Consider the following 55,624-nt stretch of genomic DNA (forward strand, 5'->3'; position numbering starts at 1 on the left):
CCCGGGCCGCGACGGTCGCTCGCGCGGCCGCGCTGACGGTCCGCGCCGCGCCGGCGTCTCCCGTGCTGGGTACGTCCGTCCGCGGGGTGTCGGCGTCTCGCGTGGTGGGTACGTCCGTCCGGGCCGCGAGGGTGTCTCGGGTGGTTACCAGCGCCGTGATGGCGACTCGCGTGGTGGGTACGACCGCCCTCGTCGGGACGGCGACTCGCGTGGCGGCTACCAGGGTCGCGACGGTGGCGTGCGCGGCAGCTATGACCGTCCGCGCCGCGACGGCGACTCCCGTGGTGGGTACGACCGTCCGCGCCGTGACGGCGACGCCGGTGGGTACCAGGGTCGCGACGGTGGTGGGTACCAGCGTCGTGACGGTGGTTCGCGTCCTCCCCGTGACGGCGAGTCCCGCGGCGGTTATGACCGTCCGCGTCGCGATGGAGAGTCGCGTGGTGGTTACCAGGGTCGCGACGGTGGCTCGCGCGGCAGTTATGACCGTCCGCGTCGTGATGGCGATTCGCGCGGCAGTTATGACCGTCCGCGTCGTGATGGCGATTCGCGCGGCAGCTATGACCGTCCGCGTCGTGATGGCGATTCGCGCGGCGGCTATGACCGTCCGCGCCGTGACGGCGACTCGCGTGGCGGCTACCAGGGTCGCGACGGTGGCTCGCGTGGTGGCTACGACCGTCCCCGTCGTGATGGCGACTTCCGTGACGGTTCGGACCGAGTCCGCAGGGACGACCGACGCAACGTGCGCGACGACGGTTCGCGCCGCGGCGATCGCACCACGTCGCGTCCCACGATCGACACCCCGGAGATTCCCGAGGAAGTGTCGATCGGTCAACTTGACCGCACCGTGCGTGCGCGTCTGCGCACGCTCAGCAAGGACAACGCCGAAGACGTGGGCCGTCACCTGATCATGGTGGGCTCGCTGCTCGACATCGACCCGGAACTCGCTTACAAGCACGCTCAGGTGGCTGTCGCCCGCGGCGGCCGCGTTGATGTGGTGCGCGAGGCGAACGCGCTTGCCTCCTACGCGACCGGCCGCTACGCCGAGGCACTGCGTGAGTTTCGCACGGTGCGTCGTCTCAACGGCTCGAACGAGCACCTTCCCCTGATGGCTGACTGCGAGCGTGGCATGGGTCGTCCGGAGCGCGCGATTGACCTCGCGCGCTCTGAAGAGGCCCAGACGCTCCCGGCACGCGGCCGCCTCGAGCTCGAGATCGTCGTTGCTGGCGCTCGCCTGGACCTGGGTGAGGCTCAATCCGCGCTCGTACTTCTGCAGCGACTGGAGACGACCGACGCTGAACTGAACACTCGCATCGCTCGTGCCACCGTGCCCGTTCTGCGTGCCCTGGGCAGGTCCGAAGAGGCCGATGCCGTTGAGGCCTCGTTGCCGACGGACGAGCAGGAGGTGGACGTCGAGTTCGACATCACCGTGTACGACGTCGCCGAACTTCCGGAGCCCGAGGACGAGTCCGCTGACCTCGACGCCGATGAAGACGACGACCAGTTCGATGACGAGGATGAGGTCGACGAAGCCGACGACGAGCTCGCTGATGTCGTCGACGACGAAAACGGAGAAGACGACGAGGACACCGAGGGAGACGACCGCCCGTGAGCGCATCGGACCTGATGGGAAGCGCTGAACCCCTCGAGACGGCCTTTGATGCCGCGCTCGTCGACCTTGATGGTGTTGCCTATCGTGGTCCGCACGCGATCCCGAGCGCACCGCCTGCGCTCGAGGCGACACGGGAGGCCGGCATGAAGGTGGTGTTCGTCACGAACAATGCCTCGCGTGAACCGGGTACCGTCGCCGACCACCTCAGCGAGTTGGGGATCCCGACCACTGAGGACGAGGTGCTGACGGCGGCGCAGGCCGTGGCGCTCTTGATGCGCGAGGAACTCGCGCCGGGCGCCACGGTCTACGTAGTCGGGGGAGCAGGACTGAGGACCGCGGTGACGGCCGCAGGGTTCGTCATCGTGGATTCCGCCGACGACAAACCCGACGCCGTGGTGCAGGGCTTCCACCCCGATGTCTCGTGGAAGGAACTCGCCGAGGCCTCCTACGCCATCTCCGCCGGCGCACGGTTCTTCGCCTCCAACAAGGACCTCACCATCCCCAACGAGCGGGGCTTTGCCCCAGGCAATGGCTCGCTCGTCAACGTGGTGGTGACGGCCACGGGGGTGACCCCTCCCGGCGCAGGCAAGCCCGAGCCCGCGATGTTCCGCCTCGCAGCGGAGCAAGCAGGCTCGCGCAACCCCATCGTGGTGGGTGACCGGCTGGACACTGACCTCAAGGGTGCTCGCGCGGCGGGCTATCCCGGACTGCAGGTGCTGACTGGCGTCGACGGAATCGTCGAGGCGATCCTTGCCCCGCCGGCGCATCGGCCGGCCTTCTTGGGCCGTGACCTCAGCGCGCTGCACATCGCGCACCCCGCCCCGTCGTTCGTGGATGGCGCGTGGCAGGTGGGTGCCGCGCGGGTGCAGGCCGCGGACGGTGTCCTGCAGGTGCTCGTGGACTCCCCGGGAGCCGACGGACTCGACACCGCACGCGCCGCGTGTGCGGCGGCATGGGCCGCTGCGGACGCAGGCGAGGCCATCACTGTTGAGGGCGTTCCGCACATGGCGGTACTCTCTGACCATGGGTGAGATCAAGGATCAGCGGGAGCCTCTGGGCGAAGTTCATTACCCGGCCGAGGTTCGTCAGGCGCTCAAGGCGGTGACGGAGCTCCCCGAGGACCTCGACAAGCAGGCCGAGTTCTTCGACAAGATTCAGGACTCGCTGTCCACCCGCCTGCGCGAAGAGCAGTAGGGGCACATGCGCCTTGACCGCGCGCTCCACGCGCGCGGGCTCGCACGCTCGCGCTCTCACGCGCAGGAACTGATTGCTTCGGGCGCCGTCACGGTCGACGGGGCCCCTGCGGGGCGCCCTGCTCTCGAGGTGAGCGACGATGCGCTCGTGGAGGTGGCGGGTGATGCGGCGCGCTACGTCTCCAGGGCCGCTCACAAACTCGTCAGCGCTCTCGATGCGTGCGCGCCGCTGGGACTTGACGTCCGCGGGCTGCGAGCGCTCGACGCCGGCGCCTCGACCGGCGGCTTCACGCAGGTGCTGCTCGAGCGCGGGGTGTCCCACGTCGATGCCGTCGACGTCGGGCACGACCAGATCGCCCCGACGCTCAGGGCCGATGCACGGGTCACCGTGAGCGAGGGCGTCAACGTCCGCGACCTCTCACCTGGGGATCCCGGCACTGGTGCGGCAGTGGTGGTGGCCGACCTTTCCTTCATTTCTCTCACCCTGGTCATCGGGGCGCTTGTCTCGGTAGCCGCGCCCGACGCCGACTTCGTGTTGATGGTCAAGCCTCAGTTCGAGGTGGGCCGGTCCAAGCTCAGCGGGCGCGGTGTCGTGACCTCGGACAGGCACCGCGCCGAGGCGGTGCGCACGGTGGCGCAAGCCATGGAGCGCGAGGGCCTCACCATCCACCACGTGGCACGCAGCGCTTTGCCTGGTCCACAGGGCAATGTGGAGTTCTTCGTGTGGGCGAGCGGGGCATGGCAGGCTAGGGGCGTGCGCGCCGACCGGCCAGTGTTGACCTCGGACGCGCTGAGACACGCGATCGAGGCCGAGGTGAAGGGAGCCCCATGACGCGCAGGATCCTCATCGTCGCCAACCCGTACCGGCCATCGTCGCTTGAGGCACGTGACGAGGTAGCACGTGTCTTGGCGGGGGCCGGCATCGACACCTGCACGGCCTACGACCAGCAGGTGTCCGCCCCCATCGAGGCGGCGATCGTCCTTGGGGGAGACGGCACCATGCTGCACGCGGCGCAACTCACCCACGGCACGGGGATCCCGCTGCTGGGGGTCAACCTGGGCCGGGTGGGGTTCCTCGCCGAGCTCGAACGCGAGGATGTCGCGGCCGCGGCCCAACGGCTCGCGAGCGGCGACTACACCGTCGAGGAGCGCGGCACCCTCGCGGTGACGGTCACAGGCCCTGACGGTTCGGTGGTCGAGGGGTGGGCACTCAACGAGGCCACCCTGCAGCGTTCCGTCGGCTTGCGCACCCTCGAGGTGTCGTTGGCGGTCGACGGGCTGCCGCTGTCGAGCTTTGGTTGCGACGGTCTGGTGGTGTCCACCGCGACCGGTTCGACCGCTCACGCCTTCTCCGGTGGTGGCCCAGTGATGTGGCCCGACGTCGATGCGATGCTCTGCGTTCCGCTCGCGGCACATGCGTTGTTCGCGCGCCCGCTCGTTGTTGGGCCAGATTCGTCTTTCCAGATCGAAGTGGTGCGGTCCTCGGAGGCCGGCGGCCAAGTAGTGCTCGACGGCTCCCGCAGCATCGAGGCGGTCCCCGGCACTGTGGTCGAGGTGCGCAGGGGAGACCATCCCGTACGTCTCGCCCGGATCTCCGATGCGCCCTTCACCGAGCGCCTGGTCAAGAAGTTCTCGCTCCCGACCGACGGATGGCGGGGCGAGCGCGCCCGCCTCACGCCCATCGGGCGGGAAATCCACGGCTCATCTCAGCCGTCCGCGAGCACGCCGCACAGCGCGGTGCCCCAGGCCGACCCTCGGGACGGGTAGTCGTGCTCCACGAACTGTCCATCCAGGACTTGGGCGTCATCGAGTCCGCGCGCATCGAGTTTGGTCCGTCGCTGACCTGCGTGACGGGCGAGACGGGTGCCGGCAAAACCATGGTGCTCACGGGGCTCGGACTGATCCTCGGTGCCAAGGCGGTGCCCGAGACCGTGAGGACGGGCGCGGAGGCAGCGCTCGCCGAGGCCGTCATGGACGCTCCCACCGACGCTGACATCACGGCACGACTGGCCGATGCGGGGGTAGAGCAAGAAGACGACGGCACCTTGATCGTCGCCCGCACCGTGGGGGCCAGCAAACGCTCGCGCACGGTGATCGGGGCCCGCACGGTGCCGCAGTCGCTGCTGGGCGATGTCGCCGCCTCCCTCGTGACGGTTCACGGTCAGCACGACCAGGCGCGCCTGCGCACCTCGGCGCGACAGCGAGACACCCTCGACGCCTACGCGGGGGACGGGCACCGAGCGATCCTCACCGACTACCGCGCGGCGTGGGACGCGTGGGTCCACGCTTCCCAGGACCTCGCGGCGATGGAGCAGGGCGCGGACGCGGAGCGCGCGGAGGTGGCTCGCTTGCGCGACGACCTTGCGGCGATCGACGACCTCGCGCCGCAGAGCGACGAGGACGTGGACCTCGCGGCTCAGGCCAAGGTGCTCGAGCACGCCGAGGACGTGCGACTCGGTGCGGCCGCCGCGCACGCCGCTCTGGGCGGGGACGAGGAGTACACGGCCGTCGCCGCGATCGAGGTGGCACGCCGAGCGGTCAGTGACGCGGCTCGCCACGATCCCGCTCTTGAGGCTCTCGACGGACGCATCGCCGACCTGGGCTACGCCGCCGCTGACCTGGTGACAGAACTCGCGTCCTACCTCGATGGCCTTGACGGGGATCCCGCGCGGCTTGACGAGATCCACGCTCGGCGAAGCGACCTTGCGACGCTTGCCCGGCGCATCGGCGTTCCCGATGTGGCGGGCGTCCTCGACTACGCCGAGCGTGCCCGTCCTCGGGTGCTTCTCGATGACACGTGGGACGAGACGCTCACGCTGCGCCGCGAAGCCGTCGACGCCACGCGCGCCGCGCTGGAGGAGGCCGCTCTTCGGGTGCATCACGCCCGCCAAGAGGCCGCGACCGCGCTGGCTCAGGCGGTCCGCGCCGAGCTGTCTCTGCTGGCGATGCCCGACGCAGACTTCGCTGTGTCCGTCACCCCAGCGGAGCCCGCGGCCCACGGCGCTGACCTCATCGCGATGACGCTCGCCTCGCACCCCGGTGCACCGCATCGGCCCATCGCTGAGGCCGCCAGTGGGGGAGAGCTGTCGCGCATCATGCTCGCGCTCGAGGTCGCGCTCGCGTCGCGGGCCTACGAGGGCCCGCGAACGTTCGTCTTCGACGAGGTCGACGCAGGCGTCGGCGGGCGGGCAGCCGTCGCGGTGGGGGAGCGACTCTCGCAATTGGCCCGCACCCATCAGGTGATCGTGGTGACCCACTTGGCACAGGTGGCCGCGTTCGCTGACACCCACGTGGTCGTGGCCAAGTCGACGGACGGGTCCGTGACCCGGGCACAGGTGACCCACGTGACCGGAGAGCAGCGCGTCGAGGAGATCGCCCGGCTGTTGTCTGGACAGGACGATTCCCAAACCGCACGCGCCCACGCGCTTGAGCTGTTGGAGGGCTCTGGCGTGCGACCATGAGCGCATGACCCGCTCCGACAGAACTGTGAGCGCGAGCGACCGCACCGTCACCGGACCCCTGCGAATCGAGGCCAGCGTTCGTACGCTCGCCCGCCGCCTGCGCCCTGGCGACATCGCCGTGATCGACGTCCTTGATCTCGATCAGAAGGCAGCAGAGTCGCTTGCCGCACGCCAGCCCGCCGCCGTGATCAACGTGCGCTCCTCGATGTCGGGGCGTTTCCCGACCGGAGGGCCCCGCGTCCTGCTCGACGCCGGCGTGGTGCTCATCGACGATGCAGGCTCAGGCATCCAGGGTTGTGCCGATGGCGCCGAGGCCCAGATCGAGGGTGCGACGGTGATCGTTGACGGCACCGCCGTGGCCGAGGGCATGCGGGTCGACGGCGAGGCACTCGCAGGACTCACCGACGCCGCCTCCGAAGGCATGCGCGTGCAACTCGCGACGTTCTCCGCGAACGCGCTCGACCATGTGGAGCGGGAGGCGGACATCATCCTCGATGGCGCCGGCCTTCCCGACGTCGGGATCGACATGGCCGGCCGCCAGGTGGTGGTCGTCGCGGCCGGCTACCAGCACCGCGAGCAACTCAAGCAAATTCGCAGTTACCTGCGCGACCAGCGGCCCATCATGATCGCCATCGGCGACGCAGCCGATGCGACGCTCGACTTGGCCTCCGCACCTCACCTCATCGTGGGTGAGGTCGAGGGCGTGGGCGACCAGGCGCTGCGCGCTGCGGATCATGTGGTGCTTCACGAGGCTCACGGCGGCGACGCGGGCCAGGCCCGTGTCGATGCACTGGGCGTCGCCCACAGCACGCTCGAGTCCTCCTTGCCGTCCGCGGCCCTCGCGATCCTTATCGCGCACTCCAACGGGGCGGATGTCATCGTGACCGTGGGCGTCGAGGGCAGTCTCCAGGACTACCTCGAGGCCGCGCACACGGACGCGTCTGGCATGTTCCTCGCACGGCTGCAGGCGGGGCGCGCCATCGTCGACGCGCCCGCCTTGGCTCAGGTCTATCGCCACCGCTACTCGCCGTGGACTCTAGTGGCGCTCGTGCTGAGCGCGCTGGTGGCACTGGGCGCCGCCTTCTGGGTGACTCCGGGCGGGCGCGAATGGATGTCCCAGGTGTTCTCCAGCATTGCTGGCTGGTTCGGAGGGGCATGATGAAGGACTTCCGCTATCACGTGGTCTCACTCGTGGCCGTGTTCCTTGCGCTCGCCATTGGCGTCGTGCTCGGCTCGGGACCCATGAGGGACGCGTTCACGGGTTCGCTCACCGAGCAGGTCGACACGCTTGAAGGGCAGCTCCAGCAAGCCAACGACAAGGTCGCGGCCGCAGAGAACCTCACGTCGACTGCACGTCAGTACGTCGACGAGTCAGCGCCGCTGGTGCTCTCCGGAGCGCTGCTCGAGACGTCCGTGGCGGTGGTCAGTGTCGCTGATCCCGCCGACGATGCACGTGCAGGGGTCCGCGACCGCCTGGTGCAAGCCGGTGGCACAGTCTCGGCCGAGCTCGTGATCGAGCCACTCTGGACGGACGCCTCGCAGAGCGCGTTCCGCTCCTCCCTGGCCTCGACGATCGCCCCGAACGTGCTCGGCGTCGACGCTGAGACCTCCCCGTCGACCGTGTTGTCCCACGCGCTCGCCCAAGCATTGATGCCGGGCGTGTACCCCCAGGGGACGTCCGAGGCCGACCTCGCCAGTACCGACTTCCCTGACCCTGAGGCCGCCACGGAGCGTTCCGCGATGCTCATGGACATGCTGCTGGAGGCCGAGCTGATCTCTGGCACCACGACCGGCTCCGTGGAGGCCGTCGCCGTGGTGGCGGGGGCAGGCGACGAAGACGAAACTCGACGAGCGGAACAATCCGGCGTGTACGCGAATCTCGCCGCCGTCTTTGCCCAGTACACCTCGGGCGTGACGGTCGCGACGGGTGCTTCGGCAACCGGCGATGTGGCGAGCGCGGTGCTCAACTCTCCCGACGCATCGGCCCTGGTGTCGACCGTGATTGAGGGGACTGAGTATTACGGCCAGGTGGCCGTTCCGCTTGCGCTGGCCGATGCGTATGCGGGGTTGGTGGGGCACTACGGGCCGGGCGAGTCGGGCACCCTTTTGCCCTCACGCGCGGGCTAACGAGAGGGCCTCGGAGCTGAGTTTCGGCGCGGCGGCAGCGCAGAGCACCCCGGTGGGATGTTAGGGTTGAAGCCCGTGGAGCGAATGCGATTCTCGTCCGGCACGGACCATGTCACCCGTCACATTTTCGTCACGGGAGGCGTTGTTTCCTCCCTGGGAAAGGGACTCACCGCCTCGTCGCTAGGGCGCCTGTTGCGCTCGCGCGGGTTGCGCGTGACGATGCAGAAACTGGATCCCTATCTCAATGTGGATCCGGGCACGATGAACCCCTTCCAGCACGGCGAGGTCTTCGTCACCGACGACGGCGCTGAGACCGACCTGGACATCGGCCACTACGAGCGCTTCCTCGACGTCAAACTCTCTGCCTCGTCCAACGTGACGACCGGTCAGGTGTACTCGCAGGTGATCGCCAAGGAGCGCCGCGGCGAGTACCTGGGCGACACCGTTCAGGTCATCCCGCACATCACCGACGAGATCAAGCGCCGCATGCGTGATCAGGCCGGCCCGCACTGCGACGTGATCATTACCGAGGTGGGTGGCACGGTGGGCGACATCGAGTCGCAGCCGTTCCTTGAGGCCGCGCGCCAGGTGCGCCACGACGTGGGCCGCGACAACGTGTTCTTCCTGCACGTGTCGCTCGTGCCCTTCATCGGTCCCTCGGGCGAGCAGAAGACCAAGCCCACGCAGCACTCGGTGGCCGCGCTGCGCAGCATCGGCATTCAGCCCGATGCGCTCGTGCTGCGCTCCGACCGTGCGGTGCCGCCGTCGGTCAAGAACAAGGTCGCGCTCATGTGCGACGTCGAGCCCGATGCCGTCGTCAACGCGATCGACGCCCCGAGCATTTACGACATCCCGCGCGTGCTGCACTCGGAGGGCCTCGACGCCTACGTCGTGCGCCGCCTGAACCTGCCCTTCCACGACGTGGAGTGGGGTGCATGGAACGACGTGCTCAACCGTGTGCACCGCCCCGCGCACCAAGTCGAGGTCGCGCTCGTCGGCAAGTACATCGACCTGCCCGACGCATACCTTTCGGTGAGCGAGGCGCTGCGCGCTGGCGGCTTCCACCACAGCGCGAAGGTCAACATTCGGTGGGTTGCCTCCGACACGTGTCAGACGCCCGAGGACGCTCAGAAGGCGCTCGGCGGCGTGGACGCTGTCCTTGTGCCCGGTGGCTTTGGCGTGCGTGGCGTGGACGGCAAGATCGGCGCGCTGCGTTGGGCTCGCGAGAACAAGGTGCCCACGCTCGGCATCTGCCTTGGCCTGCAGACCATGGTGATGGAGTACGCCCGCAACGTGCTGGGTCTCGAGGGCGCGTCGAGCTCCGAGTTCGACCCCGAGACGCCGCACCCCGTCGTCGCGACCATGGAGGAGCAGCTCGCCATCGTTGACGGCAAGGGCGACCTGGGCGGCACCATGCGTCTGGGCGAGTACCAGGCCGTGCTCACACCCGGATCCGTGGCAGCAGAGACCTACGGCGCTACCCAGGTGGGCGAGCGTCACCGTCACCGCTACGAGGTCAACAATAGGTACCGCGCGCAGCTCGAAGAGGCCGGCCTGGTCGTGTCCGGTCAGTCGCCGGACCGCGAGCTCGTTGAGTTCGTCGAGTTGCCGCGCGAGACGCACCCGTACTACATCTCGACGCAGGCTCACCCCGAGTTCCTGTCGCGTCCGACCAAGGCCCACCCGCTGTTCGCTGGCCTCATTGGTGCCGCTCTCGCGGTGCGGGAGGCTGCCGCGGCTCCTGCGGCCACCACGGACGCCTGAGCATGACTGACTCGCTCGCCGACGTCCCCACCAGCCGGCCGGTGCTCGCTACCCACGAGCGCTTTCGCGGCAAGGTGTGGGACGTCGCGAGCGACGAGGTTGATCTTGGCGAGGCCGGTGTCGTCACGCGCGACTACGTCCGTCACACCGGCGCCGTGGTCATCGTCGCGCTCGACGATGACGGGCGGGTATACCTGGTGCGCCAGTATCGCCACCCGGTGCAGGCCGAGTGCTGGGAGCCGCCCGCCGGGTTACTCGACGTCGTTGACGAAGATCCTGTCGACGCCGCTCGCAGGGAACTCTTCGAGGAAGCCGATCTCACCGCCGCGCGGTGGGACACCCTCGTGGACTACTACCCGTCCGGGGGAGGGGTCTCGGAGGCGGTGCGGGTGTTCCTCGCCCGAGATCTCGCCGAGGTCCCCGAGGCCGAGCGCCACGCCCGCGAGGACGAGGAGATGGACATGGAGGGACGGTGGGTGCCTCTGTCTGAGGCAGTCGACGCCGTGCTCGACGGCCGCATCCACGCCTCGTCGGCGGTAGCGGGGCTGCTCGCAGCCGCCCACGCGCAACGCGAGTCCTTCGCGAAACTCCGCCCTGCCCAGGCGCCGTGGTTGCGCCCCGAGGCCACGCGCCTAGTGCGCTAGGGGTCTCGCGCGCTAAGGGGCCTCGCGCGCGCAGGAGCCTTGCGCGCCTGTCCGGTTTGTCTGAAGTGTCTCAAACGTAATCGTTTACCTGGGGGTTTGCTCTAGACGGGACGGAGTGGTGCCGCTACGTTGGCACCGTGAAGACGACACTCTTGATGACCGGCGCCCTTGCGCTTGCCCTCGTTGGATGCGCCACCGAGCCCGGCACTGACACTCCTGACAACACGGCAACCTCGGGCGTGACGGCAACGCCCACGGTCACACCGCCCGCCGGCGAGACGGACACGGTGGAGCCTGCGGTCCTCACCGTGACCAGCACGGACTTTGCTGACGGTGAGCCCATGCCCGAGACCGTGGCAGGCGAGGGCTACGGAGGTCAGTGCACCGGTCCCAACACCAGCCCCCAACTCGCGTGGGACGAGGTTCCCGCGGGCACGGTCGCCTTTGCCGTCTCGATGACTGACCCTGACGCCGGCAACTACGTTCACGCACTCAAGGCCAACATCCCTGCCGAGGTGGCCACGATCGACTCGGGTGCCTGGGATGCCACCGAAGGTATCGGGGGCCGCAATGGGCTACGGGGCAACGGCTACTTTGGGCCGTGCCCGCCTCAAGATACGCACACCTACGAGTTCACGGTGTATGCCCTCAGCGAGCCCCTGGATCTGGAGGAGGGCTTTGGCATCTGGGACTTCACCGCGCAGGTGCAAGACGTGACTCTCGCGGTGGGCACCCTCGCGGGGACCTACACCCCGGCGCCCTGAGTCAGCTGTCGGCGACCTCGGGGTGAAAGCCGGCCTGTGCCAGCGTGGCGAGCACGTCGCGCTGGTGGTTGGGCCCGCGGGTCTCGACGCTCACCTGGAGGACCACGTCGTTGAGCGTGAGCCCAAGGTCGTGCCGGGTGTGGAGCACCTCGATCACGTTGGCACCGGCCCTGGCGAGCAGCTCTGACACCCGCGCGAGCTGTCCGGGCCTGTCGGGCAGGGGGATCCGCATCGTCATGTAGCGACCAGAGGCGACCAGGCCGTGGGCGATGATGCGTTGCATCAGCAAGGGATCGATGTTGCCGCCCGACAGCAGCACGACCGTAGGCCCCTCGGGCTCGATCAGGCCTCCGAGGATGGCCGCGACCGGGGTTGCACCGGCGGGTTCGACCACGAGTTTGGTGCGTTCGAGCACGGTGAGCACCGCGCGCGCGAGGTCATCCTCGTCGACGGTCACGATCTGATCGACCAGGTCGCGCACGATGGGGAAGGTGTGGGAGCCGGGCCTCGCGACGGCGATGCCGTCCGCGATCGTGGCCCCGCGTTCGATGGTGATGGGGTGTCCCACGGCCAGGGAGGCGGGGAAGGCGGCCGATGCGCTGGCTTGCACCCCGATGATCCTCACCTCGCGCCCCTGCTGGGCAGCCATGGCCTTGGCCGCGACGGCGATGCCGGAGATCAGCCCGCCGCCACCCATGGGAACCACGATGGTCTGGACATCGGGCACGTCCTGCATGATCTCGAGACCGATGGTGCCTTGACCGGCGATGACGTCGACGTGGTCGAACGGGTGGATCATCACGGCGCCGGTGCGCTCGGCGTGATCGGCCGCTTGGGCGAGGCACTCTTCGACGGTGGCACCCTCGGTGATGACGGTCGCGCCGTATCCCTTGGTCGCGAGCAGTTTGGGCACGGGTGCACCCAAGGGCATGAAGATCGTCGCGTCGATGCCGAGCTGTTGGGCGGCAAAGGCGATGCCTTGGGCATGATTGCCGGCCGATGCGGCGACGACCCCGTGCGCGCGTTCGGCTTCGGTGAGCCGGGACAGTCGGTACGTGGCGCCACGAAGCTTGAACGAGCCCGTGCGCTGCAGATTCTCGAGCTTCATCATGACGGGCACGCCGAGCACATCGCTCAGATGCGTGGCGTGGTCGATGGGGGTGCGCTGCGCCACGCCCTTAAGCGCGAGCGCCGCTTCTTCGATGTGCGAAAGGGTGACGCCGTGCGCATCGGCGCTGGAGGTGTTCACCCTGGTCAGTCTAGGTCGGCAGTGCTTCCTGCGGTGAGCAGGTAGTTCGCGGCGGAGGCGGCGGCGGCGAAGGCGCCGATGCCGACGAGGTGCAATGCCACGACGGCTTCGGGCAGACCGGTGAAGTACTGGACGTAGCCCACGGCGCCCTGAGCAGCCGTCACGATGGCGAGCACGACCCACGAGCGTCGTACTTCGTCGCGCGCGCCGATCGAGCGGTCAGCGCGCACGCGCCACACCAGCACCACGAACACGAGGATGAAGGCCCACACCGCTGCGGCGTGCGCGCGTGCGATCAGTTCGGGGTCGAGCGCGAGCCGCTCGGTGGCCTCCGCGTCGCCCGAGTGCGGGCCTGCGCCCGTCGTGAGGGCGCCGAGGAACAGCAGCACGCCCACGAGGACGGAGAGCAGCCTGCGGTGCCATACGACGGGCGTGCCAGCGCGGCGGGGAGCGTTGCGATAAGTCAGCGCTAGCCAGGTCGAGTACCAGACCAGCGCGACCGACAGCAGCAGGTGCGGTGCCACGACGAGCGGGTGAAGGTCGACCAGCACGGTAATGCCGCCCACCACGGCCTGCACGATCACACCGAAACCGGGGACCATGCCCCACCACCGCAGTTCGGGACGCGAACGCCACACGCCGATCGCCGCGCCAAGAGCGACGACCATCAGCACGAACGTCAGCGTGCGGTTGCCGAACTCGATGGCCGGATGGAACCACTGCTCGGGGTGGAACTCGGGGGTGAAACGCCCGGGTTCGCACTGGGGCCAGGTCGAGCAGCCCAGGCCCGACCCGGTCAGGCGCACCACGCCGCCGGTCACGATGATGCCCGCCTGCGTCACGATGTTGGCGATCAGGAAGCCGCGCGTGTGGGCGGTAATCCAGTCGAGCGCGCGTGTGTAGGCGCGAACCAAAGCAGGGGAGAGCGTGGCGGACACGCGACCATCCTAGGTCGCCCCACGACGGTGCCGAGTCGCCGCTGCCGCCCTCGCGCCACCACGGTGCCAGCGGCGCTGCCGCTCGGGGCCGCGCCACATGCGGTCCGAGGGAATTACGCAACGCTTTGGTAAGGCTTCCCTTGCTTGCGGGGAACGAATTGAGCAACAACAATCGTTCACATATGCGCACCCCTCCAACCACTGCGCGAGAGGAGAGAACCATGGCCGCCGACACCACCAGAGATCGCGTGCTGGGTCTCATCGCCTCAGCCGGCCCCATCACCGCGGCGACGCTCGCGGCGGAGCTCGGCGTCACCCCGGCCGGAGTGCGCAGGCATCTGACTGCGCTCGCCGAGTCCGGCTTCATCACGGAGCACGAGCCGCCCGGCACTCACGTGCGCGGACGTGGCCGTCCCGCAAAGTCGTATGTGGCGACCACAGACGGGCAGAACTCGCTCACGACGGCGTACTCGGCCGTCGCGGTGGACGCCGTCTCCTTCATGCGCAGCCAGGGCAACCTCGACGAATTTGTGGAGACCAAGCTTGCGCAACTCGAGGCAGGCTTGCGTGCATCGATGCCAGAAGGTGCCACAATGTCCGAGCGCGTCGAGGCGCTGTCTCGGGCTCTGGCCGACCAGGGCTACGCGACGTCCGTCCGGCCCGGCCCCGGTGGCTACACCGTCCAGCTGTGCCAGGGACATTGCCCTGTGCAGTCCATCGCAGAATCCGCACCCGAGTGGTGCGAGGCGGAGACACGTGCGTTCTCGCGCGTCCTCGACGTCCATGTCCAACGCCTGTCGACCTTGGCAGGCGGTGCCCACGTGTGCACCACCACCATCCCGGTCTCCCCGGTGACCGTTAAGGAAGGATGACCATGAGCACCCCCACCGACAACGCCCCCGCGCGCTCCGACGAGGAGATCATCGCGTCGATCGGCGGCTACGAGTACGGGTGGCACGACTCCGACGAGGCCGGTGCCATTGCGGCCCGCGGCCTTTCCGAGGACGTCGTCCGCAACATCTCAGCGCTCAAGAGTGAGCCCGAGTGGATGCTGAACCAGCGTCTCAAGGGCCACAAGCTGTTCGACAAGAAGCCCATGCCTCACTGGGGCTCGGACCTGTCGGGCATCGACTTCGACAACATCAAGTACTTTGTGCGCTCCACGGAGAAGCAGGCCACGAGTTGGGAAGAGCTTCCCGAGGACATCCGCAACACGTACGACCGTCTGGGTATCCCCGAGGCGGAGAAGCAGCGCCTGGTTGCCGGTGTCGCCGCGCAGTACGAGTCCGAGGTGGTCTACCACCAGATCCGCGAGGACCTTGAGGCCCAGGGCGTCATCTTCGTCGACACCGACACCGGTCTGCGCGAGTACCCCGAACTGTTCGAGCAGTACTTCGGCACCGTGATCCCCGCGGGCGACAACAAGTTCGCGGCGCTCAACACGGCCGTGTGGTCGGGCGGATCGTTCGTGTACGTCCCGCCGGGCGTCCACGTCGAGATTCCTCTGCAGGCCTACTTCCGCATCAACACGGAGAACATGGGTCAGTTCGAGCGCACGCTGATCATCGCCGACGAGGGCTCGTACGTGCACTACGTCGAGGGCTGCACCGCGCCGGTGTACTCCTCGGACTCGCTGCACTCCGCTGTGGTCGAGATCATCGTGAAGAAGAACGCCCGCGTGCGTTACACGACCATTCAGAACTGGTCGAACAACGTGTACAACCTCGTCACTAAGCGTGCGACCGCCGCTGAGGGTGCCACCATGGAATGGGTCGACGGCAACATCGGCTCCAAGGTCACCATGAAGTACCCCGCGATCTTCCTGCTGGGCGAGCACGCTCGCGGCGAGACGCTGTCGATCGCCTTCGCGGGTGAGGGCCAGCACCAGGACGCCGGCGCCAAGATGGTGCACGCCGCGCCGAACACTTCGAGCTCGATCATCTCGAAGTCGGTCGCACGCGGCGGAGGCCGTACCTCGTACCGAGGCCTGGTTCAGGTCCTCGAGGGCGCCAAGAACTCCAAGTCGAACGTGCTGTGCGATGCGCTGCTCGTCGACCAGATCAGCCGTTCCGACACGTACCCGTACGTCGACGTCCGCGAGGACGACGTCCACATGGGTCACGAGGCGACCGTCTCCAAGGTCTCCGAGGACCAGTTGTTCTACCTCATGTCACGAGGCATGGAAGAGACCGAGGCCATGGCCATGATCGTGCGCGGGTTCGTCGAGCCCATTGCGCGTGAGCTGCCCATGGAATACGCACTCGAGCTCAACCGCCTCATCGAGCTTCAGATGGAAGGAAGTGTCGGTTGACCACCACCGATCACTCGCAGGCCACCGCCGACGCCGCACACAGCCACGGCGCCGTCATCCCCGAGGGTTCGCGCGGCGAGCGCTTCACGTCGTTTGACGTCGACGCGTTCGAGATGCCCAGCCCCCGTGATGAGGAGTACCGCTTCTCCGCGCTGCGCGATCTCGCTCCCGTCCTCGATCAGGCCGATGCGCCTGTCGACGGCGCCGACTACGAGGTGAGCGCTCCCGAGGGTGTCATCATCGGCACTCTTGGTGTGGGCGAGGCGCCGCGCGGCACCGTCCTGGTGCCCGAGGACCGCATTGCGGCTATTGCCTCGGCAGGAGCTGCCGACGCGCTGCACATCAAGGTCCCCGCGAACGTCGAGCTCACCGAGCCGATCCGCATCGCGGTGACGGGCAAGGCAACCTCCCGCTCGCACATCGTCCTCGAGGCCGGCCAGTTCGCGCAGGCGACGGTCATCCTCGAGCACCGTGGCACCGGTGCCCACGCGGGCAACATCGAGGGCATCCTCGCCGACGGCGCGCACCTCAAGGTGGTGTCGATCCAGCAGTGGGACGACAACGCCGTGCACGCTGGCACGCACCACGCCCGCGTGGGCCGTGACGCGACCTACAAGCACGTTGCCGTCTCGCTCGGCGGCAAGGTCGTGCGCCTGGCCGTCACCGCGGAGTACGAGGGCACGGGAGGCTCCGCTGAGCTGCTCGGCTTGTACTACGCCGACGCGGGTCAGCACCTTGAGCACCGCACCTTCATCGACCACAACGCCCCCAAGTGCCACTCCAACGTGGCGTACAAGGGTGCGTTGGCGGGAAAGACGGCGCGCACCGTCTGGATTGGCGACGTGCTGATCCGCGCGGCGGCGGAAGGTACCGACACCTACGAGCTCAACCGCAACCTGGTGCTCACGGACGGTGCCCGCGCCGACTCCGTGCCCAACCTCGAGATCGAGACCGGTGAGATCGAGGGAGCAGGCCACGCCTCGGCTACGGGCCGCTTCGACGACGAGCAGATGTTCTACCTGCGCTCGCGTGGAATCCCCGAGGACAAGGCGCGCAAGCTCGTGGTGCGTGGCTTCTTTGCCGACCTGATTCACCAGATCGGTGTTCCCGAGGTGGAGGAAGGCCTCATGCGTGAGATCGACCTCGAGCTCGAGCACTTCGAGGAGGACCAGGCGTGAGCGAGCAGCTCGCGTGCTACGCGGGAGACCTGCAGCCCGGTTCGGCGCTGCAGGCCGACCTCACGCTCGCCGACGGATCCGACGTTCCCGTCGCGATCGTGCGTGCGGAGGACGGCGAGTACTACGCGATCGGCGCGATGTGCACCCACGGCGAGGTTCCCCTCGCCGAAGGTGACGTCGACGGCTGCTTCATCGAGTGCTGGGCCCACGGCTCGCGCTTCGATGTGCGCACCGGTGAGCCCGACGAGCTGCCTGCGATCACCCCGGTCGCGACCTACCCCGTTCGGATCGACGGCGAGCAGGTGCTCGTGGACGTCGACAACCCCCAGTCTTAAGGCAACAAGGAGAACCATGACCACCCTGGACATCAAGAACCTTCACGTCAGCGTGGAGACCCCCGAGGGCACCAAGCAGATCCTCAAGGGCGTCGACCTGACTATCAACTCCGGCGAGACCCACGCCATCATGGGCCCCAACGGCTCCGGCAAGTCGACCCTCGCGTACTCGATCGCGGGCCACCCCAAGTACACGATCACCGAGGGTTCGGTGACGCTCGACGGCGAGGACGTCCTCGAGATGAGCGTCGACGAGCGCGCCAAGGCGGGCCTGTTCCTCGCGATGCAGTACCCCGTCGAGGTTCCCGGCGTGTCGGTGTCGAACTTCCTGCGCACCGCCAAGACTGCGCTCGACGGCGAGGCGCCCAAGCTGCGCACCTGGGTTAAGGACGTCAAGCAGTCCATGGAGAACCTGCGCATGGACCCCGCGTTCGCTGAGCGCAACGTCAACGAGGGCTTCTCCGGTGGTGAGAAGAAGCGTCACGAGATCCTGCAGATGGAGCTGCTCCAGCCCAAGATCTCGATCCTCGACGAGACCGACTCCGGCCTCGACGTTGACGCGCTGCGCATCGTGTCCGAGGGCGTGAACCGCATCAAGGAGAACACCGGCCTTGGCATCATGCTCATCACGCACTACACGCGCATCCTCAACTACATCCAGCCTGACTTCGTTCACGTCTTCGTGAACGGCCGCGTTGCCGAGCAGGGTGGCCCCGAGCTGGCCGCTCGCCTCGAGGCCGAGGGCTACGACCGCTTCTTGGTGGAGGCGTAAGCACCACCATGCTGCCTTCGAACGTGCGCGACGACTTCCCGCTCCTGGCCCGCACGGTCAGGAACGGGAAGCCGCTCGTGTACCTCGATTCGGGCGCCACAGCCCAGAAGCCACGGGTGGTGCTCGACGCTGAGCGGGAGTTCAACGAGCGTCACAATGGCGCCGTCGCGCGCGGGGCACACTTGCTCGCCGAAGAGGCCACGGGTCTGTTCGAAGACGCACGTGCTGTGGTGGCGGACTTCGTCGGCGCGGACGCGGGGGAGATCGTCTGGTCTCAGAACGCGACCTCGGCGTTGAACATCGTCGCAGCAGCGATCGGCAACGCGACGGCGGGCGTGGGCGGTGCTGAAGGCGCACGTTTCCGCATCGGCCCTGGTGACGAGATCTGCGTCACCGAGGCCGAGCATCACGCGAACCTGGTGCCGTGGCAGCAACTCGCCGTCCGCACGGGCGCCACCCTCAGGTGGATTCCCGTGGACGACGAGGGCAGGCTCGACCTGGATCACCTCGACACGGTGGTGACCGAACGCACCAAGGTGCTCGCGTTCACGCACGTGTCGAACATCACTGGCGTCATCAGCCCGGTGTCCACCCTGGTGGAGCGGGCCAAGGCTGTGGGCGCGCTCACGGTGCTCGACGGTTGCCAGTCCGTGCCGCATCTGCCCGTGGACGTCAAGCAGCTCGACGTGGATTTCATGGCCTTCAGCGGCCACAAGATGCTCGGTCCCACGGGAATCGGCGCGCTGTATGGGCGCAACGACCTGCTGGATGCGTTGCCTCCGGCCACGTTCGGTGGCGGCGCCGTCAAGACGGTGACCATGGAGGACACGTCCTGGCAAGAAGCGCCGATGCGCCACGAGCCTGGTACTCAACCCGTCGCCCAGGCGGTGGGGATGGCCGCCGCAGCGCATTACCTCGCGCAGATCGGCATGGACCAGGTCGAGGAGCACGAGCGTGCGCTCGCTGCGGTGCTACGCGAGGGCGTTTCGCAGATCCCCGGCGTGCGGCTGCTGGGGCCGGTGGGCGACGCGGACTCGCGTGACGTCATCGCGATCGCGGCGGTGTCGGTGGACGGCGTCCACCCGCACGACGTGGGCCAGGTGCTCGACGACCGTGGCATCGCCGCACGCGTGGGCCACCACTGTGGCCAGCCGCTTCACCGCCGGTTCGGCGTCACCGGTTCGACCCGTGCGAGTGCCCACGTGTATACGACGGTCGAGGAGGCCCAGGCCTTTGTCGATGTGCTCGCGACCGTCCCTGAGTTCTTTGGAGTGAGGGCATGAGCAGCCTCGAACAGATGTACCAACAGGTCATCATGGACCACGCCCGTGAGGCTCACGGGCGCGGACTGGTGACGCTGGACCTGCCGATGGTGGGCGAGTCTCACCAGGTCAACACGACCTGCGGCGACGAGGTGCGACTGCGCGTCGCGCTCGACGGTGATCGCATCGTGTCGGTGTCGTGGGAGGGTCAGGGGTGCTCCATTTCCCAGGCCTCGACCTCCGTGATGCATGACCTGGTGCAGGAGCACACGCTCGGCGAGGCCGAGCAGACCATGAACGCGTTCCGCGACCTCATGCAGGCCAAGGGGGAAGGCCTCGACGAGGAGCGGGAGGACCTGCTGGGCGACGCCACCGCGTTCGTCGGAGTGGGCAAGTACCCGGCGCGCATCAAGTGCGCCATGCTGGGGTGGATGGCGTTCAAGGACGCCCTGATCCAGGCACGAAAGGACCAGTCATGACTGACACCAAGACTCCCGCCAACGCGGCGGACGTCGAGGAGGCGCTGCGCGACGTGATCGACCCCGAGCTCGGGATCAACGTCGTCGACCTTGGCCTCGTCTACGGCGTCGCGCTGGACGAGAATCAGCACGCCGTCATCGACATGACGCTCACGTCCGCGGCCTGCCCGCTGACGGACGTCATCGAAGACCAGACCGGCCAAGCTCTCGACGGTCTCGTCGACGGCTTCCGCATCAACTGGGTGTGGATGCCGCCGTGGGGCCCCGACAAGATCACCGACGACGGCCGCGAGCAACTGCGCGCGCTCGGCTTCAACGTCTGAGCTAGCCGCCTACCCCAGGGCCGATGCGCGAGAAGCCTTCTCGCGCATCGGCCCTTTGGTATGTGCGGAAGGCTAGAAACCGATGCGGCCGGTGAGCAGGGCCCACAGGCCCACGGCCGCGCCCAGCGTGACGAGGGCGCACAGCACCGCCTCGGGAACGCTGAAGATGCGCAGGCCACGTTCGCGGCGCGCGTGCACGTACATGAGCGTCGCGGGGGAGTACACGAGGAGCGCGATCAGCACGTACTGCAGTCCCATCGCATAGACCAGAAAGCACGTGTACAGGAACGCGCCGAGTGCCAGCGCGAGCGCACCCGCCCGCCGCGTACCGCCGAGCGCGAGTTTGAGCGCGAACGCTGCCGTCAAGAGGTAGGGGATCACCGCGATGGCGCTCGTCAGTTCAAGCGAAAACTCGAAGATGTCGTCGGAGAAGAAGCCGACGACGAGGAAGACCTGCGTCAACACCGAGGTTGCGAGCAGCGCGTGGGTGGGGACACCGCGGCGGTTGATGAACGACAGCGCGCGCGGTGCGTCGTCGCCAGCGGAGGCGGAGAACAGCACCTCAGCAGCGAGCAGGGTCCACGCGAGGTAGGCGCCCATGACGGAGATCAGCAGACCAATGCTGATGAGCCATCCACCCCATGGGCCCACGACTGCCTCGATGACAGCGGCCGCGGACGGCTCACGAAGGTTCGCGAGGTCCTCGCGCGGCATGATGCCGTACGAAAGCATGGTGACCGCGACAAAGAGGGCGAGCACGCTGAGAAAGCCGACGACGGTCGCGCGGCCCACATCTTCACGGCGCTTGGCGTGCCGCGAGAAGACGTTCGCCCCCTCGACTCCGAGGAACACGAAGACCGTCACGAGCATCGTGGCGCGCACCTGCTCACCGAGCGAGGCCGCGCTGTGAATCTCGGTTCCCCACAGGTTGCCGGTGAAGGTCTCCCACGAGAACCCGGCGACGGCCAGGACGATGAGGAAGATCGCCAGCGGCACCAGCTTGGCAACGGTGGTGATGGTGTTGACGATCGCGGCCGTGCCAATGCCGCGTACGATCACCGCGTGGAACAGCCACACCCCGATGGAGCCCATCACGAGCGCGGCGACGGTGGAGCCTTCACCGAGAGCGGGGAAGAGCACTCCTAGCGTCGAGGTGATGAGCGCCCAGAATGTCACGTTGGCAATGCACGCGCTCGCCCAGTAGCCGAACGCGGAAAAGAACCCCACGTAGGGGCCAAAGCCAGCGCGCGCGTACGCGAAGATTCCCGCGTCAAGGTCGGGCCTGGCGAGGGTGAGTTTCTGGAACACCAACGCCATGAGCAGCATGCCGCCGCCAGCGATGGTCCACGCGATGATGGCGCCATAGACGCCGGTGGCCTCCGCAAAGGTCGAGGGGAGTGAGAACACTCCCGCGCCCACCATCGAGCCCACGACCATCGCGATCAGCATGGGCAAGGACAACTCGCGCGAGATGCTGGGGCCGTGGGTAGCGGGCGTGCCTGAGGCGTGGGTCATGCGTGTCTTTCGTGTGTGGTGAGACTGGGCGTCAGCCTAGTCGCGTGAGTCGTCGGAGGTCCCGCGAAGCAGCACCTCGAAGGCCTCGTCCTTGCTCATCGTGGGCGCGCCGTGATCGACCTCGACGGGGGCGCCGGTCATGCCGCGGGCTGCCATCGCATCGGAGGTCGCGGTCGGCGCCTTGGCGCCGCGCTTGCGCCGGCGTGCCTTGTGCTCGCGTGCTTCCTCGGCAATGCCGCGTGCGTGCAGTGCCTGTCCCAACTGCAAGGCAAAGCCCACCGTGCGGGTGGTGGTGGGGAAGACGACGGCCCTGATCGAGCGGTCGAGTCCACGGGCACGCGCGGCCATGCGGGACTCGAGGTACATGCGCACCACCTCGGGCAACGCCCTGAGCATGAGTGCAAACATCAGGCCGAGCGTCTCGGGTGGCAACAAAAACCGCAGGGGCCTGGCTGCCTTCGAGACGAAGTCGAGCATGGACTCCATCGAGGTCGAGCAGGTCACCGCGAGCGCGAGGGCGACCACACCGATCAGGTCGGCAGCAATGTCGATGGCGCGGTCATAGTCGCCGCGCCACATGTACAGCGATCCTGACAACGCTGCGACCAAGACCGTGCCGATGAGGGCGTAGGCGGTGGCGCGGGCGGGAGGCTCCGTCGACAGCAGCAGCAAGATGCTGGCGCACATGATTCCCACGGAGGTGACGGGATCCTCGAGCATGATGGTCGTGATCGTCAGCACGATCAGCATGACCACCTTGAACCAGGCCGGCGCTGCGTGCAGGGGGGTCGCACGCGGCCGGTACAGGCCCAGCATCGAGATCATCGGCGGTCCACGCGCGTCACTCGCCCAAACATCAGGTCGCGGTAGTACGCCACTGCATCAACGGGGGAGCCGTCAAAGGCCACCGAGCCATCGTCGATCACGATGGTGCGTTCCGCGCGGGCCGCGGAGTCAAGGTCGTGGGTGACCTCGATGAGTTGCACGGGCAGCGACCGCAATAGCGCGCCCACGTGTGCACGCCAGCGCAAGTCGAGCAGGGTGGTGGGCTCGTCAGCGATGAGAATGCTCGGCGTCACGGCCAGCACGCCAGCAAGAGCGAGCAACTGGCGCTGACCACCGCTGAGGGCGGTCACGGCCACCTCGGCGCGGTCACCCAGCCCAATCTCTTCCAGCGCCGCAAGCGCCGCCTCGGCGCGTTCGTTCTTCTTGTCGATCGTGCGTCGCAACGAGAGCATGACGTCCTCGATGGCCGTGGGCATGATGAGTTGTGCCGCGGGGTCCGTGAACAGGAACCCGACCATGCGCCGCACCCGCGGGCCATGGCGAACCACGTCAAGGCCCTCGACCTCGACCGTGCCGGCCGTGGCGGGCACGAGTCCGTTGATCATGCGCACCAGCGTGGACTTGCCGCCGCCGTTGGCGCCGATGATGGAGATGTGGCGTTCCGTGAGCTTCAGGGACGTCGGCTCAAGGATGCGCACCCCGGAATCGGGCGCGACAACTTCCGCGTCCTTGAATTCGATCATGCCTCAAGGCTATGCGGTCGGAGCCGTCTCGCGCTCCATCGCCTGGTGGACGGCCTTGGTCGCGGGCAGCAGCTGCGGGTAGGCGCGGTGGATCACGGACGCCGCGATGGCGGCCAGGATCACCTTGACGACGTCACCGGGCAGGAAGGGCACGACGCCGACGGTGAGCGCCGTGACGCATCCCTCGCTCATGTCGACAACGCTTGCGCAGCCTTCCGGCGTGGTGAAGACCGGCAGTCCGGTGCGCGCGGCGAGCCACGGCACACCCACGGCGTAGATCACGGGGATCGACAGCAGTCCCGCACCGATCAGAAAGGACAGCGTCAGGGGAGCGCGGCGGCGACGAGCGACCACGACGGCGCCCACCACGACAGCGGCGAGCATCATGCCCACGAGGTAGCCTCCGGTTGCTCCCGCCAGCACCGCGAAGCCCGAGCGGAAGTTCGCGAAGATCGGTGCGCCAGCGAGCCCGACGACGATATAGAGCGAAACCGCGGCCAGGCCCCGCCACGGCCCCAGCACGAGGGCGGCGAGCACGACCGCGAAGGTCTGCAGGCTCAGGGGGATGCCGAACGCGAGCGTCACCTCCGGGACGGCCGTCGAGGCGGCAATGAAGCCGGCGAAGACGGCCACGAGCGCAATGTTCACTCCGGTGAGATGACGACGCATGAATTCCTCCTGCTGGGTGGGACAATGGCTAGGCGCACACGCTACTGGCGGGTGCCCGCGCATCGGCCCTGTTCTGGGTACCTGCGCGCGAACGTTGTCGAGTTCGCACAAGAACCACGTCACTACCCGAGGGGGATTTCGTTGATTGCCGCCCAGGAACTGGAGATGCGCATTGGCGCGCGCGTGCTGCTGCACCCCACGTCATTTCACGTCAACGCGGGCGACCGCATTGGTCTCGTGGGACGCAACGGGGCGGGCAAGACCACGCTGACGCGCATTCTCGCGGGCGAGGGGCTGCCCTCGGGTGGCAAGGCGATTCAGAAGGGGCGCATCGGCTACCTTCCGCAGGACCCGCGCACCGGTGACCTTGAGCAGCTCGCCATCGACCGGATTTTGGCCGTCCGCGACCTCGCGGGGCTCGCCTCCAAGATGCGCGAGGCAGAAGAGGCCATGGCGGGCGAGGACGAGGCCGCTCGTGACAAGGCGATGGACCGCTACCCGCGGCTCGAGGAGCGCTTCCGTGCCGCTGGCGGCTACGCGGCGGAGGCCGAGGCACAGCGGATTTCGGCCAACCTTGGGCTCAACGAGCGCATCCTCGGCCAGCCGCTCGGCACCCTTTCGGGTGGTCAGCGCCGCCGCGTGGAGCTGTCACGGATTCTGTTTTCCGACGCGGAGACGCTGCTGCTTGACGAGCCCACGAACCACCTCGACGCCGATTCGATCATCTGGCTGCGGGGCTTCCTCGCGCAGTACTCGGGCGGGCTCATCGTGATCTCCCACGACGTGGACCTGATCCGCACGGTCGTCAACAAGGTGTTCCACCTCGATGCCAACCGGGGCGTGATCGACCAGTACGCGATGGGCTGGGACCTGTACCTCAAGCAGCGCGAGGCCGACGAACGTCGACGCCACCGCGAGCGTGCCAATGCGGAGAAGAAGGCGACCGCGCTGGTCGCCCAGGCGGAGAAGATGCGTGCCTCCGCGACCAAGGCCGTGGCTGCGCAGCAGATGCTCAAGCGGGCCGAGCGCATGCTGGCCGAGACCGAGGGCGAGCGTCAGCCCGACCGCGTGGCCGCGCTGCGGTTCCCCACCCCGGCGCCGTGCGGCAAGACGCCGCTCACCGCATCGGGCCTGTCCAAGAACTACGGGTCGCTCGAGGTGTTCACGGATGTGGACCTCGCGATCGACCGCGGCTCGAAGGTCGTGGTGCTGGGGCTGAACGGCGCCGGAAAGACCACGTTGCTGCGCCTGCTCGGAGGGGTCGAGCAGCCCGACACGGGTACCGTCGACGCCGGACACGGGCTCAAGCTTGGCTACTACGCCCAGGAGCACGACACCCTTGATCTCGACGCCACTGTCGAGGAGAACATGCGCCACGCGGCGCCCGACCTCGACGACTCGCGCGTCAGGGGAGTGCTGGGATCGTTCTTGTTCAGCGGCGACGACGCCGACAAGCCCGCGCGGGTGCTGTCAGGTGGCGAGAAGACCAGGCTCGCGCTCGCGACCCTCGTCGTGTCGCAGGCCAACGTGCTACTGCTCGATGAGCCCACCAACAACCTTGACCCGGCCTCGCGTGCCGAGATCCTCTCCGCGTTGCACTCCTACGAGGGTGCCGTGGTGCTCGTCACCCACGACGAGGGCGCCGTGGAGGCACTCGAGCCCGAGCGCGTGCTGCTGCTCCCGGACGCGGTCGAAGACCTCTGGAACGAGTCCTACAAGGACCTCATCTCCTTGGCCTAACCCCCGTCAAATGGATCCATTTTCACCGCTTGCCTGGCGCCTCGCCCCGTCAAATGGATCCATTTGCTCGTCTTGAGGGCTCGTAAGTTCCGTCAAATGGATCCATTTGGCTTGTGAAGGGCCGATGCGGGTGCTGGGTTTGTCCACAGCGTGGGGGTTTGCCCTGGCGGGGCGGGGGTGGGCTCGCTAGGGTCGCGTCATGACTCGACGCGGGTGGAGCGTGGGAATCGTTGGTACTTTCGTGTGCCTGGTGGTGGCTGGTTGTGGCGGTGATCCGGAGCCGGTGGTGACGCCGAGTCCTTCGGTGACGCCTTATGAAGTGGCGGCGACGGTGTCGCCGTCGCCAAGCCCGACCCCGAGTCCGAGCGCGACGGCGCTGACGGAAGCCGAGATCCTTGCGGCGATCCCGGAGCATGCCCGGTATGAGGACTTCCCTAGTTCTGTCCAGTTCGCGCGCTACTTTCTCGAGTCCTACTCGGCGCTGTTCGCACCGCCCTATGACGCGCGCCAGTTCAGCGCCCTCAGCACCCCCGATTGCCAGTTCTGTTCGAGCGCACTGGAGAGTTCGGAGGCTGTGCGTAGCCAGGGACGTACGACAACGGGCGGACTGCTCACGTGGGGTGACGCGTGGCGTGCACAGGGGGGACTGGCATCCGATGGCTACTGGTATGTCGTCGATTCGTTCGACGAGACGGACACCGAGGCGTTCGCCGGAGGCGGAGAGTCCTTGGGCATAGTGGAAGGCGGGTCCGGCACGGTCACTGTGAAACTGTCATTTGCGGACGGCAAGTGGAGTGTCCACGGCGTGAACTTCGACTACGCCGATGATTGAACTGCTCGCGGCATTTGCTATGCACGTTGCCTCGGCGTCGGAACCATCTCCCACGCCTGGCGCTGAAGCGATTCCGACGCGACGAGGAGAGACCGGAGACGGTAGCGTCGTCTACGAGGAGCAGTGGGGGTCGGGACCGCCAGGCAGGGGCCCGGAGACGTCGCCTGCGGGTTTGGCTCGAGTGGTCGCCCGCTATCAGCGCCATGATGTGTGCGTCGACTGGTTTAGTACGCCTGGGGCGTCGGCGTCGGGGTTGTCGTGGGTGTTTGAGATCCCGACGTGTGTGGAGGTTCCGGATCTTGCTGGCTTCTGTCCGGATGGGGCCGCTCCAGTGCTGCCGTTGTGGCGTTCGATTGAGCAAACGGGCGGGTCGTGGGGTCCGTGGACTCAGGTGAGCACGTATTCGTGTCCTGTGGACCCGCTTCCTCCGGCGATTTTTGCTGCGTGGGAGCAGATGGTCATCGACCCGTCGCATGTGGCGTTCTATCCGGACAATGGGTGGGCGATCGCGGGGTTTGGCATCGTGCCCGAGATTGTTGAGGATCCGCAAGCCGAGCAGGTCACGGTGTTGGGTACCGACGTGATCCTGCGGGCCACACCGACCGGGTATAGCTGGTCCACCTCGGATGACACTGCTCTGTCGATTGGTGCCACTGGCAAGGGTACGGAGGAGAACGCGCTGAAGTTTGCTCGCACCCAGCATCGTGCCACGATCTCCGTGACGACCACGTGGGAAGGTCACTACAGCCTGGATGGTGGCAACACGTGGCGGGAGGCGCCGGGAGAGGCGACCACCGCATCGGCCCCGGTGGAGATTCATGTCCTCGCACCCCGAGTGCGTCTGGTGGACTGTGACCTGGAAGGCCGCTGCGGCTCAGGCAGGGCAGCGCCAAAGACAACGTTCACGCTGACCGACCCCGATGCTGACGGCGTCGACAACCACACCATCCCTTCAGACCAGATCGAGGACTACCTCGACACCAGGGAACGCGACCGCACCTGGCGCAAGAGCGAACGAGTCGACCTCACTGACCGCTAGCCCCGTCACGATAAAAATGGGTCCATTTGACGGAGCCCGACCGCCCCGAAACCGAGCAAATGGATCCATTTGACGGACGGTAGCGGCCGCGACACCGAGCAAATGGATCCATTTGACGGGAAGAGGGGGCGGGAGGGTTACAGAGCGTCCTCGATCTCTTCGTCCGTGAGCGGGCGCTCCCTGCGGCGGCGGGGCACTGCTTGCGTGGACGGCTCCGCACCCTCAGCCTGTATCCGCGCGTCGCGGCGCAGCAGCAGCACGCCACCGATGGGCGCCATCAGGGCAAACACCCACCACTGGGCGGCATACGACAGGTGCGGGCCTAGAGTGAGGCTCGGGAGCGGCGCGGGCGTCCCGTACCCGGTCTTCTCGCACGCCGAGTCCACGCAAATCTCCCGCGCCATGACATAGCCCGGCATCACATGCTGAGAAGCCGCCGGCAATTGCTCAGCGACGATGCGCGTGACAGTACCGACGGCCGGTTCCTTCCCGTCGTCCTCTTCCCACTCCCGCACCACCCCGGTCACGGTCACGACCGCGCCGCCGGAGAGTTCAGGCAGGGCGGGGTCCTCCAGCGGCCCCGGCTCCGGCACCCAACCGAGGTTCACGAGCACGGACTGCCCGTCGTCCGTGTCGAGCCAAGCGAGGTACTGCCAAGCGGCGGTGCCGTCGACGGGGCGCGGGCGCAAGATCACCAGGCTGTCGGCATCCCAGGTTCCCGTGGCGACGACCGTGCGCCAGCGTGCGTCGTCAGGAAGGGCAGAAGAACCCGCGGGTACGACGTCGGTCAGCGGTGCAGGTGCCTGGTCGACGGCGGCGTCATAGGCGGCGCGCGCATCGGCCCTCGCGACGTGACGCCCGTATTGCCACAAGCCCAGCATCGTTGCCACGGCCGTGATTGTCAGGCACACCGCCATGGTCGCCACGATGCGCGCAAGGGAGGGATGGCGTTCGGGCACCCCCCGATGCTAGTCCGACGCTCGGCCAGCGATCGCGCATGCACGCGGTTCCGCTACCGTTGCCCCCATGTCACGACACGTACTCGTCACGGGAGCCAACCGCGGCATTGGCCGCTCGATCGCGGAGCGATTCGTCGCCGCTGGTTACACCGTCAGTTCGATCCACCGCAGCGGCACCCTGCCCGACGGGGTCGACGGCGCCATCGCGGACATCACCGACACGGACGCTGTCAACGCCGCCTTCGACGCGCTCGAGGAGCGCCACGGCAAGGTGGAGATCCTCGTCGCCAACGCGGGCATCACCCGCGACGGCCTGCTGATGCGTATGAGCGACGACGATTTCGCCGATGTGCTGGAGACCAACCTGACCGGCACCTTCCGCTGTGTACGCCGCGCGTCGCAGTCGATGATTCGCCAGCGCTTTGGCCGGATTGTGCTCGTGGGTTCGGTGGTGGGGCTGATGGGCAACCCCGGCCAGGTCAACTATTCGGCCTCGAAGTCCGCTCTCGTGGGCATGGCGCGGTCGATCACGCGTGAGCTCGGCGCGCGCGGCATCACGGCCAACGTCATCGCTCCCGGTTTCATCACCACGGACATGACGGCAGAGCTGCCCGAGGACACCGTCAAGCAGTACGAAGCCTCGATTCCCGCCAAGCGCTTCGGTAGCGCCGACGAGGTGGCCGCCGCCGCTCTCTTCTTGGCATCGGACGATGCGGGTTACGTCTCGGGCGCGGTCATTCCCGTCGACGGCGGGCTGGGCATGGGCCACTAGCTTTCGCCTTTCCTCACCGCAGACGACTGAAGGGGCGCCACGGCTCGAGCCGTGGCGCCCCTTCAGTGTTGAGCTCGGTCTGCGTTTACGAGACCTTGTTGTGCTCCTCGTCGCCGTCGAGGTACGCGGGCGATGCGACCGTGTTGGAGGCATTGCGCCAGCGGGTCACGATGGCCATGAGGTGGTAGCTGATCAGCACGGCCGCGGTGCCGAGGGCGATGCCCTCGAAGGTGACCTCGCCGGCCACGAGCGTGAAGTTCGCGGCGCCGACGATGAGGCCGATGCCTGCGGGCATGAGGTTCACGGGGTTTCCGAAGTCGACCTTGCCCTCGGCCCAGATGCGAGCGCCGAGCACGGCGATCATGCCGAACAACACCGTCGACAGGCCACCCATGACGCCGTCGGGGATGGCGTCGATGAGTTCGCCGAACTTGGGCGACATGCTCAGCAGCAGGGCAAAGCCGGCAGCGAACCAGTAGGCGGCGGTCGAGTACACACGGGTCGCGGCCATCACACCGATGTTCTCGGCATAGGTGGTGGTTCCCGAACCGCCACCCACACCGGCGACCGCAGTGGCCACACCGTCGGCGAGCAGTGCACGGCCGGTGAGGTCATCGAGGTTCTCGCCGGTCATGGCCGCGACGGACTTGACGTGGCCGATGTTCTCCGCGATCAGGACGAGCAGCACGGGAACGAACATGACGAGCACCGAGGCGTTAAACGTGGGCGTGGTGAGCTCGGGCAGACCCACCCAGTCCGCCTCATTGACCTTGGTGAGGTCCCACTCGCCGCGGAAGGCCGCGACGATCGCACCCACGATGGTGCCGAGCAGGATGGACAGGCGGCCCAGGATGCCCTTGAACAGCACGGTGATGACGATGACGGCGAGGCCAGAGATGCTCGCGGTCACGAACGACGTCTGGACCATGCCCCATGCGGCGGGAGCAAGGTTGAGGCCAATGAGCATCACGATCGAGCCCGTGACGACGGGGGGCAGCGTGAGTTCGATCCAACGGGTGCCGGAGAAATGGACGATCGCGCCTACGGCCGCCAGGAGCACGCCGGTCGCGACAATGCCGCCCAGGGCCGAACCCATCGAGTCGGACGCCATCGCAGCATTGATGGGGGCGATGAACGCGAAGCTCGATCCCAGGTAGGAGGGGAGGCGATTGCGCGTGATGAGCAGGAACAGCGCCGTACCGATGGCAGAGAAGAGCAACGTGGTGCTGGGCGGGAAACCGGTGATGTTGGGCACCACCACGGTCGAGCCAAACATGGCGAGCACGTGCTGGGCGCCAATGCCGATGGTGCGGGGCCAGGTGAGCCGTTCGCGTGGCCCCACCGTCTGGTCGGGGGCAACGGACCTGCCATCGCCGTGCAGTGTCCAGGACATAAGGCTCATCGATTCTCCTTCGCGTGGTGGGCGCGCCATCTGCGACCCGCGCAAAGAATAGCGATCACGCGGCGGTGCGTCTGGGACCGCTGGCCCAAGACTTGGGGCGCGCCGCGGGACCAAGTCGTCGCGCGACCCCGCTAGGCTTCGGGCCATGGGAATGCTTGATGGCAAGAACATCCTCGTGACCGGTGTCCTCACGGAGGGCTCGATCGCGTTCGACGTGGCACGGCTGTGCCAGGAGCAGGGCGCAACGGTGGTCCTCACCGGCGTAGGGCGCACGCTCAAGATCACGCAAGCCATGGGCCGGCGACTGCCCGTCGAGGCGCAGGTGGTCGAGCTCGACGTCACCGACCCTGAGCACCTCGCGGCGCTCGCGGACCGCGTGAAGGAGCATGTGCCTCACCTCGACGGTGTGGTGCACTCGATCGGGTTCGCACCGCAGTCGGTCATGGGCGGGAACTTCATGGCGGCGCAGTGGGAGGACGTGTCGACGGCCATCCACATCTCGGCCTACTCGCTCAAGGCGCTCGCGCAGGCGACGCTGCCGCTCATGGGTGCTGGCGGTTCGGTCGTGGGTCTGACCTTCGACGGTCGCTACGCGTGGCCCGTATACGACTGGATGGGCGTCGCGAAGGCTGCCTTCGAAGCCGTCAACCGCTACCTCGCCCGCGATCTCGGTCCCCACGGCATCCGCTGCAACGTGGTCTCGGCTGGCCCGATCAAGACCACGGCCGCACGCCACATCCCTGGCTTTGACCAGATGGAGGGCGTGTGGTCCGACCGCGCGCCGCTCGGCTGGGACTCCGAAGCTACCGAGCCCACCGCGAAGGCGGTCACCGCACTGCTGAGCGACTGGTTCCCTGCGACCACGGGCGAAATGATCCACGTGGACGGCGGCGTCCACGCGATGGGACAGTGAGACCATGCCTACCTTGATCATCGCTCGCCACGCCAAGGCGGAAGCCCCTGCTCCTGGACTCCAGGACCTCGACCGCACGCTCGCGCTGATTGGGCGCAAGGCGTCGACCAAGCTTGGACAGGAACTCGTAGCGGCTGGCTACACGCCCGATGTGGCGCTCGTGTCGCCCTCGACGCGCACCCAGCAGACCTGGAAGCTCATGTCGGCAGCATTGCCGGGCACGGTCGTACGCACCGTCGACGACCTCTATGAGACCGACGTCGAAGGTCTGCTAGAGGTCGCGACGTCACTCGACGACAGCATCGGCACGGCCGTCATGGTGGGTCACGAACCCACCTCGTCGGCAGCGACGGCCTACCTCTCGGGCCCGGGCTCGTCCACGCCTGCGCTCAAGAACATCGCCCACGGTCTGTCGACGGGCACTGCTGCGGTGCTCGAGTTCGAGGGGCCGTGGTCGGAGCTCGGTTCACGCACGGCGCGCTTGGTGGCCGTGATCTCCGGCCGCGACGTCGAGTAGAAGCGAGGTCTGCGCTACCGGCGCACGACGTCGAGCACGGCCGCGAGGCTGGGCTCGTTGATCGCGACGTCGGCCTGGTCCTGCACGACGGGCTTGGCATTGAACGCGATGCCAAGCCCCGCTGCGGCCATCATGTCCAGGTCGTTGGCGCCATCTCCGACGGCCACCGCATCGGCCGGATCGATGCCCAGTTCGGCGCAATAGTCGCGCAAAGCGACGGCCTTGGCGGCGCGATCGATCACAGGACCGACAGTCCGGCCGGTGAGCCGGCCGTCGGCTACCTCAAGACGGTTGGCGCGGAACCACGTGATGCCCAGGCGTCCTGCGAGCGTCTCGACGACCTCGGCGAAGCCGCCGGAGACCAGCGCCGCCGTCCAACCCTCGGCCTGAAGCGTGGAAATGAGTTCCTCGGCGCCGGGGGTGAAACGCACCTCGTCGATCACCTCAGCGAAGACCGTGTCGGGCACTCCTTCGAGCGTCGCAACACGCTGACGCAGCGACTCCGCGAAGTCGATCTCGCCGCGCATCGCGGCCTCCGTCACCGCAGCGACCTCGTTTTGGGTGCCCGCGCGCGCGGCAATGAGTTCGATGACCTCTGACGTGATGACAGTGGAATCCACGTCGAGGACGATGAGCCGTGCGTTCATGCGGTGACGATGGTGCCCTTGGGCACGACGGTGATGCCGGACTCGGTCACCGTGAAGCCACGTTCGAGGTCGCTCGCCCGGTCGATACCGATGCGCGCACCCTCTTCTATGATCACGTGCTTGTCCACGATGGCGCGGTGCACCTGGGCGTGGCGGTTGACCACCACGTCGTCGAGCAGCACCGAGTCGGACACAGTCGACCACGAGTGCAGGCGCACACCGGGGGAGAGCACGGAACCCGTGACGGTCGCACCCGAGACAATCACGCCGGGTGACACGATCGAGTCGGCGGCGTGGCCCAGGCGGCCCTCTTCCGAGTGGATAAACTTCGCGGGCGGCTCGGTGATGAGTCCCTGGTGAAGCGGCCACTTGCGGTTGTACACGTTGAAGACCGGCTGCACCGCAATGAGGTCCATGTGCGCCTCGTAGTACGAGTCGATGGTTCCCACGTCACGCCAGTAGTCGCGGTCGCGATCGGTCGAGCCGGGCACGTCGTTGTCGACAAAGTCGTAGAAGCCGCACGTGCCGCGCTCGACGAAGAACGGCACGATGTCGCCGCCCATGTCGTGCTTGGAGTGCTGGTTCTCCGCATCGGCCTTAAGCGCCTCGAGCAGCGGGCCAACCGAAGCGACGTAGTTGCCCATCGACGCGAGCACCTCGCCGGGCGAGTCGGGCAGGCCCTCGGGGTCCTTGGGCTTCTCGAGGAAGGCCTTGATGCGACCAGGGTTGTCCTTGTCGATGTCGATGATGCCGAACTGGTCGGCGAGCCCGATGGGCTGACGGATACCCGCGACGGTGAAGTCCGCGCCGGAGGCGACGTGCGAGTCGACCATCTGGGAGAAGTCCATGCGGTACACGTGGTCCGCGCCCACGATGACGACGATGTCCGGCTCTTCGTCCTCGATGATGTTGACGGTCTGGTAGATCGCATCGGCGCTGCCGAGGTACCAGTGCTTGCCTCGACGCTGCTGAGCGGGCACGGGAGCGACATAGTTACCCAGCAGCGGCGACATGCGCCAGGTGCGGGCAATATGGCGGTCCATCGAGTGGGACTTGTACTGCGTCAGCACGACAATGTGCAGGTAGCGCGAGTTCACAAGGTTGGACAGGGCGAAGTCGACCAGTCGGTAGGTGCCACCAAAGGGGACGGCGGGCTTCGCGCGTGATGCGGTGAGCGGCATCAGGCGCTTGCCCTCACCTCCGGCCAGGACGATCGCAAGCACTTTAGGTTCGGGCATAGCACCAGCATAGGTCCCCACTGTGGGGTGTGTCAGGGCGCATCGCCGGTGCACGCGCACTACCGTGGTGTTATGCGAGTCGACATTCTTACGCGTGAGTACCCTCCCTACATCTACGGCGGAGCTGGGGTGCACGTCACCGAGCTCGCGGCGGTGTTGCGACGCCAGATCGAGGTGCAGGTGCGCGCCTTCGACGGCCCGCGCGAGGAGCCCGGCGTGATCGGCTACGACCCCCTGGGCGGCGGCGTAGGTGACCCCGCTCTTGACGTGCTTGCGCACAACCTGCCCATGGCTATGGACTGCGCGGGTGCGGACATCGTCCACTCGCACACCTGGTACGCCAACATGGCCGGCCACCTCGCGGCGCGCCTTCACGGCGTGCCCCATGTGTTGAGCGCCCACTCGCTTGAGCCCCTGCGTCCGTGGAAGGCCGAGCAACTCGGCGGTGGCTACCGTGTCTCGTCCTGGATTGAACAGGCAGCGTACGAAGGCGCCGATGCGGTGATCGCCGTCAGCAACGGCATGCGCGAGGACATTCTGCGCTCCTACCCGACGGTTGACCCTGCCAAGGTGGGGGTGATCCACAACGGCATCGACGTTGACGCCTGGGCGGTGCCTTCCACCGATGAGGAACGGCAAGCGGCCGATGCGGTGGTCGCCAGATATGGCATCGACCGGTCGCGGCCAGCACTGGTCTTCGTGGGGCGCATCACCCGCCAGAAGGGCCTGCCGCACTTCCTGCGCGCGGTCGAGCAGCTGCCTGCCGACATTCAGGTGGTGCTCTGCGCCGGAGCGCCGGACACCAAGGAGATCGCCGCAGAGGTGTCAGGCCTGGTGAAGAGCCTCCAGGAGCGCCGCGACGGCGTGGTGTGGATCGAGGAGCACCTGCCGCGCCACGAGCTGGTGGCGGTGCTCGACGCCTGCACCGCCTTCGTGTGCCCGAGCGTGTACGAACCGCTGGGCATCGTGAACCTTGAGGCGATGGCCGTGGGCCTGCCGGTGGTGGCGACCGCCACGGGCGGCATCCCCGAGGTCGTGGTCGACGGCGTCACAGGAACGCTGGTGCCTATCGATCAGGTCTCAGACGGCACGGGCACCCCGACCGATCCCGACGCCTTCATCGCGGATCTTGCCGCGGCGCTGACCGACTTGGTCTCCGACACCGACCGTGCCGCACGCATGGGCCAGGAGGGCCGTAAGCGGGCTGCGGAGCACTTCTCGTGGGAGACCATTGGCGAGCGCACGCTGCAGTTGTATCGCGCGCTGGTCGGCTAGGCTCGGGCGCATGACAGAGGTGCTGAGACTCGACGGTGTGAGCCTGCGGCGAGACGGAAACCCCATCCTGACCAGCATCGACTGGTCCGTCGCCGCTGATCAGCGGTGGGTGATCCTCGGACCGAACGGCGCGGGCAAGACTTCGCTCATCAGCATCGCTGCGGCGCGCATGCACCCGAGCGAGGGCACCGCGGTGATCCTTGGCGAAACGCTGGGGCAGACCGACACGCAGGACCTGCGCACCCGAGTGGGCCTCGCGAGCGCCGCGCTCGCGGACCGACTGCCCGACGATGAGACGGTGCTGGACGTCGTCATGACGGCCGCGCACGGTGTCACCGGCCGCTGGCGCGAAGAGTACGAAGACGTCGACCAGGAGCGCGCCTTCGCGCTGCTGGCCGCCTTCGGCATGGATGGATTTGCCGACCGTGAGTTCTGGACGCTGTCGGAGGGCGAGCGCAAACGCGTCCAGATTGGCCGCGCGCTCATGACGGACCCGGAGTTGCTGTTGCTCGACGAGCCAGCGGCGGGCCTTGACCTGGGCGGTCGCGAAGAACTTCTCTCGGCGCTCACGGAACTGGCGGGAGACCGCCGTTCGCCCGCCATGGTGATGGTCACGCACCACGTGGAGGAGATTCCTCAGGGCTTTACTCACGCGCTGTTGATGCGCGAGGGCACCATCGTTGCGGCCGGTGCGATCCGCGACACCATCACCTCGGGCCACCTGTCGCAGACGTATGGCATGCCGGTCGAACTTCACGCCGTGGGTGGACGCTGGACTGCCCGACGCGGATAGGCCCGCGACGTGAGGGTTTCGGCGCGCGCTGACTACGCGGTGCGTGCGGTCACGGAACTGGCGGTCGCGGCTGCTGAAGGCCAGGCGCGCACCACCGAGGTGATCGCGCGCGAGCAGGACATCCCGCGCAAGTTCCTCGAGGGCATTCTGGTGTCGCTCCGCGAGGCTGGCCTGGTCGTCGGCCAGCGCGGCGCCGGTGGCGGTTACCGCCTCACGCGCTCCGCGACAGAGATCTCCGTGGCGGACGTGGTCCGTGCGGTCGATGGGCCGTTGGTGTTTGTCAGGGGCGAGCGCCCGTCTGACCTGCGCTATGACGGCACCGCTCAGCCGCTTCTCGCGGTCTGGGTTGCCTTGCGTGCAAGCGTGCGCGAGGTGCTTGAGGGTGTCAGCGTTGCGCAGGTGGCGTCAGGGGAGTTGCCCCCGGTCGTGACTCAGATGCTCGGCGACGCTTCGGTGTGGGAGAACCCTTCCGAATAACCTGTCGATCAAGTATGTATTGCTTCCTAGTGGGGAAGTGGGTAATCTGATCGAGCGGCGGTGAATGCTGTCGCCGGTGCTCTCGCATCGCCTCAGCCCCGGAGGCCGCCATGCGTTCCCTCATTGTTCTCGCCTTCATCGGCTTTGGCGCTCAGCTCGTCGACGGTTCGCTCGGCATGGCGTACGGCGTGACGTCCACGACGCTGTTGCTCGCTGCGGGCATCGCGCCGGCCGCGGCTTCGGCCACGGTTCATCTCGCTGAGGTGGGGACGACCCTCGCGTCGGGAGCGGCCCACTGGAAGCTCGGCAACGTCGACTGGCGCGTGGTGCGCCGCGTCGGTATCCCCGGTGCTGCGGGTGCGTTCTTGGGGGCGACCGTGTTGTCGAACCTGTCCACAGAGGTCGCGGCGCCCCTCATGGCCATCGTGTTGCTGGCGCTCGGCGTGTACGTGCTGCTTCGCTTCACGCTGTGGGGCGTACGCCACGCTCCCGACCGCAAGCCGCTCGGTAAGCGATTCCTTGCCCCGCTGGGATTGGTCGCAGGGTTCGTCGACGCGACGGGCGGCGGGGGATGGGGTCCGGTGGGCACTCCCGCGCTGTTGGCCTTGGGTCGCATGGAGCCTCGCAAGGTCATCGGCTCGATCGATACGTCGGAGTTCCTGGTGGCGCTGGCCGCCTCACTGGGATTCCTTATCGGCATCGGCACTGCTGGGATCGATGCCGGTTGGGTCCTCGCACTGTTGGCAGGCGGCCTGGTCGCCGCGCCCATCGCCGCGTGGCTGGTGCGCGTGATCCCTCCGCGACTGCTGGGCTCCGCCGTCGGTGGCCTCATCGTCTTGACGAACACCCGCACTCTCATCCGAGCCGAGTTGATCCCCGTGACCGGTGTCGCGCAGACGGCCGTCTATGCCGGCATCGTCGCGTTGTGGGTGGCGGCGATTGCATGGTCGTGGAAGGCGCATCGGGCCGCATCTCGCGTTGCGGTGCTCGCCCAGGACAAGCCGGAGGCCGTACCGGCCGATTGACGGATGCTCGCCTGGGCCGTTCGTCCACACGGCCGATGCCGCTGCCATAGCGCCCCTGCTACGTTCCCTGTAGGAGGTGCAACATGGACGATTCGCTGTGGTGGTTCGTGGGCGCGATGGCCCTGGGCATTGTCGAAGTCTTCACGCTCGACCTGACGTTCGCGATGCTCGCAGGAGGCGCGCTGGCCGGTGGCCTCGCGGTCATGTTGGGGGCGCCGTGGTGGCTCGCGCTGATCATCGCGTGTGCGGTGGCAGCGTTGCTGCTGTTCTCGCTGCGCCCGTACCTGCTGCGTGCCCTGCGGGGTCGCGGAGAGGTCATCGAAACCAACACCGCCGCGCTGGTCGGTAAGCCAGCGCGCACCCTCGACCGCGTGTCCGAGACCGCCGGGCGAGTGAAGCTGGGAGGCGAGGTGTGGTCAGCGCGAACGCTTGACGACGCTGAGCCCATCGAAGAGGGCATCGAAGTAACGGTGCTCGAGATCCGCGGTGCGACGGCGATCGTCGCGCCCGAGAAGTAAGGGGGCAGTACGCATGGATCCCGTCGATATCGCCATTGCGGTTGCGGCAGTAGTTCTTGCGCTTTTCGTCATCACCGCGATTGCGCGCGCAATTCAGATCGTTCCTCAGGCCGAGACCCGTGTGGTCGAGCGACTGGGCCGGTACTCGCGCACCATGGAAGCCGGCATGCACCTGCTGGTTCCGTTCATCGACAAGGTGCGCCAGAAGGTCGACCTGCGTGAGCAGGTCGTCTCGTTCCCCCCGCAGTCGGTCATTACTTCGGACAACCTGGTCGTCGAGATCGACACGGTCATCTACTTCCAGGTGACCGAGGCCAAGGCAGCGGTCTACGAGATCGCCAACTACATCGTCGGTATGCAGCAGCTGACGGTCACCACCATCCGTAACGTCATCGGAACGATGGACCTCGAGCAGACGCTCACGAGCCGCGACCAGATTAACGGTCAGCTCCGCGGCGTCCTCGACGAGGCGACCGGCAAGTGGGGCATCCGCGTGAACCGTGTCGAGCTCAAGGCCATCGACCCGCCGGTGTCCGTCAAGGATTCGATGGAGAAGCAGATGCGTGCCGAGCGTGACCGCCGTGCCGCGATCCTGACCGCCGAGGGTGTCAAGCAGTCGCAGATCCTCACGGCCGAAGGTGAGAAGCAGTCGGCGATCCTCAAGGCCGAGGGTGAGGCGCAGTCCGCCATCCTGCGTGCCGAGGGTGAAGCCCGCGCGATCCTGCAGGTGTTCGACGCCATCCACGAGGGCGACGCTGACTCGAAGCTGCTGGCCTACCAGTACCTCCAGATGCTGCCCGAGATTGCCAAGAACGAGTCCAACAAGGTGTGGTTCGTTCCCACCGAGTTCACGGGCGCGCTCAAGTCGATCTCGGCTGCCTTCGGCATGGAGGAGTCCCACGACCCGCTCCAGCGCGACCCGTCGCGCGGCGAGGCCCGCTCCTCACGCATCACCTCCGCGTTGACGGATCCCGCCGAGGCGCTGCGCCAGGCCAAGCAGGAGGTCGAGGACGCTACGTCCGACGCCACCGATGCTGGTACCCGATCCGGTCGTCCGTTCGACCCGGACAAGGAAAAGGGCCAGTCCTAATCCCACCCACGACGCCCCGTCGCGCAAGCGGCGGGGCGTCGTGCTGTCTCACCCCTGTGTCTGAGCGCCCCAGCAGGACACCACGGTCACTTCTGGTCCCTCGGGTGCATGCTGTGAGGCGCTCAGTTCCGCTGGGACAATGGCTACATGCCGGTCATCCCCATCTCCGATTCCTCCGACGAGCGCCTGAGCGACTATCGCGACCTCACCGATGTGGCCTTGCGCCGCCGCATCGAGCCTGAGCGCGGCCTGTACATGGCCGAGGGTGCCAAGGTCATCGCCCGCGCGCTTGCGGCCGGCCACCAGCCCCGCTCTGTGCTCGTGAGTGAGCGTTGGCTCGACTCGCTTCGCCTCCCAGACGACACCGAGGTCTTCCTCGCGGACGAGCAGTTGCTCGAGACCATCACCGGCTACCAGGTCCACCGCGGCGCGCTCGCGGCAATGCAGCGGCCCCCGTTGCCCTCGTTGGCGGACCTCGTGCGTGACGCACGGCGCGTGGTCGTGCTCGAGTCGATCGTCGACCACACCAACGTGGGCGCCATTTTCCGCTCCGCCGCAGGGCTCGGCGCCGACGCGATCGTGGTGGCCCCCACCTGCGCTGATCCGCTGTATCGGCGCAGCGTCAAGGTCTCGATGGGCACCGTCTTTCAGGTGCCGTGGACGCGCGCCGAGCACTGGCCCGGAGCTCTCGACGAGCTCCGTGATGCCGGCTTCGCGGTCGCTGGGCTGGCCCTGACGGCCGATGCGGTTGCTTTGGATACCTTCGCCGCGGCGGCTGGCGACCGGGTCGCCCTGGTGATGGGCGCCGAGGGTGACGGCCTCACCACCCAGGCGCTCGCGCATGTCGACCAGGCCGTCGTGATCCCGATGGCCGGGGGAGTGGACTCGCTCAATGTGGCGGCGGCCTCCGCGGTCGCGATGTGGGAGCTGCGCACACGCGACTGACCTTGCCAGCCTGAACGCGCATCGGCCCTACTGGACCGTCGCGGTGGTGACGTGCGTGACCGGGTCGTAGCTGAAGACCACCGTAGAGGCGGCGTCGAGCGTGAGTGTCATGTTGGCGCCATCCGCGGCCCCGCCGTCGCCGTAGTTCTCGGTCCACGCGCCGTCGATCGCGATCTTGTACTCGTGGTCGCCGGCGGGAAGGTCGGTGGTGAGGATCCACGCGCCAGCGGCCTCGTCGAAGGTCATGAGGGCCTGCTCGCAGTCCGGTTGCCAGACTTCGGCGCAGCCCATGGCCACGTTGAAGCTGCCAGGCAGCGACGGCGTGCCCGAGCCGCGCGCGCCTGCGGCCTTCGCGGCGATCACGGAAGACGCCACCGTTGACGAGCCCTGGGTCAGCGTGGCGCGATACTGCACCTCCGTGCCGGCCTCGATGGCCGCGAGGTCGTCTGCCGCGGCATAGGCGGAGGAGGAGGTATCGACCGCGATGACCTCCCAGTCCTGACCAGGGAGCCTGCGCTCGAAGGTCACGCTCGAGTCCGTGCGCGCGGGAGACACCTGCGCGACGATGAGCGGATCCGTGCCGAGCGAGTCCCCAGGGGCGGGCGAGGCGAGAGTGACGGTGGGCTCCGGCACGAGGGCCATCGCGACAGCGCTGATGGCCTCAAGGTCGCGCCCATCCGAGACCACCGCCTGGTACGTCACCTCAGTGCCGGCCGGCAGGTCGCTGACGACGTCGAAGACTTGGTACGGCGCTGAGTCGTCCGTTCCCAGGTGTGTCCAGGCGCCGCCGTCGACCTGCGCCCAGAACGACACCTCGGCATAGGCGTCACCCGAGACGTTCGCCCGCACCGGAAGTCGGCCCAGGTCGATCTCCGCCTCCGCACCGTCCTGCCAGCCCGCGGTGAGGTCCACGGAGGGTGCGTCGGAACGCTCGGTGATGGGCGCATCGGCCTGATAGACGGCCACGCCGAATGCCGGCACGGTGATCGTGACGGCCCCCGCATCGTCCGTCCCGAGCGTGCTGTCACCGTCGCCTGTGAGGAGGGTGAAGGATCCGCGGGTCCACGTGGGGATGGTGACGGTGCGCGGCTCGGCGGAAGAGTTGAGCGCGACGAGGGCTTCGACGCGTTCCTCGCGGTCTATGCGGGAGAAGGCGTAGACGCCGTCGCCGTCCTCGGCCAGGCGAGTGACGTGCGCGCCGTGCGTCAGTGCGGCGGACTCGCGTGTGACGGCCGTGAGCGTGCTCACCCAGGCGTACAGGGGATGGCTCGCGTCGTAGGAGTCGGTGGACAGGTCGGCGTCGGTGCCGATGAGGTCGTCATCCACGTATTCGGCGATGGACGTGGCGAACAGCGGCTGGCGAGCGGCCTTGTCGCCTGCCTCGCCCGTGAGGCCCTGCTCGTCGCCGTAGTAGATGACCGGGTTGCCACGGCTCAGGAGCAGGAGGGCGTGGGCGAGGCGGTTGCGCGCGAGCAACTCGTCGTCCGAGGCACTCGGGTTGTCCGCGAGCAGCATGGACCCGAACCGGCCCATGTCGTGGTTGCCCAGGAAGGTGGGCAGTTCAGCGGCGGACGAGTCGGCGTCGGTGTACCAGTCGTCTGCCGCGAAGAAGTCCGCAAGCGCCGTGGCATTGCCCGTGCCGGAGGCGAAGTCGCGGGCGGCACCCTGGAACGGGAAGTCCAGGACGGCGGGCATGCCCACCTGGGTGGTGAAGCGAGAGGTCACCGCGCGCGAGCCGTCGTAGACCTCGCCAAAGATGAAGAAGTCGTCGTTGCCGCGCTCGCTGGCCGCCTCACGGATGGCGGGCACGAACTGCTCCCAGAAACCGTCGTCCACGTGCCTGACCGTGTCGATCCGGTAGCCGTCAATGCCCGTATCGAGCCACTGCGAGTAGATGTCGATCATGCCGTCGACGACGACGGGGTTTTCCGTCCACAGGTCGTCGAGGCCGTAGAAGTCGCCATAGAGGGCGTCCTCGCCAGTGAAGGTGGAGTTGCCGCGGTGGTGATAGACGGTGAGGTCGTTGAGCCAAGCAGGGGACTTGGCCTGGTATTCGCCCGCCTCGAGGACGGGGGAGTAGGGGAACGAGGCGGTGGTCAGGTCGGGGAAGGTGCCTGCGGCCGACGCGGCACGGTCGTCGAACGGCTCGCCTTGCGCGTCCGTGTACGGCGCCGCATCCGTGGCGATGTAGGGGACGCGGTCGCCTTCCTCGTAGCCGATCACGTCTGCTGTGTGGTTGGTGATGATGTCGAGGAAGACCTTGAGGCCGCGGTCGTGGGCGGCGGTGACGAGGCTTTCGAGGGCTGGCGTGCCTCCCAGGTGGGGGTCGACCTCGGTGAAGTCGGTGATCCAGTAGCCGTGATAGCCAGCGGAGGAGTCCTCCTCCTGGACTGCCTTGTTGGTGAAGGGCGGCGTGACCCAGATTCCCGTGACTCCGAGCCCTGCCAGGTAGTCGAGCTGCTGCTCGATGCCCTCGAGGTCGCCGCCCTGGAAGTAGCCGGCGTCGGTGGGGTCGAAGCCTGAGACCTGCGGATCGGCGCCTAGGCCGCCCTCGTCGTTCGAAGGGTCGCCGTTGGCAAAGCGGTCGGTGAGCAGGAAGTACAGGATGTCGTCGGTCGAGGCCGCGCGCACGGGGGCAACGGCGTGGGGTGTGACGGGGCGGTTCAGGAGGAACCACGCGGCGACGGCGGCTGTGCTCGCGAGTGCCAGGACGATGGCGGCGGTCCAGGCGAGACGGGAGCGGTGGGCTTGGCTGGCGGGGCTCGTCGCAGGCATGGGGTCTCCTCGTCATTGAGTGGCGCTGGTGGCAGGGAAATATGCAAACGTTTGCACGGCCGTGATGACGCCATGGTAGCGCGGGGGATGGGCTGCGGCGCAAGGGGTCGGTGGCCCGTCTTGCTCGATGTCGGACCTCGGGGTGATAATCGAACATACGTTCGAATAGGGAGTGTTTTCCCGAGTCGAGGAGGAGCGACATGATGCCTGTGACCGATGCGACGGCCACGCGAGAGGAACGGCTCAGCCGTGCCCGCGCGGCTCTTGCGGGGGTCGAGGCGCGCATCGGCACTACGCGTGAGGCCTGGGACCGGCCGATGCTCCCGCTGGCGAGCGAACTCGAGCCACTACTGCCGGAGGGCTTGTGCCGCGGACAGGTGGTGGAGGTCTCAGGAGCGACATCCCTGATGCTCGCGCTCGCGGCTGGTGCCTCGCGTGAGGGATCGTGGACGGTCGCCATCGGCATGCCCGCGGTGGGGGTGGTCGCCGCCGCTCGTCGGGGCGTCGACCTGTCGCGGTTTGCGCTGATCCCGCACCCCGGAGCCCAGGCGGCCGAGGCTGTGGGGGCCTGCGTCGACGGCATGGACGTGGTGTTGCTCGGGCCCGCGCTGGCGCTGTCGGACGCTGACCGCAGGCGACTGTCGTCCCGTGCGCGAGAGCGCGGCTCCGTGATCATCACGGCGGGCGCATGGGTGGGGGCACAGGTGCGCCTGGACGTGGAGAAGGCCGCGTGGACCGGGCTGGGAGTGGGCGACGGCAGGCTACGGGAGCGCGAACTGACCGTTGCGGTGACCGGACGTTCCCGCGCCGTTGCCACCCGGGTGCGCGTGGTGCTCGACGCCGACAAGGAGTTGCGGCCGGAGCGGGCTGTGGTGCGCATCGGCGTGGATGAGGAGGTCGCATGAGCGAGACTGCGCCGTCACGCCCCCCAGGGCCTGGTGTCGCTGGGCCTGGCCCGGCGGTCGCGACCAGGCGGGCGGTGCTGTGGGTGCCCGACTGGCCCGTGGTCGCTGCCATGCGAGAGGCAGGCGTGAGGGCCGATGCTCCCGCCGCCGTCCTGCACGGGCGCGGCATGATCGCCGTCTCGGCTGCCGCACGCTCGGCTGGGGTGCGCCGGGGGATGCGACGGCGTCTCGCCCAGCGTGCCTGCCCTGAGTTGGTGATCCTCGCCCATGACGAAGGGCGCGATGCGCGCGACTTCGAGGCGGTGGCCGCCGCGGCGGAAGACGTGGTCTCCGGAGTGGAGATCTCTCGTCCAGGGTTGCTGATGATCCCCGCCCATGGTGCGGCGCGCTTCCACGGCTCGGAAGAGGCTCTCGCAGAAGAGCTGGTGTCGGCCGTCGCAGAGTTGGCGGGTTGCGAGTCGTCGGTCGGGATGGCGGATGGGTTACTGGCGGCGGTCCTTGCCGCGCGCACCTCCACCATGGTGCTGCCGGGGCAGTCAGAGGCGTTCCTGCGGCCAGCCTCCATCGAGGTGCTGGCGCTCGCGGCCATGGAGAGGCGTCAGCGCGAGCGGGTCGATGATCTGGTGAGCGTGTTGACGCGGTTAGGGCTGAGGACCATCGCGGACTTCACGGCGCTGCCCGTGGGGGACGTGCTGGCACGTTTCGGTCCCGTGGGGATCTGGGCACACCGGATCGGCCGGGGCGAAGACGTCCGGCCGCCGGTGCTGCGTCGCTCGGAGGAGGACATCGCGGTGTCCTATGCCTTCGAGGAGCCCGCGCAGAGGGTCGAACAACTTGCGCTCGTGGCCGCCCACGTGGCGGGCTTGCTGGACGTGGCGTTGCTCGAGGCGGGTGTGCGGTGCGGTCGCGTGCGTATCGCGGCGACCACCGAGCGCGGCGACACCCTCGAACGGGTGTGGCGCACAGACGTGGGCTCAAGGGCGGGAGCCTTCGCGCGGCACATGACCGACCGGGTGCGCTGGCAGCTCGAGGGCTGGCTGTCGGGCACGGCGGGTGGGCCCGAGCGCTCCCCGCTCACGTCGCTCGCGGTCACCGCAGAAGATGTGGTGCCGCTGGGGTCGGAGCAGGCCTACCTGTGGGGCGGGACGTCGGGGGCCGACTCGCGTGCGCATCGGACCCTTGAAAGGGTGCAGGGGCTGCTGGGTGCCGATGCCGTGCTCGCCGTGCGCGAGCAGGGTGGCCGGTCACCTCGAGACCGGGTGTTGACGTTGCCCTGGGGGCAAGAGGCGCCCTCGGCGCGCAGGGTCGAGCATCCTTGGCCCGGTCGGGTGCCTGAGCCTGCCCCCGCGACAGTGCTGGCCGTCCCCGAGCCCATCGAGGTGCTCGACGCGGGTGGGGCGCGTGTGCAGATCGACAGGCGTTTGGGGATGAGTGCGCCACCCACCTGGGTGCGGTTGCAGGTGGATCCGCGTGATGAGCGGGCGGCCGCCGCGCGCAGGCATCCGTCCTCGGGTGGGGCGGGGCGGCGCGAGGACGGTCCCTCGTGGGGCCTGCCGCAGCCGGTCGAGGCATGGGCGGGCCCGTGGCCGGTGGCCGAACGGTGGTGGTCGGAAGACGCGTCGCGGCGGGCCTACCTTCAGCTCGCGCTGAGACGCACGGACGGGTCCATGGGGAGCGCAGTTCTTGCCGCATTCAGCGCGGGTCAGTGGTTGTTAGAGGCCGTCTATGACTGAGCAGACCTACGCCGAACTGCACGCCCACAGCGCCTTCAGCTTCCTCGACGGGGCCAGCCACCCCGAGGAGATGGCGGCAGAAGCGGGGCGGCTGGGGCTTTCGGCGCTCGCGATCACCGACCACGACGGGCTGTACGGCGCCGTGCGCTTCGCCAACGCTGCGCGCGCGATCGACCTGCCCACGGTGTTCGGGGCGGAACTCCACCTGGGAGCACCGCAGACTCCTGGCGGTCCTCCCGTGCTCGACCCTCCCACGGGAGTGCCAGACCCGAGGGGCAGCCACCTGCTGGTGCTCGCGCGCGGGCCGGAAGGGTACGCGCGACTGTCCCACGCCATCGGCATGGCTCACCTTGCGACGGGGGAGAAGGGCCTCGCCCGCTACACCCTCGAGGACCTCGCCTCCGCGGGTGGCGGCCACTTCCAGGTGCTCACGGGATGCCGCAAGGGGTCTGTGCGGCGTGCCCTCGCCGGCATCGGAGTGCCGGGGGCCGATGCGCTCGCCGGTTCTGTCAGTGCGAAGGGCTACGCGGCGGCTCGTCAAGAACTTGATCGCCTCGCGTCGTTGTTCGGTCGCGACAGCGTCGCGGTGGAGGTCACCGACACGGGCGACCCGTTCGACTCTGAGCGCAACGATGCGTTAGCGGATCTGGCCTTTGACCTGTCGTTGCCGCTCGTGGCGACCACGGGTGCCCACTATGCGGGTCCGCGTGACGCTGACCTTGCGGGCGCGCTTGCGGCGGTCAGGGCGCGATCCTCGCTCGACGACATGGACGGGTGGCTACCCGGCTCTGGTGCGGCGCACCTGCGTTCCGCGGCGGAGATGCTGCACCGGCATTGGCGCCATCCTCACGCGGTGGGGCAGAGCGCACGGATCGCCGCCGACTGCGCCTTCGACCTCAACCTCGTGGCGCCAAACCTGCCCCCGTATCCCGTGCCAGAGGGGCATAGCGAGGCCTCGTGGTTGCGCGAACTCGTGCGCCGTGGTGCGCACGCGCGCTACGGGCCGCCGCACGACGAAAGGGTGCCCGGTGCCTGGAAGCAGATCGAGCACGAACTGAACGTGATCGAAGCACTCGACTTCCCCGGCTACTTCCTGATCGTCCACGACATCGTGAACTTCTGCCGCGAGTCGGACATCTTGTGCCAGGGCCGCGGCTCGGCGGCCAACTCCGCGGTGTGTTTCGCGCTGGGGGTCACCGCCGTCGACGCCGTCACCCACGGGCTGCTGTTCGAGCGCTTCCTCGCCCCCGAACGCGACGGGCCTCCCGACATCGATGTGGACATCGAGTCGGACCGGCGTGAGGAGGTCATCCAGTACGTGTTCCGGCGTTTTGGCCGCATCAACGCGGCCATGGTCGCCAACGTGATTCAGTACCGGCCGCGATCGGCGGTGCGTGACGCGGCGAAGGCGCTGGGCTACGACGTGGGTCAGCAAGACGCCTGGTCCAAGAGCATTGACAGGTGGAGTGCCCTCAGGGTTCCCGCGGAGAAGCAAGAGGCCTGGGCGGCGCAGCAGCGCGATGCGATGTGGCCCGATCCGCCGCCGACCCAGGACCTCGACCACATCCCCGAGCCTGTGCTAGACCTCGCGGACCGGTTCATGAGGTTGCCTCGGCACCTGGGCATCCATCCCGGAGGCATGGTGCTGTGCGACCGGCCCGTGATTGATGTATGTCCCGTCGAATGGGCGCGCATGCCGGGGCGCACGGTGCTGCAGTGGGACAAGGATGACTGCGCGGATGCCGGCCTGGTGAAGTTCGACCTGCTGGGTTTGGGGATGCTCTCCGCGCTGCGCTACGCCTTCGGCTTCATGCGCGACGTCGCAGGAGAGGACCTTGGCCTGCATTCGCTGCCGCAAGAGGACCCCGAGGTCTATGACCTGCTGTGCGCCGCCGACACGGTCGGGGTGTTCCAGGTTGAGTCGCGCGCGCAGATGGCGACCCTGCCGCGGCTGCGGCCGCGCCGCTTCTACGACATTGTGATCGAGGTCGCGCTGATCCGCCCGGGCCCCATTCAAGGCGGGTCGGTGCATCCGTACATCGACCGCGCGCGCGGGCGCGAGAAGGTCACCTACCTGCATCCGCTGTTGGCGCGCTCCCTGGGCAAGACGCTCGGTGTGCCGCTGTTCCAGGAGCAGCTCATGCAGATGGCGATGGACTGCGCAGGATTCGACGGTGCCCTGGCGGACCAGTTGCGGCGGGCGATGGGCTCCAAGCGCAGCCCCGAGCGGATGGAGGCCTTGCGCGCTCGCTTCATGGTGGGGGCCAACGAGCGCGGCATCACTGCCGACATCGCGGCGCAGATCTTCGACAAGCTCAAGGCGTTTAGCGACTTCGGCTTCCCTGAGTCGCACTCGTACTCCTTCGCCTACTTGGTCTACGCGTCGAGCTGGCTCAAGGTCCACCGGCCCGCGGCGTTCTATGCGGGCCTGCTGGCCGCCCAGCCCATGGGCTTCTACAGCCCGCAATCGCTCGCGGCCGATGCTCGCCGCCATGGCCAGGTGATCCTGCGTCCGTGTGTGGTGAGGTCGCAGCCGCTCGCCCGGGTTGAGCGTCTCGAGGGCGACTTCGCCCAGCCCGACGAGACGCGTGCCGATATGGCGAGCCTGGTGCACGTGGACCGCCGCCTCGCGGTGCGGATGGGGCTCGCTGCGGTACGGGGCCTCGGGGCCGATGCCGCGCAGGCCATCGTGGATGCGCGGGCCGAGCGGCCCTTCGCGTCGCTGTCTGACATGGCCAGACGCGTGCGCGTGCGGCCCGAAGGCGTGTCGGGTCAGTCTGGTTTTGCGCCAGAGAAGGGGCTCACCGTCGCGCAATGGGAGGCGCTCGCCACCGCAGGGGCGCTCGAGGAACTGGGTGTCACCCGCCGCGAGGGGCTGTGGGCGTCGGGGGCGCTTTCCCGAGAGGGACCCGACACCCTGCCAGATGTGGTGACGGGTATCCAGGCGCCCATGCTTCCGGGGATGAGTGCCGTCGAAGAGGCGGTCGCGGACGTGTGGGCCTCGGGGGTATCTACCGACAGTTACCCGACGGTCTTTGTGCGCGAGGGACTCGAGAGCCAGGGGGTGCTGACAGTCGCCGCGGTCCTTGCCCACGAGGCGCAGCGGAGAGTGGCGGTGGCGGGGGTCGTGACGCACCGTCAGCGTCCTGGCACGGCCAAGGGAGTGACCTTCATCTCGCTCGAGGACGAGACCGGCTTCCTCAACGTGATCTGCTCGGTGGGGGTGTGGAAGCGGTTTCAGGCGGTCGCTCGTCGGTCGGCCGCCCTCGTCATTCGCGGTCGCATCGAGCGCGCAGACGGGGCGACCAACCTGGTCGCCGAGCACCTGTCGCCGCTGAGCCTCAAGGTCCCTGCCAAGAGCCGTGACTTCCGATAGAAAAGGGAGGCGTGCTGGCCGGTGAAGTGGTCGAAGACCCTTCTGAGACCGTGCTACGATTGCGGTCGCGCTGAGGCGCCGGGGAGTGATTCCCAGAGTCTCAGACCACCTTGTCCGGGTGGCGGAAATGGCAGACGCGCTAGCTTGAGGTGCTAGTGCCCTTTATCGGGCGTGGGGGTTCAAGTCCCCCCTCGGACACCAGCAGGTCGGGAGTCGAAAGACTCCCGGCCTTTTGCGTTGCCCCCCTTCGTGTTCGCGTAGACCTCGACCAGATTCCGCAGGGCAGTGCGTCCTGCGCGGTGCTGAGGGCGCGGTGCTCAGGGTGCGGGCCACCTCCCAGCAGGGCTGCCTAGGTGGGCGCTCAAGCGGTGGCGCGAGCGCATCGGCCATCAACGGGGGACCGGAGAGGTGGGCCTTACCTACGCGCACCGGCCGCTAGAGGCGATAAAGTGGGCGTCATCTACGCGAACACCGGTGCTGGGGGGACGTGGGCGACCAACGTCTGTCTCGCTGCGCGCACTAGCCAACGGGAATACGCAGGGATGATGTGCGGTTGTGCCGCATGTCCAAAGCAGTACATGCAGGAACATCGAGGAGGACCCCATGTGGGACACCATTCTGTGGATTGCAGCAGTGATCATCGGCATCATCGGCGTCATCCGGATTGTCCAGAAGGACTTCCTCTGGGGTGCGATTTTGATCGTGATCGCCCTACTGGTCGGACCCGGAGGCGTCAGCCTCCTCACCTGACGGACACCCTCAGCGCCGTCAGGAACGACGCCCGCCATCCGCTCCGTTGCGGATCGGCGGGCGTCGCCGCGTCTGGGGGCTAGCCTGGCTTCATGACCAGCCGCACTAACGTTGTCGAGATCTGCCAGGACCTCATCAGGATCGATACCTCGAACTATGGGGATGAGCCCGGCCCCGGCGAGCGTGAGGCTGCGGAGTATGTGGCGGAGTTCCTTCGCGGTCTAGGCCTGGACCCCGTGATTCGCGAGTCAGAGCCAGGGCGCGCGAACCTCACGTGCCGTTGGGAAGGCGAGGACCCCTCGCGCGAGGCGTTGGTGGTGCACGGGCACCTTGACGTGGTGCCCGCGTTCCGTGAGGACTGGTCGGTGGATCCGTTCGCCGCGGAGATCATCGACGGCATGATCTACGGCCGTGGTGCGGTCGACATGAAGAACATGGACGCGATCATCCTGGCCACAGTCGCGAACATGATCGGCACAGGGGTGAAGCCGCCGCGCGACATCATTCTGGCGTTCTTCGCCGACGAGGAGCACGGTGGTGCCCGCGGCGCCAAGTGGATGGTCGAGAACCACCCCGACGACTTCCGCGGAGCGACCGAGGCCATCAGCGAGGTCGGGGGCTTCTCCGCGACCATCAACGGTCAGCGTGCGTACCTGATCCAGACTGCCGAAAAGGGAATGCAGTGGCTACGGCTGATCGCCCACGGTCGGCAGGGCCACGGGTCGTTGGTCCAGCGAGACAACGCTGTTGCCCACCTCGCGGGCGCGATGACGAGAATTGCGGGCCACACGTGGCCCATGGACCTCACCCCGACCGCGGAGTTGCTGCTGCGCGGTGTCGCAGAGCTCGAAGGCATCGAGTACGAGGCCACACCAGAGTGCATCGACCGGCTCATTGACGGGCTAGGGGCCATGGCGCCGATGATCGAGGCCTCGGTCCGCAACACGTCGAACCCGACCATGCTGGACGCGGGTTACAAGACAAACGTGGTCCCTGACACCGCGGTGGGATTCGTCGACAGCCGATTCCTCCACGGCCAGCAAGAGGAGTCGCTTCGCATCATCGAGGATCTCGCTGGCACCCACGTCAAGGTGGAGCCGTACATCACCGAGCGCAGCCTCGAGGCGCCGTTCGACACCGCGGTCGTGGACAAGATGATCGCAGCGCTACGGGCTGAGGATCCGGGTGTGCCGGTGCTGCCATACTCCATGATGGGTGGCACCGACAACAAGCACCTCGCGGCACTCGGCATTGCTGGGTACGGTTTCGCTCCGCTGCAGTTGCCGCCTGATCTTGACTTCCCGGCGCTGTTCCACGGCATCGACGAGCGCATCCCGGTCGACAGCCTGCATTTTGGCGTGCGGGTGCTCGAGCGCTTCTTGCGGGACTGCTGAGGTGAGGGCGGCGACGGTCGTCCTGCTCATTGTGCTCGGCGCAGGTGGCCTCTACGGAGCCGTGGCCTTCCTCACGGATCCGTCGGGTGCCGCGATGGGCCTCGACGCCGCCCTATTGCCGTCATGGTTGCCTGGTGACTACTTCGTTCCTGGCCTCGTGTTGGCGAGCGTATTTGGCGTGGCGCCCCTCGTCACCGCATGGTTCACGCTGCGCCGGCACGCCGATCCCGTGCGGCGTCGTCGCAGCGCGATGGCGGTGTCCGCTGTCGGCACAAGCCTGCTGGCCTGGATGGCAGTGCAGGTCCTGCTCATCGGCTTGATCCTGCCACCGATGCAATTGGCCTTTGTCGCGCTCGGCCTCGCGCTCGTGTGGCTAGGCCTCGTGGCACATCGGTCGTCCAGGCAGGTGGCGAGTTAGGCGGCATCGGTGCGCTGAACGCGCATCACACGCCTGCGCAACCACACGCGGCGCGCGCCGCCCACCAGAATCTGGGAGCGCTTGAGTTCCCAGCGCCCGTACTCGACTTGCTCGAGAACCATCGCGTGCGCCTGCGACCGTGACGTCCCGCGCGGGATGTTCACGACACGCCATTCGAACCTGCTGGGCGCGGAGATGCGCCCGCGCGAGGGCGAGATGACGTGGGTAGCGTGGCGGCCGGTTTCTGTCATGATCCCTCCCATTCAACTGCATCCGCGGGTACCGTCGACACCATGAGCACTGACGCGCGCGAGGCACTACGCCGGCTTGTCGCCACTCTCGAGGAGCACCTTGAGGCCGTGGCCGCGCGCCGGGGTCCATCCGATGCCACAGTCGATGACGCGTACGAAGCGGTCGCTGGCGCGTTCGAGAAGTACGAAGAAGCGCTCGACGTGGAGTACGCCGAGACCTTGCCGCTCGTCGTCGACGATGACTTCGACGACGAGGACGAGGACGAGGACGAGTCGGAACACGAGCCAGAGGACGACGAACCGCTTGACGCCCACGCGGCGGAGGATGAGGACGACATGGACGACGACCTCGAGGATTTCGACCTCAGGTAGTTTCCGAGCGCTGTCGTCATGGGCGCTACCTGCGCTCTGGATAGCCGATGGGCGGTGCCGAGATCTCGTCGAGCGCATCGGCTATCGCTCGTGGCAGGTTGAGGTCAAGGGCAGAGAGCGAGACGTCCAGCTGAGCGGCGGTACGGGCACCGACCACGGCCGATGCGACGGTCGGCCGCCCCATCACCCATGCGAGAGCAACTTCGAGGGGGTGGCGTTCGAGCCCTTGGGCCGCGGTGATGACGGCGTCGACGATCGCGCTCGCGCGGTCGTCGAGGTAGGGCGAGACGAACCCGGCCAGGTGGTCGGAGGCCGCGCGTGAGTCGGCGGGAATGGCATCGCGGTACTTGCCCGTCAGGACGCCGCGGCCCAGGGGCGACCACGCGAGCAGTCCCATCCCCATGTCGGCGGCAGCGGGAACCATCTCGCGTTCGATACCCCTTTGCACCAACGAGTACTCGACCTGCACCGCGCTGATGGCGGGGCGAGTGGCCATGGTCGCGATGCGGGCGGTAGCCCAGCCAGGGTGATTGGAGACGCCCACGTAGCGGGCACGCCCCGAGTTCACCGCGATCTCGAGCGCGTGAAGCGTCTCGTCCACGGGAGCGACGGGGTCGAAGGCGTGCACGAGCCACAGGTCGACGTGATCCGTTCCCAGCCGGGACAAGGACGCATCGAGGGTGTCGAGCAGAGTGTCGCGCGAAGCGTCGATCACGCCACCGGCCTCGGTGCGCCGAATGCCTGCCTTGGTGCAGATCTGCACGTCGGAGCGCGACACACTGCCCCCGAGCATCGCTCCGATGAGCGACTCGGATCCGCCGTCGGCGTAGGAAGCGGCGGTGTCGAGCAGCGTGCCTCCCGCATTGAGGAAGGCATCCAACTGCATCCCCGCCTCGTCGGCGTTGGTGTCGCGGCTCCACGTCATGGTGCCCAGGGCAAGTGACGACACTGTGAGACCACTCGTACCAACCCGCCTGCGCTGCATGGACGTGACGCTACCGCGTGGTCGCAGGTGCGCGCGGGCGCGACGCGCGGGCGCTAACCTTGCCGACATGAGTTGGTGGGAAGCAATCGTCCTGGGTCTCGTTCAAGGTCTCACAGAGTTTCTCCCTATTTCCTCAAGCGCCCATATCCGGGTGATTGGACCGCTACTTCCCAGTGGCGGGGACCCCGGTGCTGCCTTCACGGCCATCATCCAGATCGGTACCGAGGCTGCCGTCCTGCTGTACTTCCGCAAGGACATCGCGCGGATCATCCGAGCGTGGTTCGCCGCGCTGGGGGGGCGCAACGGCTCGGACCGGGCATCACGCCTGGGCAAGGGAAGCCCCGATGCGCGTATGGGTTGGTGGGTCATCCTCGGCTCCATCCCCATCGTGGTGGGCGGGTTGGTGTTCCAGGACTACATCGAGCACCATCTCCGCAACCTGTACTTGACCGCCGCAGTACTCGCGATCTTCGCTCTGGTGCTGGGCTTCGCCGATCGTTACGGCCGCAAGAACCGCGAACTGACCGAACTCACCGCCAAGGACGCGTGGCTACTCGGTTTTGCCCAGGCGATGGCGCTGATCCCTGGGGTGTCCCGCTCGGGCGGCACTATTTCGATGGGGCTGATCCTGGGCCTGACCCGCGAGGCGGCGGCACGCTACTCGTTCCTGCTGGCGATCCCCGCCGTACTGGGCTCCGGCGTCTTCGAACTCATGACGAACTCCGACGAGCTGACCGCGGCCGGGGGGCCCGGCTTCGTGAACACTGCTATCGCGGCCCTCGTGGCGTTCGGCGTGGGCTACGTCGTGATCGTGTGGTTCCTCAAGCTGATCTCGAAGCACTCGTACTGGTTGTTTGTCTGGTACCGCATCGGCCTGGCGATCCTCATCGTGGCCTTGCTTGCGGCGGGAACTCTCACCGCGGTCGGCTAACCCCACCCCGAAAAGTCAAATGGATCCATTTGACTCATGAACGAGGAGGAGTGACGCCCCCCTCACGAGGAAAATGGATCCATTTGACGGGGGCGAAGGCTAGTGGGGGCGCTTGGGCCAGCCCTCGCCACGGCGGCGCAGAAACTGCTCGAACTCCGCGGCGATCGCCTCGCCTGACGCCTCGGGCAGGCTCGTCTCGTCCATGATCGACTCGAGCTGCTGCACGTGCGCGGCGATTTCCTCGTCGTCCTCGGTCAGTTCGTCGGCGCCGCGCTGCCAGGCATCGGCCTCATCGGGCAGGTCTCCCAGGTCGATGGGTTCACCCAGCAGGCGCTCCAATTGGCCGAGCATGGTCACGGTTGCCTTGGGGCTCGGGGGATGCGCGATGTAGTGGGGCACACCCACCCACACGTTGAGCACGGTGATGCCACGCAGTTGAGCCTCATGGCCGAGCACGCCGACGATCCCGGTGTGACCCTCATAGTCCGAGGGTTCCAGCCCGTAGCGGTCGCGCGCGTCGACGTCTTCGCTCGTGACAAAGGTCGGCAGCGGCCGCGTGTGCGGCACGTCGAGCAGCAGCGCCCCACAGGTCACGAGGGTGGTCACGCCGAGTTCTTCGGCGGCGTCGAGGACCTCGGCGCAGAAGGACCGCCACCGCATCGACGGCTCGATGCCGCGTGCGAGTGCGAGGCTGCGTTCCCCGTGCCACGGGCCCTCGGACGTCGACACCACGGTCCCTGGCCACGAGATGACGCGGTCGCCGGATGGCAGGGTGGTCAGCACCGGCCGGTTGACCTGGAAGTCGTGATAATCCTCGGGATCGATCGCGAGATACTGGTGCGAGCCCCAGGCCTGCGCGATGTGGTCGAGCGCTCCTGATGCCGCACCGCCCGCATCGTTCCAGCCCTCGAAGGCTGCCAGCATGATGGTTTCGTCCATGCTGATGGCGGTCTCACGCTCCTCGGGGATCATCCTTCCAGCCTAGACTCATGACCCGTGAGCGCACAGCAACCCCGACCCGCCGCCGTGCTGTGGGACATGGACGGCACCTTGATCGATTCCGAGCCCTACTGGATCGCCGCGGAGATGGAGCTCGCGCATCGGTACGGGGTGGCCTGGACCCATGAGGATGGGCTGGCGCTCGTCGGCAACCCCCTGCCGCTCTCAGGTCAGGTCTTGAAGGACCGAGGAGTGGAACTCGAGGTCGACCAGATCATCGAACACCTGGTCGCTCGGGTCACCGAGCAGGTACGTCAGCACGCCCCCTGGCAGGCCGATGCGCGGGCACTGTTGGAAGCGGTCGTGGCGGCGGGCATTCCTTGTGCCCTGGTGACAATGTCGTACACGAGGCTCGCCAATGCCTTCCTCGCCCAGGCGCCCGATGCGTTTAGCGCGGTCGTCACGGGGGACAGGGTCGTCAACGGTAAGCC

General features: G+C 67.7%; 56 protein-coding genes and 1 tRNA gene (1 of these 57 cut by a window edge). 42 read left to right on the forward strand and 15 right to left on the reverse strand.

The genetic code is table 11. The features are described 5' to 3' along the window. The coding region (locus ACK5NO_RS00970; RefSeq protein ID WP_416810797.1) for a hypothetical protein at window positions 1-832 on the reverse strand (832 nt) is incomplete at its 3' end. Between ACK5NO_RS00970 and ACK5NO_RS00975 the strand changes: the two genes are divergently transcribed. From ACK5NO_RS00975 to ACK5NO_RS01025, 11 genes are all read left to right on the forward strand, one after another. Continuing rightward, complete coding sequence (locus tag ACK5NO_RS00975; RefSeq protein ID WP_416810798.1) at window positions 818-1,609, forward strand: hypothetical protein; 792 nt, start codon at window positions 818-820, stop codon at window positions 1,607-1,609. The genes ACK5NO_RS00970 and ACK5NO_RS00975 overlap by 15 nt on opposite strands. After that, window positions 1,606-2,640 (forward strand): HAD-IIA family hydrolase, encoded by a 1,035-nt coding sequence (locus tag ACK5NO_RS00980; protein ID WP_416810799.1) that lies wholly within the window; start codon window positions 1,606-1,608, stop codon window positions 2,638-2,640. Before ACK5NO_RS00975 ends, ACK5NO_RS00980 begins: the two co-directional genes overlap by 4 nt. Continuing rightward, window positions 2,633-2,803 carry a hypothetical protein gene (locus tag ACK5NO_RS00985; RefSeq protein WP_416810800.1) on the forward strand — a complete coding sequence of 57 codons (171 nt, stop codon included), beginning with the start codon at window positions 2,633-2,635 and terminating at the stop codon, window positions 2,801-2,803. Before ACK5NO_RS00980 ends, ACK5NO_RS00985 begins: the two co-directional genes overlap by 8 nt. A 6-nt stretch (window positions 2,804-2,809) precedes the next feature. Further along, window positions 2,810-3,634, forward strand: coding sequence for a TlyA family RNA methyltransferase (locus ACK5NO_RS00990; protein ID WP_416810801.1), 825 nt, complete (start codon window positions 2,810-2,812; stop codon window positions 3,632-3,634). After that, window positions 3,631-4,569, forward strand: coding sequence for an NAD kinase (locus ACK5NO_RS00995; protein ID WP_416810802.1), 939 nt, complete (start codon window positions 3,631-3,633; stop codon window positions 4,567-4,569). The genes ACK5NO_RS00990 and ACK5NO_RS00995 overlap by 4 nt, the downstream gene beginning before the upstream one ends. Window positions 4,570-4,571: 2 nt before the next feature. Further along, entirely contained in the window at window positions 4,572-6,263 is a 1,692-nt protein-coding gene (recN, locus tag ACK5NO_RS01000) for a DNA repair protein RecN (protein ID WP_416810803.1), read from the forward strand. A 4-nt stretch (window positions 6,264-6,267) separates the two neighbouring features. Then, window positions 6,268-7,422, forward strand: a complete 1,155-nt coding sequence (steA, locus tag ACK5NO_RS01005) for a putative cytokinetic ring protein SteA (RefSeq protein ID WP_416810804.1) — start codon at window positions 6,268-6,270, stop codon at window positions 7,420-7,422. After that, window positions 7,419-8,390: a copper transporter gene (locus ACK5NO_RS01010; protein ID WP_416810805.1), complete on the forward strand. Its 972-nt coding sequence runs from the start codon at window positions 7,419-7,421 to the stop codon at window positions 8,388-8,390. The genes steA and ACK5NO_RS01010 overlap by 4 nt, the downstream gene beginning before the upstream one ends. 84 nt (window positions 8,391-8,474) lie before the next feature. After that, on the forward strand, window positions 8,475-10,154 hold the full coding sequence (locus ACK5NO_RS01015) for a CTP synthase (RefSeq protein ID WP_416810862.1): 1,680 nt from the start codon (window positions 8,475-8,477) through the stop codon (window positions 10,152-10,154). A gap of 2 nt (window positions 10,155-10,156) precedes the next feature. Further along, entirely contained in the window at window positions 10,157-10,798 is a 642-nt protein-coding gene (locus tag ACK5NO_RS01020) for an NUDIX domain-containing protein (protein ID WP_416810806.1), read from the forward strand. 137 nt (window positions 10,799-10,935) lie between these two features. Continuing rightward, a complete protein-coding gene (locus ACK5NO_RS01025) occupies window positions 10,936-11,562 on the forward strand; it encodes a YbhB/YbcL family Raf kinase inhibitor-like protein (protein WP_416810807.1) in 627 nt (208 codons plus the stop codon). Window position 11,563: 1 nt separating this feature from the next. On the opposite strand, the gene ilvA is transcribed toward ACK5NO_RS01025, so the two are convergent. Then, window positions 11,564-12,811: a threonine ammonia-lyase gene (gene ilvA, locus ACK5NO_RS01030; protein WP_416810808.1), complete on the reverse strand. Its 1,248-nt coding sequence runs from the start codon at window positions 12,809-12,811 to the stop codon at window positions 11,564-11,566. 5 nt (window positions 12,812-12,816) lie between these two features. After that, window positions 12,817-13,749: a COX15/CtaA family protein gene (locus ACK5NO_RS01035; RefSeq protein WP_416810809.1), complete on the reverse strand. Its 933-nt coding sequence runs from the start codon at window positions 13,747-13,749 to the stop codon at window positions 12,817-12,819. A 221-nt stretch (window positions 13,750-13,970) separates the two neighbouring features. On the opposite strand from ACK5NO_RS01035, the gene ACK5NO_RS01040 reads away from it, so the two are divergent. Genes ACK5NO_RS01040 through ACK5NO_RS01075 form a run of 8 tightly spaced genes read left to right on the forward strand, consistent with a single transcriptional unit; the run spans window position 13,971 to window position 20,409 of the window. Beyond that, a complete protein-coding gene (locus tag ACK5NO_RS01040) occupies window positions 13,971-14,621 on the forward strand; it encodes a helix-turn-helix transcriptional regulator (protein WP_416810810.1) in 651 nt (216 codons plus the stop codon). A gap of 2 nt (window positions 14,622-14,623) precedes the next feature. Further along, a complete protein-coding gene (sufB, locus tag ACK5NO_RS01045) occupies window positions 14,624-16,060 on the forward strand; it encodes a Fe-S cluster assembly protein SufB (protein ID WP_416810811.1) in 1,437 nt (478 codons plus the stop codon). Beyond that, window positions 16,057-17,238 (forward strand): Fe-S cluster assembly protein SufD, encoded by a 1,182-nt coding sequence (sufD, locus tag ACK5NO_RS01050; RefSeq protein WP_416810812.1) that lies wholly within the window; start codon window positions 16,057-16,059, stop codon window positions 17,236-17,238. Before sufB ends, sufD begins: the two co-directional genes overlap by 4 nt. Beyond that, window positions 17,235-17,573 (forward strand): Rieske (2Fe-2S) protein, encoded by a 339-nt coding sequence (locus ACK5NO_RS01055; protein ID WP_416810813.1) that lies wholly within the window; start codon window positions 17,235-17,237, stop codon window positions 17,571-17,573. The genes sufD and ACK5NO_RS01055 overlap by 4 nt, the downstream gene beginning before the upstream one ends. A 16-nt stretch (window positions 17,574-17,589) precedes the next feature. After that, the gene (sufC, locus tag ACK5NO_RS01060) at window positions 17,590-18,345 is read left to right on the forward strand and encodes a Fe-S cluster assembly ATPase SufC (protein WP_416810814.1); all 756 of its coding nucleotides are present in this window, start codon (window positions 17,590-17,592) and stop codon (window positions 18,343-18,345) included. Window positions 18,346-18,353: 8 nt separating this feature from the next. Next, window positions 18,354-19,628, forward strand: coding sequence for a SufS family cysteine desulfurase (locus tag ACK5NO_RS01065; RefSeq protein ID WP_416810815.1), 1,275 nt, complete (start codon window positions 18,354-18,356; stop codon window positions 19,626-19,628). Continuing rightward, on the forward strand, window positions 19,625-20,086 hold the full coding sequence (sufU, locus tag ACK5NO_RS01070; protein ID WP_416810816.1) for a Fe-S cluster assembly sulfur transfer protein SufU: 462 nt from the start codon (window positions 19,625-19,627) through the stop codon (window positions 20,084-20,086). Before ACK5NO_RS01065 ends, sufU begins: the two co-directional genes overlap by 4 nt. After that, a complete protein-coding gene (locus ACK5NO_RS01075; RefSeq protein WP_416810817.1) occupies window positions 20,083-20,409 on the forward strand; it encodes a metal-sulfur cluster assembly factor in 327 nt (108 codons plus the stop codon). The genes sufU and ACK5NO_RS01075 overlap by 4 nt, the downstream gene beginning before the upstream one ends. A 72-nt stretch (window positions 20,410-20,481) precedes the next feature. On the opposite strand, the gene ACK5NO_RS01080 is transcribed toward ACK5NO_RS01075, so the two are convergent. From ACK5NO_RS01080 to ACK5NO_RS01095, 4 genes are read right to left on the reverse strand one after another with little or no spacing between them, the layout of a single operon-like run. After that, entirely contained in the window at window positions 20,482-21,924 is a 1,443-nt protein-coding gene (locus ACK5NO_RS01080) for a basic amino acid/polyamine antiporter (RefSeq protein WP_416810818.1), read from the reverse strand. 36 nt (window positions 21,925-21,960) lie between these two features. Continuing rightward, window positions 21,961-22,749 (reverse strand): energy-coupling factor transporter transmembrane component T family protein, encoded by a 789-nt coding sequence (locus tag ACK5NO_RS01085; RefSeq protein WP_416810819.1) that lies wholly within the window; start codon window positions 22,747-22,749, stop codon window positions 21,961-21,963. Beyond that, complete coding sequence (locus ACK5NO_RS01090; protein ID WP_416810820.1) at window positions 22,746-23,453, reverse strand: energy-coupling factor ABC transporter ATP-binding protein; 708 nt, start codon at window positions 23,451-23,453, stop codon at window positions 22,746-22,748. The genes ACK5NO_RS01085 and ACK5NO_RS01090 overlap by 4 nt, the downstream gene beginning before the upstream one ends. Before the next feature lie 9 nt (window positions 23,454-23,462). After that, complete coding sequence (locus ACK5NO_RS01095; protein ID WP_416810821.1) at window positions 23,463-24,122, reverse strand: biotin transporter BioY; 660 nt, start codon at window positions 24,120-24,122, stop codon at window positions 23,463-23,465. A gap of 141 nt (window positions 24,123-24,263) precedes the next feature. Here ACK5NO_RS01095 and ACK5NO_RS01100 point away from each other — a divergent pair, with 141 nt between their 5' ends. From ACK5NO_RS01100 to ACK5NO_RS01110, 3 genes are all read left to right on the forward strand, one after another. Further along, window positions 24,264-25,862: an ABC-F family ATP-binding cassette domain-containing protein gene (locus ACK5NO_RS01100; RefSeq protein ID WP_416810863.1), complete on the forward strand. Its 1,599-nt coding sequence runs from the start codon at window positions 24,264-24,266 to the stop codon at window positions 25,860-25,862. Between the two features lie 199 nt (window positions 25,863-26,061). Next, the gene (locus ACK5NO_RS01105) at window positions 26,062-26,694 is read left to right on the forward strand and encodes a hypothetical protein (RefSeq protein ID WP_416810822.1); all 633 of its coding nucleotides are present in this window, start codon (window positions 26,062-26,064) and stop codon (window positions 26,692-26,694) included. A gap of 412 nt (window positions 26,695-27,106) precedes the next feature. Beyond that, on the forward strand, window positions 27,107-27,733 hold the full coding sequence (locus ACK5NO_RS01110) for a hypothetical protein (RefSeq protein ID WP_416810823.1): 627 nt from the start codon (window positions 27,107-27,109) through the stop codon (window positions 27,731-27,733). Window positions 27,734-27,870: 137 nt separating this feature from the next. Here ACK5NO_RS01110 and ACK5NO_RS01115 read toward each other — a convergent pair whose 3' ends face one another. Further along, on the reverse strand, window positions 27,871-28,692 hold the full coding sequence (locus ACK5NO_RS01115; protein WP_416810824.1) for an SURF1 family protein: 822 nt from the start codon (window positions 28,690-28,692) through the stop codon (window positions 27,871-27,873). 67 nt (window positions 28,693-28,759) lie between these two features. Between ACK5NO_RS01115 and fabG the strand changes: the two genes are divergently transcribed. Continuing rightward, entirely contained in the window at window positions 28,760-29,464 is a 705-nt protein-coding gene (gene fabG / locus ACK5NO_RS01120) for a 3-oxoacyl-ACP reductase FabG (protein ID WP_416810825.1), read from the forward strand. An 85-nt stretch (window positions 29,465-29,549) separates the two neighbouring features. Here fabG and ACK5NO_RS01125 read toward each other — a convergent pair whose 3' ends face one another. Continuing rightward, complete coding sequence (locus ACK5NO_RS01125) at window positions 29,550-30,866, reverse strand: uracil-xanthine permease family protein (RefSeq protein WP_416810826.1); 1,317 nt, start codon at window positions 30,864-30,866, stop codon at window positions 29,550-29,552. Between the two features lie 145 nt (window positions 30,867-31,011). Here ACK5NO_RS01125 and fabI point away from each other — a divergent pair, with 145 nt between their 5' ends. Both fabI and ACK5NO_RS01135 read left to right on the forward strand, forming a co-directional pair. Beyond that, window positions 31,012-31,779 carry an enoyl-ACP reductase FabI gene (gene fabI / locus ACK5NO_RS01130; protein ID WP_416810827.1) on the forward strand — a complete coding sequence of 256 codons (768 nt, stop codon included), beginning with the start codon at window positions 31,012-31,014 and terminating at the stop codon, window positions 31,777-31,779. Window positions 31,780-31,783: 4 nt separating this feature from the next. Then, the gene (locus ACK5NO_RS01135; protein WP_416810828.1) at window positions 31,784-32,296 is read left to right on the forward strand and encodes a SixA phosphatase family protein; all 513 of its coding nucleotides are present in this window, start codon (window positions 31,784-31,786) and stop codon (window positions 32,294-32,296) included. Window positions 32,297-32,310: 14 nt separating this feature from the next. Here ACK5NO_RS01135 and serB read toward each other — a convergent pair whose 3' ends face one another. Together serB and glgC are read right to left on the reverse strand one after the other, a co-directional pair. Further along, a complete protein-coding gene (gene serB, locus ACK5NO_RS01140; RefSeq protein WP_416810829.1) occupies window positions 32,311-32,943 on the reverse strand; it encodes a phosphoserine phosphatase SerB in 633 nt (210 codons plus the stop codon). Continuing rightward, on the reverse strand, window positions 32,940-34,181 hold the full coding sequence (gene glgC, locus ACK5NO_RS01145) for a glucose-1-phosphate adenylyltransferase (protein ID WP_416810830.1): 1,242 nt from the start codon (window positions 34,179-34,181) through the stop codon (window positions 32,940-32,942). The genes serB and glgC overlap by 4 nt, the downstream gene beginning before the upstream one ends. Window positions 34,182-34,253: 72 nt before the next feature. Here glgC and glgA point away from each other — a divergent pair, with 72 nt between their 5' ends. From glgA to ACK5NO_RS01180, 7 genes are all read left to right on the forward strand, one after another. Then, a complete protein-coding gene (gene glgA, locus ACK5NO_RS01150; protein ID WP_416810831.1) occupies window positions 34,254-35,456 on the forward strand; it encodes a glycogen synthase in 1,203 nt (400 codons plus the stop codon). Window positions 35,457-35,466: 10 nt separating this feature from the next. Continuing rightward, window positions 35,467-36,249 carry an ABC transporter ATP-binding protein gene (locus ACK5NO_RS01155; protein ID WP_416810832.1) on the forward strand — a complete coding sequence of 261 codons (783 nt, stop codon included), beginning with the start codon at window positions 35,467-35,469 and terminating at the stop codon, window positions 36,247-36,249. 9 nt (window positions 36,250-36,258) lie between these two features. After that, the gene (locus ACK5NO_RS01160) at window positions 36,259-36,726 is read left to right on the forward strand and encodes an RrF2 family transcriptional regulator (protein ID WP_416810833.1); all 468 of its coding nucleotides are present in this window, start codon (window positions 36,259-36,261) and stop codon (window positions 36,724-36,726) included. A 110-nt stretch (window positions 36,727-36,836) separates the two neighbouring features. After that, window positions 36,837-37,751 carry a sulfite exporter TauE/SafE family protein gene (locus tag ACK5NO_RS01165; protein WP_416810834.1) on the forward strand — a complete coding sequence of 305 codons (915 nt, stop codon included), beginning with the start codon at window positions 36,837-36,839 and terminating at the stop codon, window positions 37,749-37,751. A gap of 83 nt (window positions 37,752-37,834) precedes the next feature. Next, window positions 37,835-38,269, forward strand: coding sequence for an NfeD family protein (locus ACK5NO_RS01170; RefSeq protein WP_416810835.1), 435 nt, complete (start codon window positions 37,835-37,837; stop codon window positions 38,267-38,269). 13 nt (window positions 38,270-38,282) lie between these two features. Then, window positions 38,283-39,359 carry an SPFH domain-containing protein gene (locus ACK5NO_RS01175; protein WP_416810836.1) on the forward strand — a complete coding sequence of 359 codons (1,077 nt, stop codon included), beginning with the start codon at window positions 38,283-38,285 and terminating at the stop codon, window positions 39,357-39,359. Window positions 39,360-39,506: 147 nt separating this feature from the next. Further along, window positions 39,507-40,304: a TrmH family RNA methyltransferase gene (locus ACK5NO_RS01180; protein ID WP_416810837.1), complete on the forward strand. Its 798-nt coding sequence runs from the start codon at window positions 39,507-39,509 to the stop codon at window positions 40,302-40,304. Between the two features lie 27 nt (window positions 40,305-40,331). Here the strand turns inward: ACK5NO_RS01180 and ACK5NO_RS01185 are convergent, their stop codons facing one another. Beyond that, window positions 40,332-43,079 (reverse strand): alpha-amylase family glycosyl hydrolase, encoded by a 2,748-nt coding sequence (locus ACK5NO_RS01185; protein WP_416810838.1) that lies wholly within the window; start codon window positions 43,077-43,079, stop codon window positions 40,332-40,334. Between the two features lie 200 nt (window positions 43,080-43,279). Between ACK5NO_RS01185 and ACK5NO_RS01190 the strand changes: the two genes are divergently transcribed. From ACK5NO_RS01190 to ACK5NO_RS01220, 7 genes are all read left to right on the forward strand, one after another. Then, the gene (locus ACK5NO_RS01190) at window positions 43,280-43,984 is read left to right on the forward strand and encodes a hypothetical protein (protein WP_416810839.1); all 705 of its coding nucleotides are present in this window, start codon (window positions 43,280-43,282) and stop codon (window positions 43,982-43,984) included. After that, a complete protein-coding gene (locus ACK5NO_RS01195) occupies window positions 43,981-45,717 on the forward strand; it encodes a DNA polymerase Y family protein (protein ID WP_416810840.1) in 1,737 nt (578 codons plus the stop codon). The genes ACK5NO_RS01190 and ACK5NO_RS01195 overlap by 4 nt, the downstream gene beginning before the upstream one ends. Continuing rightward, the gene (locus ACK5NO_RS01200; RefSeq protein ID WP_416810841.1) at window positions 45,710-49,093 is read left to right on the forward strand and encodes an error-prone DNA polymerase; all 3,384 of its coding nucleotides are present in this window, start codon (window positions 45,710-45,712) and stop codon (window positions 49,091-49,093) included. The genes ACK5NO_RS01195 and ACK5NO_RS01200 overlap by 8 nt, the downstream gene beginning before the upstream one ends. A 112-nt stretch (window positions 49,094-49,205) precedes the next feature. Then, window positions 49,206-49,294, forward strand: a tRNA-Leu gene (locus ACK5NO_RS01205). Between the two features lie 402 nt (window positions 49,295-49,696). Beyond that, window positions 49,697-49,843, forward strand: coding sequence for a GPGG-motif small membrane protein (locus ACK5NO_RS01210; RefSeq protein WP_416810842.1), 147 nt, complete (start codon window positions 49,697-49,699; stop codon window positions 49,841-49,843). Between the two features lie 92 nt (window positions 49,844-49,935). Then, window positions 49,936-51,237: a M20/M25/M40 family metallo-hydrolase gene (locus ACK5NO_RS01215; RefSeq protein ID WP_416810843.1), complete on the forward strand. Its 1,302-nt coding sequence runs from the start codon at window positions 49,936-49,938 to the stop codon at window positions 51,235-51,237. Between the two features lies 1 nt (window position 51,238). Then, window positions 51,239-51,655 (forward strand): hypothetical protein, encoded by a 417-nt coding sequence (locus tag ACK5NO_RS01220; RefSeq protein WP_416810844.1) that lies wholly within the window; start codon window positions 51,239-51,241, stop codon window positions 51,653-51,655. Here ACK5NO_RS01220 and ACK5NO_RS01225 read toward each other — a convergent pair. Next, entirely contained in the window at window positions 51,652-51,906 is a 255-nt protein-coding gene (locus tag ACK5NO_RS01225) for a DUF5703 family protein (protein WP_416810845.1), read from the reverse strand. The genes ACK5NO_RS01220 and ACK5NO_RS01225 overlap by 4 nt on opposite strands. Before the next feature lie 42 nt (window positions 51,907-51,948). Between ACK5NO_RS01225 and ACK5NO_RS01230 the strand changes: the two genes are divergently transcribed. Next, a complete protein-coding gene (locus tag ACK5NO_RS01230; protein ID WP_416810846.1) occupies window positions 51,949-52,278 on the forward strand; it encodes a primosomal protein in 330 nt (109 codons plus the stop codon). Window positions 52,279-52,303: 25 nt separating this feature from the next. Here ACK5NO_RS01230 and ACK5NO_RS01235 read toward each other — a convergent pair whose 3' ends face one another. Beyond that, on the reverse strand, window positions 52,304-53,263 hold the full coding sequence (locus ACK5NO_RS01235) for an aldo/keto reductase (RefSeq protein WP_416810847.1): 960 nt from the start codon (window positions 53,261-53,263) through the stop codon (window positions 52,304-52,306). Between the two features lie 67 nt (window positions 53,264-53,330). On the opposite strand from ACK5NO_RS01235, the gene ACK5NO_RS01240 reads away from it, so the two are divergent. After that, on the forward strand, window positions 53,331-54,194 hold the full coding sequence (locus tag ACK5NO_RS01240) for an undecaprenyl-diphosphate phosphatase (protein WP_416810848.1): 864 nt from the start codon (window positions 53,331-53,333) through the stop codon (window positions 54,192-54,194). Window positions 54,195-54,293: 99 nt separating this feature from the next. Here ACK5NO_RS01240 and ACK5NO_RS01245 read toward each other — a convergent pair whose 3' ends face one another. Further along, on the reverse strand, window positions 54,294-55,166 hold the full coding sequence (locus ACK5NO_RS01245) for a PAC2 family protein (RefSeq protein WP_416810849.1): 873 nt from the start codon (window positions 55,164-55,166) through the stop codon (window positions 54,294-54,296). Between the two features lie 24 nt (window positions 55,167-55,190). Between ACK5NO_RS01245 and ACK5NO_RS01250 the strand changes: the two genes are divergently transcribed. Continuing rightward, window positions 55,191-55,624, forward strand: partial view of an HAD family hydrolase gene (locus tag ACK5NO_RS01250; protein WP_416810850.1) — the 5' portion only. Its footprint extends 256 nt past the window's final position; 434 of the gene's 690 nt are visible here — the first part of the coding sequence; the start codon lies at window positions 55,191-55,193; the stop codon falls past the right edge of the window.

It is taken from the genome of Demequina sp. (genome assembly GCF_047975725.1).
Lineage (GTDB): Bacteria > Actinomycetota > Actinomycetes > Actinomycetales > Demequinaceae > Demequina.

Bases quoted from the DNA above. Each gene is read 5' to 3' on its own strand.
- ACK5NO_RS00985 (WP_416810800.1), top strand. From the start codon at position 2,633: ATGGGTGAGATCAAGGATCAGCGGGAGCCTCTGGGCGAAGTTCATTAC.
- ACK5NO_RS00990 (WP_416810801.1), top strand. From the start codon at position 2,810: ATGCGCCTTGACCGCGCGCTCCACGCGCGCGGGCTCGCACGCTCGCGC.
- ACK5NO_RS00995 (WP_416810802.1), top strand. From the start codon at position 3,631: ATGACGCGCAGGATCCTCATCGTCGCCAACCCGTACCGGCCATCGTCG.
- steA (WP_416810804.1), top strand. From the start codon at position 6,268: ATGACCCGCTCCGACAGAACTGTGAGCGCGAGCGACCGCACCGTCACC.
- ACK5NO_RS01010 (WP_416810805.1), top strand. From the start codon at position 7,419: ATGATGAAGGACTTCCGCTATCACGTGGTCTCACTCGTGGCCGTGTTC.
- ACK5NO_RS01015 (WP_416810862.1), top strand. From the start codon at position 8,475: ATGCGATTCTCGTCCGGCACGGACCATGTCACCCGTCACATTTTCGTC.
- ACK5NO_RS01020 (WP_416810806.1), top strand. From the start codon at position 10,157: ATGACTGACTCGCTCGCCGACGTCCCCACCAGCCGGCCGGTGCTCGCT.
- ACK5NO_RS01040 (WP_416810810.1), top strand. From the start codon at position 13,971: ATGGCCGCCGACACCACCAGAGATCGCGTGCTGGGTCTCATCGCCTCA.
- sufB (WP_416810811.1), top strand. From the start codon at position 14,624: ATGAGCACCCCCACCGACAACGCCCCCGCGCGCTCCGACGAGGAGATC.
- sufC (WP_416810814.1), top strand. From the start codon at position 17,590: ATGACCACCCTGGACATCAAGAACCTTCACGTCAGCGTGGAGACCCCC.
- ACK5NO_RS01065 (WP_416810815.1), top strand. From the start codon at position 18,354: ATGCTGCCTTCGAACGTGCGCGACGACTTCCCGCTCCTGGCCCGCACG.
- sufU (WP_416810816.1), top strand. From the start codon at position 19,625: ATGAGCAGCCTCGAACAGATGTACCAACAGGTCATCATGGACCACGCC.
- ACK5NO_RS01075 (WP_416810817.1), top strand. From the start codon at position 20,083: ATGACTGACACCAAGACTCCCGCCAACGCGGCGGACGTCGAGGAGGCG.
- ACK5NO_RS01080 (WP_416810818.1), bottom strand. From the start codon at position 21,924: ATGACCCACGCCTCAGGCACGCCCGCTACCCACGGCCCCAGCATCTCG.
- ACK5NO_RS01085 (WP_416810819.1), bottom strand. From the start codon at position 22,749: ATGATCTCGATGCTGGGCCTGTACCGGCCGCGTGCGACCCCCCTGCAC.
- ACK5NO_RS01090 (WP_416810820.1), bottom strand. From the start codon at position 23,453: ATGATCGAATTCAAGGACGCGGAAGTTGTCGCGCCCGATTCCGGGGTG.
- ACK5NO_RS01095 (WP_416810821.1), bottom strand. From the start codon at position 24,122: ATGCGTCGTCATCTCACCGGAGTGAACATTGCGCTCGTGGCCGTCTTC.
- ACK5NO_RS01105 (WP_416810822.1), top strand. From the start codon at position 26,062: ATGACTCGACGCGGGTGGAGCGTGGGAATCGTTGGTACTTTCGTGTGC.
- fabG (WP_416810825.1), top strand. From the start codon at position 28,760: ATGTCACGACACGTACTCGTCACGGGAGCCAACCGCGGCATTGGCCGC.
- ACK5NO_RS01125 (WP_416810826.1), bottom strand. From the start codon at position 30,866: ATGAGCCTTATGTCCTGGACACTGCACGGCGATGGCAGGTCCGTTGCC.
- fabI (WP_416810827.1), top strand. From the start codon at position 31,012: ATGGGAATGCTTGATGGCAAGAACATCCTCGTGACCGGTGTCCTCACG.
- ACK5NO_RS01135 (WP_416810828.1), top strand. From the start codon at position 31,784: ATGCCTACCTTGATCATCGCTCGCCACGCCAAGGCGGAAGCCCCTGCT.
- serB (WP_416810829.1), bottom strand. From the start codon at position 32,943: ATGAACGCACGGCTCATCGTCCTCGACGTGGATTCCACTGTCATCACG.
- glgC (WP_416810830.1), bottom strand. From the start codon at position 34,181: ATGCCCGAACCTAAAGTGCTTGCGATCGTCCTGGCCGGAGGTGAGGGC.
- glgA (WP_416810831.1), top strand. From the start codon at position 34,254: ATGCGAGTCGACATTCTTACGCGTGAGTACCCTCCCTACATCTACGGC.
- ACK5NO_RS01155 (WP_416810832.1), top strand. From the start codon at position 35,467: ATGACAGAGGTGCTGAGACTCGACGGTGTGAGCCTGCGGCGAGACGGA.
- ACK5NO_RS01165 (WP_416810834.1), top strand. From the start codon at position 36,837: ATGCGTTCCCTCATTGTTCTCGCCTTCATCGGCTTTGGCGCTCAGCTC.
- ACK5NO_RS01170 (WP_416810835.1), top strand. From the start codon at position 37,835: ATGGACGATTCGCTGTGGTGGTTCGTGGGCGCGATGGCCCTGGGCATT.
- ACK5NO_RS01175 (WP_416810836.1), top strand. From the start codon at position 38,283: ATGGATCCCGTCGATATCGCCATTGCGGTTGCGGCAGTAGTTCTTGCG.
- ACK5NO_RS01180 (WP_416810837.1), top strand. From the start codon at position 39,507: ATGCCGGTCATCCCCATCTCCGATTCCTCCGACGAGCGCCTGAGCGAC.
- ACK5NO_RS01185 (WP_416810838.1), bottom strand. From the start codon at position 43,079: ATGCCTGCGACGAGCCCCGCCAGCCAAGCCCACCGCTCCCGTCTCGCC.
- ACK5NO_RS01190 (WP_416810839.1), top strand. From the start codon at position 43,280: ATGATGCCTGTGACCGATGCGACGGCCACGCGAGAGGAACGGCTCAGC.
- ACK5NO_RS01195 (WP_416810840.1), top strand. From the start codon at position 43,981: ATGAGCGAGACTGCGCCGTCACGCCCCCCAGGGCCTGGTGTCGCTGGG.
- ACK5NO_RS01200 (WP_416810841.1), top strand. From the start codon at position 45,710: ATGACTGAGCAGACCTACGCCGAACTGCACGCCCACAGCGCCTTCAGC.
- ACK5NO_RS01210 (WP_416810842.1), top strand. From the start codon at position 49,697: ATGTGGGACACCATTCTGTGGATTGCAGCAGTGATCATCGGCATCATC.
- ACK5NO_RS01215 (WP_416810843.1), top strand. From the start codon at position 49,936: ATGACCAGCCGCACTAACGTTGTCGAGATCTGCCAGGACCTCATCAGG.
- ACK5NO_RS01225 (WP_416810845.1), bottom strand. From the start codon at position 51,906: ATGACAGAAACCGGCCGCCACGCTACCCACGTCATCTCGCCCTCGCGC.
- ACK5NO_RS01230 (WP_416810846.1), top strand. From the start codon at position 51,949: ATGAGCACTGACGCGCGCGAGGCACTACGCCGGCTTGTCGCCACTCTC.
- ACK5NO_RS01235 (WP_416810847.1), bottom strand. From the start codon at position 53,263: ATGCAGCGCAGGCGGGTTGGTACGAGTGGTCTCACAGTGTCGTCACTT.
- ACK5NO_RS01240 (WP_416810848.1), top strand. From the start codon at position 53,331: ATGAGTTGGTGGGAAGCAATCGTCCTGGGTCTCGTTCAAGGTCTCACA.
- ACK5NO_RS01245 (WP_416810849.1), bottom strand. From the start codon at position 55,166: ATGATCCCCGAGGAGCGTGAGACCGCCATCAGCATGGACGAAACCATC.